This window comes from Clostridium saccharobutylicum DSM 13864, assembly GCF_000473995.1.
Lineage (GTDB): Bacteria > Bacillota > Clostridia > Clostridiales > Clostridiaceae > Clostridium > Clostridium saccharobutylicum.
The window spans coordinates 592,844-650,514 of record NC_022571.1 but is presented as its reverse complement, the minus strand read 5'-3'; the positions used below and the strand labels follow the sequence as shown (position 1 = coordinate 650,514).

The 57,671-nt window shown below is 26.8% G+C and carries 52 protein-coding genes and 2 tRNA genes (2 of these 54 running past the window's edge); 11 read left to right on the top strand and 43 right to left on the bottom strand.

Translation table 11 applies throughout. The features are described 5' to 3' along the window. From CLSA_RS03055 to CLSA_RS02970, 17 genes are all read right to left on the bottom strand, one after another. Window positions 1-1,042 carry the start of a YcdB/YcdC domain-containing protein gene (locus CLSA_RS03055; protein WP_022743923.1) on the bottom strand. The gene continues 1,046 nt to the left of window position 1, outside the view, so only the first 1,042 of its 2,088 coding nucleotides appear in the window; it begins with the start codon at window positions 1,040-1,042; the stop codon falls past the left edge of the window. A gap of 478 nt (window positions 1,043-1,520) precedes the next feature. Further along, the gene (locus CLSA_RS03050; protein WP_022743922.1) at window positions 1,521-2,372 is read right to left on the bottom strand and encodes a site-2 protease family protein; all 852 of its coding nucleotides are present in this window, start codon (window positions 2,370-2,372) and stop codon (window positions 1,521-1,523) included. Between the two features lie 378 nt (window positions 2,373-2,750). Continuing rightward, on the bottom strand, window positions 2,751-3,281 hold the full coding sequence (locus CLSA_RS03045; protein ID WP_064530649.1) for a hypothetical protein: 531 nt from the start codon (window positions 3,279-3,281) through the stop codon (window positions 2,751-2,753). Between the two features lie 301 nt (window positions 3,282-3,582). Next, entirely contained in the window at window positions 3,583-4,713 is a 1,131-nt protein-coding gene (gene rodA / locus CLSA_RS03040; RefSeq protein ID WP_022743920.1) for a rod shape-determining protein RodA, read from the bottom strand. Between the two features lie 474 nt (window positions 4,714-5,187). After that, complete coding sequence (gene minE / locus CLSA_RS03035; protein ID WP_022743919.1) at window positions 5,188-5,457, bottom strand: cell division topological specificity factor MinE; 270 nt, start codon at window positions 5,455-5,457, stop codon at window positions 5,188-5,190. Window positions 5,458-5,474: 17 nt separating this feature from the next. Further along, complete coding sequence (minD, locus tag CLSA_RS03030; RefSeq protein WP_022743918.1) at window positions 5,475-6,272, bottom strand: septum site-determining protein MinD; 798 nt, start codon at window positions 6,270-6,272, stop codon at window positions 5,475-5,477. A gap of 20 nt (window positions 6,273-6,292) precedes the next feature. Beyond that, entirely contained in the window at window positions 6,293-6,952 is a 660-nt protein-coding gene (minC, locus tag CLSA_RS03025; RefSeq protein ID WP_022743917.1) for a septum site-determining protein MinC, read from the bottom strand. Window positions 6,953-7,234: 282 nt separating this feature from the next. Then, a complete protein-coding gene (sfsA, locus tag CLSA_RS03020; RefSeq protein ID WP_022743916.1) occupies window positions 7,235-7,915 on the bottom strand; it encodes a DNA/RNA nuclease SfsA in 681 nt (226 codons plus the stop codon). 499 nt (window positions 7,916-8,414) lie between these two features. After that, a complete protein-coding gene (locus CLSA_RS03010) occupies window positions 8,415-11,429 on the bottom strand; it encodes a penicillin-binding transpeptidase domain-containing protein (RefSeq protein WP_022743915.1) in 3,015 nt (1,004 codons plus the stop codon). Next, window positions 11,426-11,917: a rod shape-determining protein MreD gene (gene mreD, locus CLSA_RS03005; RefSeq protein ID WP_022743914.1), complete on the bottom strand. Its 492-nt coding sequence runs from the start codon at window positions 11,915-11,917 to the stop codon at window positions 11,426-11,428. The genes CLSA_RS03010 and mreD overlap by 4 nt, the downstream gene beginning before the upstream one ends. A gap of 10 nt (window positions 11,918-11,927) precedes the next feature. Further along, window positions 11,928-12,776: a rod shape-determining protein MreC gene (gene mreC / locus CLSA_RS03000; protein WP_022743913.1), complete on the bottom strand. Its 849-nt coding sequence runs from the start codon at window positions 12,774-12,776 to the stop codon at window positions 11,928-11,930. A 2-nt stretch (window positions 12,777-12,778) separates the two neighbouring features. Beyond that, window positions 12,779-13,798: a rod shape-determining protein gene (locus tag CLSA_RS02995; protein ID WP_022743912.1), complete on the bottom strand. Its 1,020-nt coding sequence runs from the start codon at window positions 13,796-13,798 to the stop codon at window positions 12,779-12,781. Between the two features lie 21 nt (window positions 13,799-13,819). After that, window positions 13,820-14,509, bottom strand: a complete 690-nt coding sequence (radC, locus tag CLSA_RS02990; protein WP_022743911.1) for a RadC family protein — start codon at window positions 14,507-14,509, stop codon at window positions 13,820-13,822. Window positions 14,510-14,558: 49 nt separating this feature from the next. Further along, entirely contained in the window at window positions 14,559-15,125 is a 567-nt protein-coding gene (locus CLSA_RS02985) for a Maf-like protein (protein WP_022743910.1), read from the bottom strand. 405 nt (window positions 15,126-15,530) lie between these two features. Next, on the bottom strand, window positions 15,531-16,202 hold the full coding sequence (locus CLSA_RS02980) for an SPOR domain-containing protein (RefSeq protein WP_022743909.1): 672 nt from the start codon (window positions 16,200-16,202) through the stop codon (window positions 15,531-15,533). A 286-nt stretch (window positions 16,203-16,488) separates the two neighbouring features. Further along, window positions 16,489-17,073 (bottom strand): C40 family peptidase, encoded by a 585-nt coding sequence (locus CLSA_RS02975; protein ID WP_022743908.1) that lies wholly within the window; start codon window positions 17,071-17,073, stop codon window positions 16,489-16,491. Window positions 17,074-17,546: 473 nt separating this feature from the next. After that, the gene (locus CLSA_RS02970; RefSeq protein ID WP_022743907.1) at window positions 17,547-19,004 is read right to left on the bottom strand and encodes an aminoacyl-histidine dipeptidase; all 1,458 of its coding nucleotides are present in this window, start codon (window positions 19,002-19,004) and stop codon (window positions 17,547-17,549) included. A gap of 165 nt (window positions 19,005-19,169) precedes the next feature. Here CLSA_RS02970 and pyk point away from each other — a divergent pair, with 165 nt between their 5' ends. Next, entirely contained in the window at window positions 19,170-20,588 is a 1,419-nt protein-coding gene (gene pyk, locus CLSA_RS02965) for a pyruvate kinase (RefSeq protein WP_022743906.1), read from the top strand. A 108-nt stretch (window positions 20,589-20,696) separates the two neighbouring features. On the opposite strand, the gene rpsA is transcribed toward pyk, so the two are convergent. Beyond that, window positions 20,697-21,851 (bottom strand): 30S ribosomal protein S1, encoded by a 1,155-nt coding sequence (gene rpsA, locus CLSA_RS02960; protein ID WP_022743905.1) that lies wholly within the window; start codon window positions 21,849-21,851, stop codon window positions 20,697-20,699. 477 nt (window positions 21,852-22,328) lie between these two features. Between rpsA and CLSA_RS02955 the strand changes: the two genes are divergently transcribed. Genes CLSA_RS02955 through CLSA_RS02945 form a run of 3 tightly spaced genes read left to right on the top strand, consistent with a single transcriptional unit; the run spans window position 22,329 to window position 24,341 of the window. Continuing rightward, window positions 22,329-23,000: a hypothetical protein gene (locus tag CLSA_RS02955; RefSeq protein WP_041716041.1), complete on the top strand. Its 672-nt coding sequence runs from the start codon at window positions 22,329-22,331 to the stop codon at window positions 22,998-23,000. Between the two features lie 25 nt (window positions 23,001-23,025). After that, window positions 23,026-23,679, top strand: a complete 654-nt coding sequence (locus CLSA_RS02950; RefSeq protein WP_022743903.1) for a PspA/IM30 family protein — start codon at window positions 23,026-23,028, stop codon at window positions 23,677-23,679. 8 nt (window positions 23,680-23,687) lie between these two features. Then, a complete protein-coding gene (locus CLSA_RS02945) occupies window positions 23,688-24,341 on the top strand; it encodes a hypothetical protein (protein ID WP_022743902.1) in 654 nt (217 codons plus the stop codon). Window positions 24,342-24,908: 567 nt separating this feature from the next. Here the strand turns inward: CLSA_RS02945 and CLSA_RS23715 are convergent. Further along, on the bottom strand, window positions 24,909-25,553 hold the full coding sequence (locus tag CLSA_RS23715; protein WP_236903291.1) for a MutS family DNA mismatch repair protein: 645 nt from the start codon (window positions 25,551-25,553) through the stop codon (window positions 24,909-24,911). A gap of 3 nt (window positions 25,554-25,556) precedes the next feature. Continuing rightward, window positions 25,557-26,774, bottom strand: a complete 1,218-nt coding sequence (locus CLSA_RS02940) for a hypothetical protein (protein WP_236903288.1) — start codon at window positions 26,772-26,774, stop codon at window positions 25,557-25,559. Window positions 26,775-27,435: 661 nt separating this feature from the next. Here CLSA_RS02940 and CLSA_RS02935 point away from each other — a divergent pair. Next, the gene (locus tag CLSA_RS02935) at window positions 27,436-28,068 is read left to right on the top strand and encodes a hypothetical protein (RefSeq protein ID WP_022743901.1); all 633 of its coding nucleotides are present in this window, start codon (window positions 27,436-27,438) and stop codon (window positions 28,066-28,068) included. A 218-nt stretch (window positions 28,069-28,286) separates the two neighbouring features. On the opposite strand, the gene CLSA_RS02930 is transcribed toward CLSA_RS02935, so the two are convergent. The 9 genes from CLSA_RS02930 to CLSA_RS02890 all read right to left on the bottom strand — a co-directional run bounded on the left by CLSA_RS02930 (window position 28,287) and on the right by CLSA_RS02890 (window position 39,316). Beyond that, window positions 28,287-28,736: a CBS domain-containing protein gene (locus tag CLSA_RS02930; protein WP_022743900.1), complete on the bottom strand. Its 450-nt coding sequence runs from the start codon at window positions 28,734-28,736 to the stop codon at window positions 28,287-28,289. A 128-nt stretch (window positions 28,737-28,864) separates the two neighbouring features. Continuing rightward, a complete protein-coding gene (locus CLSA_RS02925) occupies window positions 28,865-29,779 on the bottom strand; it encodes a 3'-5' exonuclease (RefSeq protein WP_022743899.1) in 915 nt (304 codons plus the stop codon). A 78-nt stretch (window positions 29,780-29,857) separates the two neighbouring features. Further along, window positions 29,858-31,657, bottom strand: a complete 1,800-nt coding sequence (locus CLSA_RS02920) for a MutS-related protein (protein ID WP_022743898.1) — start codon at window positions 31,655-31,657, stop codon at window positions 29,858-29,860. A 214-nt stretch (window positions 31,658-31,871) separates the two neighbouring features. Then, entirely contained in the window at window positions 31,872-32,786 is a 915-nt protein-coding gene (locus CLSA_RS02915) for a metal ABC transporter solute-binding protein, Zn/Mn family (RefSeq protein WP_022743897.1), read from the bottom strand. A 254-nt stretch (window positions 32,787-33,040) separates the two neighbouring features. Further along, window positions 33,041-35,776 carry an AAA family ATPase gene (locus CLSA_RS02910; RefSeq protein ID WP_041716039.1) on the bottom strand — a complete coding sequence of 912 codons (2,736 nt, stop codon included), beginning with the start codon at window positions 35,774-35,776 and terminating at the stop codon, window positions 33,041-33,043. A 129-nt stretch (window positions 35,777-35,905) separates the two neighbouring features. Further along, window positions 35,906-37,039 carry a metallophosphoesterase family protein gene (locus CLSA_RS02905; RefSeq protein WP_022743895.1) on the bottom strand — a complete coding sequence of 378 codons (1,134 nt, stop codon included), beginning with the start codon at window positions 37,037-37,039 and terminating at the stop codon, window positions 35,906-35,908. Window positions 37,040-37,299: 260 nt separating this feature from the next. Continuing rightward, window positions 37,300-37,482 carry an alpha/beta-type small acid-soluble spore protein gene (locus CLSA_RS02900; RefSeq protein WP_022743894.1) on the bottom strand — a complete coding sequence of 61 codons (183 nt, stop codon included), beginning with the start codon at window positions 37,480-37,482 and terminating at the stop codon, window positions 37,300-37,302. 133 nt (window positions 37,483-37,615) lie between these two features. Further along, window positions 37,616-38,617, bottom strand: a complete 1,002-nt coding sequence (locus CLSA_RS02895) for a hypothetical protein (protein WP_022743893.1) — start codon at window positions 38,615-38,617, stop codon at window positions 37,616-37,618. 624 nt (window positions 38,618-39,241) lie between these two features. After that, window positions 39,242-39,316, bottom strand: a tRNA-Trp gene (locus CLSA_RS02890). A 260-nt stretch (window positions 39,317-39,576) separates the two neighbouring features. On the opposite strand from CLSA_RS02890, the gene CLSA_RS02885 reads away from it, so the two are divergent. Beyond that, window positions 39,577-40,644, top strand: a complete 1,068-nt coding sequence (locus CLSA_RS02885) for an NAD(P)H-dependent flavin oxidoreductase (RefSeq protein ID WP_022743892.1) — start codon at window positions 39,577-39,579, stop codon at window positions 40,642-40,644. Between the two features lie 64 nt (window positions 40,645-40,708). Here CLSA_RS02885 and CLSA_RS02880 read toward each other — a convergent pair whose 3' ends face one another. The 3 genes from CLSA_RS02880 to CLSA_RS02870 all read right to left on the bottom strand — a co-directional run bounded on the left by CLSA_RS02880 (window position 40,709) and on the right by CLSA_RS02870 (window position 43,550). Further along, window positions 40,709-41,083 carry a RidA family protein gene (locus CLSA_RS02880; protein ID WP_022743891.1) on the bottom strand — a complete coding sequence of 125 codons (375 nt, stop codon included), beginning with the start codon at window positions 41,081-41,083 and terminating at the stop codon, window positions 40,709-40,711. Between the two features lie 273 nt (window positions 41,084-41,356). After that, window positions 41,357-42,520: an FprA family A-type flavoprotein gene (locus CLSA_RS02875; RefSeq protein WP_022743890.1), complete on the bottom strand. Its 1,164-nt coding sequence runs from the start codon at window positions 42,518-42,520 to the stop codon at window positions 41,357-41,359. Window positions 42,521-43,007: 487 nt separating this feature from the next. Further along, on the bottom strand, window positions 43,008-43,550 hold the full coding sequence (locus CLSA_RS02870) for an NADH peroxidase (RefSeq protein ID WP_022743889.1): 543 nt from the start codon (window positions 43,548-43,550) through the stop codon (window positions 43,008-43,010). Window positions 43,551-43,823: 273 nt separating this feature from the next. Here CLSA_RS02870 and CLSA_RS02865 point away from each other — a divergent pair, with 273 nt between their 5' ends. After that, window positions 43,824-44,282, top strand: coding sequence for a hypothetical protein (locus CLSA_RS02865; RefSeq protein ID WP_022743888.1), 459 nt, complete (start codon window positions 43,824-43,826; stop codon window positions 44,280-44,282). A 63-nt stretch (window positions 44,283-44,345) separates the two neighbouring features. Here the strand turns inward: CLSA_RS02865 and CLSA_RS02860 are convergent, their stop codons facing one another. The 7 genes from CLSA_RS02860 to CLSA_RS02830 all read right to left on the bottom strand — a co-directional run bounded on the left by CLSA_RS02860 (window position 44,346) and on the right by CLSA_RS02830 (window position 51,643). Continuing rightward, window positions 44,346-44,618, bottom strand: a complete 273-nt coding sequence (locus tag CLSA_RS02860; RefSeq protein WP_022743887.1) for a hypothetical protein — start codon at window positions 44,616-44,618, stop codon at window positions 44,346-44,348. After that, complete coding sequence (locus tag CLSA_RS21910; protein ID WP_022743886.1) at window positions 44,611-45,045, bottom strand: nucleotidyltransferase family protein; 435 nt, start codon at window positions 45,043-45,045, stop codon at window positions 44,611-44,613. Before CLSA_RS21910 ends, CLSA_RS02860 begins: the two co-directional genes overlap by 8 nt. Window positions 45,046-45,206: 161 nt before the next feature. Beyond that, window positions 45,207-46,175 carry an NYN domain-containing protein gene (locus CLSA_RS02850; protein ID WP_022743885.1) on the bottom strand — a complete coding sequence of 323 codons (969 nt, stop codon included), beginning with the start codon at window positions 46,173-46,175 and terminating at the stop codon, window positions 45,207-45,209. A 163-nt stretch (window positions 46,176-46,338) separates the two neighbouring features. Then, window positions 46,339-47,664 carry an MATE family efflux transporter gene (locus CLSA_RS02845; protein WP_022743884.1) on the bottom strand — a complete coding sequence of 442 codons (1,326 nt, stop codon included), beginning with the start codon at window positions 47,662-47,664 and terminating at the stop codon, window positions 46,339-46,341. Window positions 47,665-47,790: 126 nt separating this feature from the next. Further along, window positions 47,791-49,659, bottom strand: coding sequence for an FtsX-like permease family protein (locus tag CLSA_RS02840; RefSeq protein ID WP_257788102.1), 1,869 nt, complete (start codon window positions 49,657-49,659; stop codon window positions 47,791-47,793). 16 nt (window positions 49,660-49,675) lie between these two features. After that, window positions 49,676-50,437 carry an ABC transporter ATP-binding protein gene (locus CLSA_RS02835; protein WP_022743882.1) on the bottom strand — a complete coding sequence of 254 codons (762 nt, stop codon included), beginning with the start codon at window positions 50,435-50,437 and terminating at the stop codon, window positions 49,676-49,678. 459 nt (window positions 50,438-50,896) lie between these two features. Further along, window positions 50,897-51,643 carry an alpha/beta fold hydrolase gene (locus tag CLSA_RS02830; RefSeq protein WP_022743881.1) on the bottom strand — a complete coding sequence of 249 codons (747 nt, stop codon included), beginning with the start codon at window positions 51,641-51,643 and terminating at the stop codon, window positions 50,897-50,899. Window positions 51,644-52,046: 403 nt separating this feature from the next. Between CLSA_RS02830 and CLSA_RS02825 the strand changes: the two genes are divergently transcribed. Both CLSA_RS02825 and CLSA_RS22745 read left to right on the top strand, forming a co-directional pair. Beyond that, on the top strand, window positions 52,047-52,664 hold the full coding sequence (locus tag CLSA_RS02825) for an accessory gene regulator B family protein (protein ID WP_335618166.1): 618 nt from the start codon (window positions 52,047-52,049) through the stop codon (window positions 52,662-52,664). Then, window positions 52,624-52,743, top strand: a complete 120-nt coding sequence (locus CLSA_RS22745) for a cyclic lactone autoinducer peptide (RefSeq protein WP_140395302.1) — start codon at window positions 52,624-52,626, stop codon at window positions 52,741-52,743. Before CLSA_RS02825 ends, CLSA_RS22745 begins: the two co-directional genes overlap by 41 nt. On the opposite strand, the gene CLSA_RS02820 is transcribed toward CLSA_RS22745, so the two are convergent. From CLSA_RS02820 to CLSA_RS02805, 4 genes are all read right to left on the bottom strand, one after another. Beyond that, window positions 52,719-53,969, bottom strand: coding sequence for an ATP-binding protein (locus CLSA_RS02820; protein ID WP_022743879.1), 1,251 nt, complete (start codon window positions 53,967-53,969; stop codon window positions 52,719-52,721). The genes CLSA_RS22745 and CLSA_RS02820 overlap by 25 nt on opposite strands. Then, a complete protein-coding gene (locus CLSA_RS02815; protein WP_022743878.1) occupies window positions 53,963-54,709 on the bottom strand; it encodes a LytR/AlgR family response regulator transcription factor in 747 nt (248 codons plus the stop codon). Before CLSA_RS02815 ends, CLSA_RS02820 begins: the two co-directional genes overlap by 7 nt. Window positions 54,710-55,114: 405 nt before the next feature. Next, window positions 55,115-55,189, bottom strand: a tRNA-Trp gene (locus tag CLSA_RS02810). A gap of 144 nt (window positions 55,190-55,333) precedes the next feature. Next, entirely contained in the window at window positions 55,334-56,236 is a 903-nt protein-coding gene (locus tag CLSA_RS02805) for a metal ABC transporter substrate-binding protein (RefSeq protein WP_022743877.1), read from the bottom strand. A 612-nt stretch (window positions 56,237-56,848) separates the two neighbouring features. Here CLSA_RS02805 and tsaE point away from each other — a divergent pair. Both tsaE and tsaB read left to right on the top strand, forming a co-directional pair. Beyond that, complete coding sequence (gene tsaE / locus CLSA_RS02800; RefSeq protein ID WP_022743876.1) at window positions 56,849-57,310, top strand: tRNA (adenosine(37)-N6)-threonylcarbamoyltransferase complex ATPase subunit type 1 TsaE; 462 nt, start codon at window positions 56,849-56,851, stop codon at window positions 57,308-57,310. Then, window positions 57,307-57,671 carry the 5' portion of a tRNA (adenosine(37)-N6)-threonylcarbamoyltransferase complex dimerization subunit type 1 TsaB gene (tsaB, locus tag CLSA_RS02795; RefSeq protein WP_022743875.1) on the top strand. It continues 352 nt past the right edge of the window, so the window shows 365 of its 717 coding nt (coding positions 1-365); the start codon lies at window positions 57,307-57,309; its stop codon lies beyond the right edge, outside the window. Before tsaE ends, tsaB begins: the two co-directional genes overlap by 4 nt.

Sequence of the window (57,671 nt, the reverse complement as noted above, 5' to 3'; positions counted from 1 at the left end):
ATCCAATTTCCCATATATAGTTTTCATTTATTCTATCTTTACTTAAAGATGAATCATTAATTGTCATATCAAAATTCGTTGTATCTATCGATTCCTTAATTATATCGCTTGCTTTTTCTTTTGTAATAAATTTCGATACATTACCAATAGCATCAATTTCTTCCCCAGTTAACTTTTGATTAGAATTTTGCAATCCTGAACTTGCTGCATTTGTCATATCACTTGCTTCATTTTTTTTATACTTGTATACTTTATCTTGATTAAGAAGGGATATAACCTCTCCTGTGTTTCCATCAATTGCATTCAATTTATTATCATCAACTGAATATCCTGGAAAAACATTTAATTTTTTTTCTTTATAGTCATATGAAGAATAATATTTTAAATGAACTCCTAGTTTATCTATATATGATTTTTCTGCAGTATTTAAGTTAATTACACCGCTTGTAGCTGGATAATCACTCATTTTTGCTCCTGGATTTAATCCTGTATACGAAGTTACTTCGCCAGTAGATTTACTAACACTAATTTCTACACGATTAAAATCAACTGGAGTATTATCTACAAATTGTTGATAAGTAAAATTATATTGATCACTTGAAGGATTATTAGAATTTGTATCTATTTTCTTCATTTGATTTGAATAACTTGGAATTACTTTATTCAAAAATTCTTCTGCAGATTTTTGTGCATCTTCTTTTGTAGTCTTAGCTAATCCATTAGAACTTTCACTAGGACTATACTTATTATATGTTAATACATCTCCATTTTCATCAATAGATGCACTAATATAACCATTATTATCATCTGAATTTTCCCATTCTAGATTCCATATTGTAACTTTCTGATCTCCAATGTCATATTGACTTGAAGAATGAGTAAAATCTTTATAGCTATCTGGAATCACTACAACTTGTTTCATAGTTACAACAGCTTGTTCAAGTCCCTTGCTATCAGTTTCTGCTCCAAATGCAGGCATAGATATAATTGAAACTGCTAAACAAACTGTTAAAATTAAACTCAATATCTTTTTTCTTTTCATTACTATCCACCATCCTTATCTATTTTTATAGGAATTATAGGGTTCCGCAATGAGAATAGAGTTTATGTGAATCCAGCCGAAATTAGATACATATTTGTTCCATAGGACTATGAAAATTTCGCTAAAAAATTCTAAATGCTCTGTTGCTCGATTGCTATAATAGCTACTAAATAATATATAAAATATATTATTAATTAGTAAGTTCATATATAATACAATTCAAAACATAAAAATGTTGCATTAACTACATAAAAAACAATGAGCACAATCTACTATGAATATCTTGCATCAAACAAAGAGGAGGATTGGTCTCATAGCTAGCCTATTAGTTCAATGTTTCTATGAAAAATATGCACATTAAAGAAAGTAGCCATGCTACATATAAGAACATTTCTGCCACATAGACTTGTTATTTTTTGATTGTGCCTTAAATATAAAAAATAAAACCTTAGCTGTATTTTAAAGTACAACTAAGGAGTTATTTTTTTCTTATATAAATATATTCTTCTAAAGTTATATTACCATATTCCTTCAAAGCCTTAATAAGCTCATCCTCATGAATTATTCCCATCAATTGCATATCATCATCGAGAACATAGAAACTATTAAATTTATTCTTATCAACTAGAGTCAATACATTAACTAAACCTTTTTTATAATATACAGATATAGATTTATTTTCGATATAATTATACTTTTTTAGTTTTCGTACCTTTCTAATCATATCCCCCATTATAATATACATGGTCTTCTCTTTTTCTAAAAAAGTAGTATATATCATTAAAATGGCTGCTAAGAATAAGCTTATGTTCACCTTATGTAATAAAAACATTATAATAAATATTAAAATTAATACTCCTGCAATGATAAAACTAGCAATCTCAGTAATACTTTTTGATTTTTTATATAAAAATTTTCTTGATAGTAATATTTCACATACTCTAGCTCCATCTAACGGATATGCAGGTAATAAATTAAACACACCTAAATATATATTAATGATTATACTGCTTTCAATAAAGTTCCACTTAAAAAACCGATATAAAAAGCATGCAACTATACTCATAAAAAAATTTGAAAATGGACCTGCTAAATATAAGATTAATTTTTTCTTTTCCGTGAGCTCATCAATATCTATTAATTCTGCTTTAACCCCTGATATACTTATGTTAAAACTGTTAAATCTACATCCAAAGTTATTTGCCACTAATATATGTGCAAATTCATGTAATATTATCCATAGAAAACTAATAAAAATTGAATTATTAAAATCCAATATCCACATTAATATTAGCAATTCTACAATTAATACCTTATACCATTTCTTCATTTTTAACCCCTATAATATTGCTAAGCTTTAAGCACATGAAAGAAAATAACATATCCAAAATGCTATGATTATTTTTCATCAGCCACTGAAGCAGTTTGGTATCATAGCAAGCCTATTATGACAATCTGCTTATGAATAGATAAATGAAAATCCAAATCTATGATTTGATGATAGTCGCTTACTAAGTGAGCGTATGAGACTGGCGCTTCCCCTGATGAAAAATAAGCTTGGCAGATGGACTTGTTAATTTTTAAATGTGCTTCATCCAACCATAGTATCGTGTTAATTTATACCATTTAATACTTTTATCCTCTGTAATAAGACATATGCAAAAAATATTAAGACAATATGCTCATTTATTTGTAATAACATAATTAATTACTTATTTTCTTCATATGCCTGCAACTGAATGATTATTGATAACTCATCTTCAGGTTTTACTTGTGAATTACTTCTATTTTTTAAGTATTCTATAAAATTTGATGTTCTAACTTTTAAATTGTTACTCTTAAAATCCTCTAGTGTAAAATCTCCTATTCTTAGATCTTTCATTTTAAAATTACCTACTTCAACATTATTAAAAGCATCTATTGATTCATCATAGTTAAATTGTTGATTTAAAACTTCTTTACATGTATTATGAACTTGACTCACTTGATTTGCAGGAATGTATTTTAAACCAACAAAAAGTAAGAGTAAAATTGCAGCTCCAATTAACTCCCTCATTATTCTCTTTACGAAAAATTGCTTGAAATTAAATTCACTACTTTTACTAATTCCATATGGAGATTTAATTAAATCATCACGTTTCTTATCTAAAGGAGAATATCTAATACTGTCCTGTTTTCCTTTTGCTCTATTGTTTATGTTTTTATAATAATTTTCATAAGCTGATCTATAATTATTCACTATATCCTCCTTTAAATTCATCTTATTAGATTATATTTAAAAACAATAGGAATTATGAGGATTAAATAAAAAAGAACTAACTTAAGGCACAATAAAAAAAAATAACAAATCCATCTGTCAAGCCTATTTTTCATCATACTGCGTCAGCAAATTGCCCTAATAGCATGCTATTAAACCAATCTGCTTCCTTGCCTGATAAAAAATATTCATGGCATTTTGAACTTGTTATTTTCTTTAATGTGCCTAAATATTATTTAAGTTAGTTCGAAAATAAATGTTTACGCGTTTTTCTTCTATGTCCTTAAAAATGTATCTTTTTTCTTCTCATCCCTACATTTATTGTTATTCCTAATGAAATTACTGTTGTTAATAATGAACTTCCTCCATAGCTTACAAGTGGCAATGCTATACCTGTAATTGGCACCAAGCCTATTGTCATTCCTATATTTTGCAATATTGCAAATAAGAAATATGAAACTATTCCAATACATATAACTGAACCAAATATATCTTTAGATGTTCGCGCTATTGATATAATTTTATATAAAAGTAATCCATAAAGTACAAGCAATAAAATTGCCCCTATAAAACCCCATTGATCTGCTATTGCAGCAAAAATAAAATCCGTATGTATTTCTGGTACGTTTTGTGCTGCATAAGTTGAGCTTCCATTTTCAGTCAATGATGGACTACTTCCTACTATTCCACCAGAACCTATTGCAATTAGAGATTGATTTAAATGATATGTTGACGCATCATTAACTTCTGGATTTAAAAAAGCGGTAAATCTCATTTTTTGATACGGTTCTATCAACCCTGAATTCCATACTATTATTATTGCAAGAACTAAAGAAGCTAATCCTCCAGCAATAATCCTTGTATCAAATCCCATTGTATAAAAAATACCTAAAACAATAAAGAAGCATACCATACTCATCCCCATATCCGGTTGCTTTAAAATAAATATTACTGGCACTATGCAATAAAATGCTAATATAAAAAAGTTTTTCATATCGTTTATCCTGCCGTCCATTTCATCCAACTTTCTAGCTAGCATAAGTATAATTACCAACTTAGCAAACTCCGATGGCTGAAGCTTACATATTCCGAGATTAATCCATCCTCTAGCTCCATTGACTACTATTCCAATACCTGGAATCATTGTTAATATAAGAAGTACTACAGTTCCCCAATACAATATAGGTACATAATTAAATATTATTGTGTAGTCTATTGTAATAAAAAAATATAGCGCTATAAGTGATGCAACAAGCCAAAATATCTGTTGTTTTACAAAAGTCATTCCATATTGTCCTTTGGTGCATAAATATATATTAAATGTGCCATATAATATTAAAAGAATCATAGAAATTAAAAGAGTTTTATCTATTTCTTTTAATAATCTAACATCTAATCTAAATTGCTTAAACAATACTTCACCTCCGATGAAATATATTATTTTTATAAACTTTATTATACATTATTATTACTTCATTCACCATATTAATTCTCATAAGTATAAAAAACATAATAATTTTGTAATAATTTAACGATATATATCCAAATCAAAAATTATATTTATATGGTAACTCACCGAAATCATATATATATTTATTCCACATGACTACGAATTAGACTTATACTATACTTTGAAATATATTCTAAACCAGAAAGAATAGGTTCTCTTTTGTTTAGTATTACATTGAGAAAAGGATTGTAGGATTTCTTCAATAGAAGTTGTTCCATCCTCGCTTGTCCTTAACTTGCTTAAGGAGCATGCTGGAATGGAACAACTTCTGCTGCTAGAAATCCACAATCCTTTTCTCTAGTAACCGGAACAACAGAGCACTCTTTTTTTCGGTTAATTCACCACAAGTCTAATACCCTGTAATTTTGTGATAAAATATTATCTTCCTCTGATATTTTTAATTGGAATATTTGCTATTAATGCTGAAGAATTTTCGCCTTCATCATCATCACTTCTGTTTACAGATATTTCAACATCATCCACTTGTATATCAATATACTTAGATATCACATCTAATATTTCTTCTCTTATCTTTTCTATAATCTGCGGAGCTATTTCTCCTCTATCGTGTATAAGAATTAATTTTAGCCTATCTTTAGCAACCTGCTTAGGAGTTGGTTTGCTATTTAAATTCTTAAAAAAACCCATTTTTTAAAACTCCTCCTTTACTTACGCTTAAATAGTTTCTTTAAAGAGCTAAAGAATCCTTCTTGTTCCGTATGTAAATCCATAAATGGTACTTCTTCTCCCATGATTCTCTTTGCAATATTTTTAAATGCTTGGCCAGAAATTGCACTATCATCTAAAACAATAGGTTCTCCCTTATTAGTTGAGACAGTTATATTTTTATCATCAGGCACAACCCCTAATAACTTTATTGAAAGAGTTTCTATAATATCACTTACGTCGAGCATATCACCATTTTTAGTCATTTCATAATTTAATCTATTAATAACTACTCCATGGTCTTCTAGTCCTTTTGCATCAAGTTTACCAATAACTCTATCTGCATCTCTAACTGATGTAATTTCAGGATTTACAACTACTACTGCTCTATCTGCACCTATAACTGCGTTTTCAAACCCTTGTTCGATTCCTGCAGGTGAATCTATTAATACATAATCAAACTCTTCTTTAAGTTCATTTACTATTTTAAGCATTTCTTGCGGACTTATATCGTCCTTATCCCTTGTTTGTGCTGTAGGTAAAAGGCATAAATTTTGAAATCTCTTATCTTTTATAAGACCTTGCTTTAACCTACATCTTCCTTCTATAACATCAATTATTGTATATACAATTCTATTTTCCAACCCTAATAAAACATCCAAATTTCTAAGTCCTGTATCACCGTCTATAACAACTACTCTTTTTCCTAATGAAGCTAAAGCAGTTCCTATGTTAGCTGTAGTTGTGGTTTTCCCAACACCACCCTTTCCTGAAGTTATTACAATAGATACTCCCATTTAAAAATCCCTCCGACCTTCTAATATATGTATTTGTTTGGTAGATATGGTTCAACTATAATTGTACCATCCTTAATCTTTGCTAGTTCTGGATATCTTGGTTTCTCAATATCATCTGGAGACATGGCTATAATACTTGCAATCTTTAAAATCTCTGGTTGCAACAAAAATGCAGCAATTACTGCTTTTGAATTTCCATTTGTTCCTGCACTTACTTTTCCCCTTATACGGCCTAAAACAATTACATTTCCTGTAGCATAGATTTCCGCTCCACTATTAACATCACCAATAATAACTATATTTCCTTGGTAATTAACGCATTGTCCACCTCTAACTGTTTTTCGTATAAATTTTGTTTTTCCTTCGTATACGCCTGAAAATATTTTATTATCTTTTTCACCCATTTTGTGTGCTTCTTTCTCTAACTCTTCTAAAACAATATCTTTTAATTCTATCTCATTTAATAAAGTCTGCTTCAAATCTTGAACATTCTTTTTATTAATTGATTGTAAATTTATTCTTAAAATTAACGTTGTTCCCTTATAAAAATGTTTTCCTTTTAAGAGTTTCTTAACTAAAGCTGCCAGCATATCTTCAAAGCAAGTAAATTTATTCATATCAATTGTTGTATTTATTCCATCTTTGTTTCCTTTTATTAAAATACCATCGTTATTATACATTGATTACCTCCAACGAACTTTGCAGGTCTTAATTTACTTAATTGTAGTTATATAAAATTAATTATAACCTATTTAAAATTATATCATTATCCAAGATATTTTTGTATATATCTTTCAATAATTTTACTCTAATTTTTATTTAGTTACATTTTTAATTAAAATCTAGTTTTATGCACATGAAAATAAATAACAAATCCAAAGTTGCCATGAATATTTTTCATCAGACAAGGAGGAAAATAGGTTAGCAAATGAACTTATTATTTATTTGATTGTGACTTATATCTATAATTTAACTTCAACATAGTCTTTTATATTAATTGTATCTTGTGTTACATCACAATCAACAGCTAAGATATTTACCCCAGCTTTTTTAGCATCTTTTAACGCATCTCCAAATTCTTTATGTGTTTCTATATTAGGTTTAAAATATAAAACTTCTTTCATTTGTATAACAAAAATTACATAGGCATCATATCCATCTTTTATACATTGACACAGCTCTTTAACATGTTTCAAACCTCTTTCAGTAGGTGCATCTGGAAACATTACTATGCCTTCATTTTCTAGAGTAACTCCTTTTACTTCTATAAAAGCTTTTCTATCTTTTGTTTCAACATAAAAATCAAATCTTGAATTATTATATTTTTGTTCAGGTTTAATCAATACAAGATCTTTAAATAAGTTTCCCTTTAAAATCCATTCTTGAACAACCTTATTAGGAACCTGAGAATCCATATTAATCATTCTATTTCCTTTTATAACTCCTATAAGTGAAAATTTCGTTTTACGCTTAGGATTATTATGTTCTTGCACAAATACAGTTGCATCTGAAGTTAATAATTCTTTACACCTTCCTGTATTTTTAACATGACAAATTTCTACTTTTTCATTAACTTCCACATTAGCAATAAATCTATTTGGTCTGCTTATAAATTTTCCTTTTACAATATTATCGTATTTCATTTATTTCCCTCACTAACCTTAGCTAAGATATAGATATCCAATTTATAAATTACACTTATGTTCTGAGTATATATCCAAAAGTAGAAATAGAGGTCATACATTTGTGTAGTGTTACCTTAAAAATTTTGATAGCTATGCTTCTTAGACTGTACGTTGTTCCACATGTGCTTGTTCACAACATATTTGTGAAGCAAGCATTGTGGGCACAACTTGCAGTCTTAGAAGCATCTATCAAAATTTTCAGCAACCGAAACAAATGTATGACCTCTATTTCGGTTAGTTATTACACAAATCTAAGTCTTGATTTCGATATCTATAGTATATTATTTTTTATTATGCCTTATTTAATAAAAAATATCTCTGTTAAATCTAATATGCAATTGCATATTCATATGACTAACAGAGATATTTTTAATGTTATTTAGGCACAATTAAAAATGTGCCTTATTTAAATTCTTGAGCGATTATTAAAAATTAACTCATACCCATTTATCGATTTTTAATCCATTGGCTTTGTTTTACTATTTTTTTTATTTGCAGTAGTAGTCTTGCTATTTGTATTAGCAGCACTTAAATCAGTGTTCTTACTATTATTAGTAGTAGTGCTAGTGTTAGCATCAGTGCTGGCAGCACTTGATCCATCCTCTTTTTTACGATTTGGATTGTTTAAAACATATTTTTTAAAATATGCTGATGAAGCAACATAACCTGGCTGTTCCTGCTCTAATTTCTTTTCAAAATATGCATCATATACAGCTCTAACTGCTGATGCAACTGAAGCACCATGACCTCCATCAAATACTACTGCAACTACTGCTATTTGTGGATCATCAGCTGGAGCGTAACTTGCATACACTGCATAAGGTTTTCTTCCTTTATCCTCTTGATTAACATCCGCAGTACCTGTTTTACCTGCTGTTTCAATTGGGAAACCCTCAAAAGCAGTTTTTGCAGTACCTTCCGCTTCATTATTAACGGCTTTCATACCTTCTCTGATTACTTTTTGAGTGCTTTGTGACATTTGTACTGTATTTAAAACTTCTGGATTGAATTTTTGTACTACATTACCATCACCATCTGTTATTTCATCTACTAAATGAAGTTTATATCTTGTTCCTCCATTTGCAAGAGTTGAAATATATGATACTAATTGTAATGGCGTAAAGTTATTCATCCCCTGACCTATTGATGCATTAACAATTTCGGCTGGTGTCTTTATTTGTCCTGGTTCATCATTAATAGTAAATTGAGCTATTTCTTCTGCTATAGTATTCACTTGAGCATCTAAATTTACTTTTTTGCCTGAATCTTGCTCATATTTTGCTACATTAGATTTATATTTATCTGAATGATCCATTATGTTTTTAATATCTTTTTTAACATCCTTTGCAAATTGATCATGAGTGATAGCAGAACCATCATCAACACCAACTTTGTTCAATGCATTTTCAACCTTATCTTTTATAGCTTTCTTGGAATTCTTAACTTCATCATTATCATCATCTGAAACGCTAAAATCAAATGGAATAAATGTTACTCCATTATACTCCCCTTTTTCTAATGCATCTACTAAATTATATTTAGACATAGCTATACGTTGTTTTTTCCATGATGTAAAATTATAAGTTTGACCAAAATTTTCTGCTATTTCTATTCCAGTAGATGCTTTAGATTTACTGTTAGGATCATTAGGATCAACTCCTAATCCAAATTGCCATGCATATTTAGCAATAGAATCTAAAGCTCCAATATTACTTCCGTTTTGCTTATACATTAGATATGCAGTTTCATAGAAATAAAAGTTTATTGATTTTTCTAGTGCTGTTTGTAATGTAATTGGCCCTTGTGGTGCATCTAATCCGCTTGGATGAAAGTTCTTACCAAACGTCTCCGGATGTATACTAAAATCACCTGTATCATTTATAACTGTATCCGGCTGTATTGCTCCACTTTCTATCCCTGCAACAGACGTAATTGGTTTAAAAGTAGATCCTGGTGGTATTCTTGACATAGTAGCATAATTATAAGTTGCTTTTGGATATAAGTCATATTTATCTATTCTAGTACCATCTGATGAAAGTGGGAACAAATCATCAACAGTAGTATTCAAACCCATTTTTTGTATAAATTGTTTTCCAAAAGCCTCTAAATCTGGATTAAAAAAGCTTTTGTATTCATCAGATGTTAACTGCCCACTTACTGTAAATAAGTTTGGATTAAAATCCGGATAACTTACTAAGGATAAAACTTTTCCTGTTTTAACATCAACTGCTACTAATGCACCTCTTGTCGCATTTTTAGCCATATCTCCATTAGTTCCATTTCTCATTTTTTCCATAGCATCCTTCAAACCTTGTTCCGCTGCATATTGAACATTACTGTCTAGTGTAAGATGTACATCATTTCCTGGGTAAGATTCAAGTTGGAATAATGTTTCAGTAACTCCACCTTTAGAATTTACCTTAACAGTTTTCCCACCTTTGACTCCTTTTAATTGGTCTTCAAAAGCCGACTCTATACCAGATGTACCTATTAAGTCAGATGAAACATCATAACCTTTAAGCTCATATTTTTCTTTTTGAGTATCATTAATTGAAGATACATATCCTAGTACTGAAGATGCTAAATTATCAAAAGGATAATATCTTATTGGAGTTAACTTAACATCTATACCTGGTAAATCATATTTTTTCTGATAAAGTATAAATGCTGTATCCTTTTTAATGTTTTGTGCAATAGTTACTGATTTATATCCTTTAAAACTTTGCATTTTTATTGCATCTTTTACTAGCATATATTTTCTAATATCTTTTAGAGAATATCCTTGTTGCAGAATCTGATTAGTTAATTCTTCACCTGTCATTTTAGAATACTTAGCTTTATTTTCTTTACTATTATAATTTGGATCAACAAGTCCTATTAAATTATAACTTTTTACTAATTCATAAAATGTTTCTTCTGGTGTTATTTTTAAAAGTTGTGCATCTAATTGTGCACTTTGTGCATCACTTAATTCTTCTACATCTTTAAGTGATTTATCTTGATTTTTTAAGGTGTCATTTAACCCTCTATCTTTTTTTATTCTTAACTCTTCAGCATTTTGAGATTGTTTATCACTACTTGAATATTGAAAATATACTTTATTATTATCATCTATCTTTAGTGGTAATGCATCTTGTATGTTTTCTCCATTTTCATCTAAAATTTTAAAAAGTTCATTAATAGTTGTGTAGAACTGTTCATCTTCATTATCGGGTTTTGTATATGTAATAGCATATGTCTGTTTATTTGTAGCCAATACAGTTCCATTTGTGTCATATATTTTTCCTCTTGGAGCTACTTCTGACAAAAATCTCGTTGATGTTGTATCCGCTTTCTCTTTATAATTATTATAATTAAATACCTGAAGATATAATAATCTTAAAGTAATAGCTGCAAATATAGTTAACATGATAATAGACAAAACAGTATATCTTGAAATCTTTTTTTTCTTTGTTGGCTTACTTACTATCATCTAAACCTCCATCTTTGCTTTGTGTATTCATCATCATAAATATTCATTATATATTTATATATAAAAAACATTATTACTGAATTATATAATCCCATACAAATACTGTTAGTAAAATGTATTTTAATATTATAAATATACAATATTATAAATATCCCAAGATATTTTAACATTGTAATAAAAAACATTGAAATAACAGGAATAAGTCTTTTGTTCCTAACTATTCCTTCTCCTATTAAACTTGCTGAAAAACATAAAATTAGATTTAACAAAGCATTTATTCCAAATCCCTGATAAAAGAATATATCTTGAAGTATTCCAGAAACTACTCCAATAAATACTGCATTTTCTTTTTTATTCACTAGAGAATAAGCTATTACAAATGTAAATAATAAACTCGGATATGCACCTTTTATTGCAAAAAAAGGTACTAAAGAATTATCTAATATAAGTAAAAGTATAGAAATTAAAACAATAATTAATCTTTCCATTTATAAACCTCTATTTGTATTTAACTTCTCTCGTATCTTTAGGAGAGACGATAAATAATTCCTGTAATTTATTAAAATCAACATATGGTTTTACAACCGCACTTTTCATTACTTTTACTTTATCTTCTTCAACAGAAACTACTTCTCCAATTTTTATTTCCTTTGGATAAAGCATTCCTACTCCAGATGTTGTTATTACATCGCCTTCTTTAACTTCTGAATCTATTGGAAGATCATACACCTTTGTCAAATTTTTATTTTGATTATCTTTAAATCCACTTAAATATCCTGTAACATCCTTAGTGCTTTCATCCATAACACCTACTGCTATATTCTCGTTAATTATTGGTAGGATTATGCTCCAGTTATCTCCTGCACTAATTACCTGTCCAACTAAGCCTTGTGCAGATATAACAACCATACCTTTTTGAATACTATCACTTTTTCCTTTATTAACTACATATCCATCTATAAAATTTCCACCACTATATTCTATAATGTCACAAGCTATATAATTATATTGACTTCTTGACTCTTTGAAATCGAATATTTGTCTAAATCTATCATTTTCATCTTTCAAATTGGAGTAAGTAAGTAATTGACTTTTAAGCTCTTCATTCTCTTGAACCAATTGTTTATTTTGTGCTTTTACTTCTGAAAAATTCAAAAAGAAATCTAAAGTTTCTTTAACATGATTAGTTGCTTTATATATAATACCTTGTACTGGATTTAGAGCACTACCGGCACCACTTTCAACAATACTCTTATTTTCACTTTTAACAGTATAAGATATTAATCCTAAAAAGGTAACTGACAGCACTATAATAGTTACTGCCAGTTTATTTTTAATAAGCTTCATTATTAGCCTCTTTGATCTCTACTAATCTTATCAAAATCTTCAAGTGCCTTTCCTGCTCCAAGTACTACACAATCAAGAGGTGCCTCTGCAATATGTACAGGCATATTAGTTTCTTTGTTAATAAGCACGTCTAATCCTCTTAAATAAGCTCCTCCACCAGCAAGCATTATTCCTTTTTCCATGATATCTGCTGCAAGTTCTGGTGGTGTTTTTTCTAGAGTAGTTTTTATTGATTCAATAATTGCATAAACAGGTTCTTTTAATGCTTCTCTTACTTGTGCTTCAGAAATCTCAACAATCTTTGGAAGTCCCGTAATCATATCTCTTCCTTTGATTTCCATGATCATTTCTTCTTCGCCTTCTAGTTTATAAGCTGATCCAATTTCCATTTTAACTTGTTCAGCAGTTCTTTCCCCTACCATTAAGTTAAATTCTTTTTTAATGTAAGATATTATTGATTGATCCAATTCATCTCCAGCAATTCTTAATGATTTGCTAGTTACAATACCACCTAAAGAAATAATAGCAACTTCTGTAGTACCACCACCGATATCTACTATCATACTTCCTGTTGGTTCACTTACTGGAAGTCCTGCTCCAATTGCTGCTGCCATTGGTTCTTCCATTAATATAACATCTCTAGCTCCTGAAAGTTTAGTTGCTTCTTCAATAGCTCTCTTTTCAACTTCAGTAACACCTGATGGATAACAAACTATTATTCTTGGACTTTTAAATGCATTTTTAGTTGATACTTTTTCAATTAAGTTTTTCATCATTGTTTGTGCAGTATCAAAATCTGCTATTACTCCATCTTTTAATGGTCTTATAGCAACTATATTTCCTGGAGTTCTACCTATCATAAGTTTAGCTTCTGATCCAACTGCTAATGTTTTCTTTGTCATGTTGTTCATAGCTACAACAGATGGTTCTCTTAAAACTATTCCTTTCCCCTTAACAAATACTAAAGTATTTGCAGTTCCTAAATCTATCCCCATATCTTTTCCTGATCCAAATAATCCCATGTGTTTTTTCCCCTTCCGATTCTATATTAACCCTCGTTCTTTCAGGCTAACAAATTTATTCTTTCCTATTATAATATGATCTAATAATTGAATTCCTATAATTTTTCCACATTCTTTAATTCTTAATGTAATGTTGATATCTTCTTTGCTTGGTGTTGGATCACCTGATGGATGATTGTGACATATAATTATAGATGCACTATCTTTATTGATTGCTTGCTTAAATATTTCTCTTGGATGAACAATTGAAGTATTTAAACTGCCTTTGAAAATATCTTTCGATCCAATAATAATGTTTTTTGTATTTAATAATACAACTTTTAAAACTTCTTGATTTAAATCATTCATTTCTCCACTAAGAAGATCTGCTAAATCTTTGGGCGAAGTAACTTTAACATCTTTTTTCATAGCTTTCAATGTCTTAAATCTTCTAAAAAGCTCTGATAATGCCAAAATTTGAGAAGCTTTACCATTCTTAATTCCTTTTATAGATATAATATCATTAAAAGTTGCACTTAAAACGCCATCTAAGCCTTCTAACTCTGATAAAAGCCTATTACTAAGTTCCAATACATTTTCTCCTTGCGTTCCAGTTCTTAGTATAATAGCTAATAGTTCAGAATTACTTAAAACGTCAGCTCCATATGTTAATAATTTCTCTTTAGGCCTTTCATTCTTTGGTATATCCTTAATTTTAAGGTTACTATTCATTTACACTTTTACCTCCAAAAGTATAGGATACCCATCCACTCCCTATAAATTATTGTACTTCATCTAACATAGATTTTAATTTGTTTAAAGAAAGTCCGACTACATTATAATAACATCCTCTTATTTCCTTAACAAATACTCCACCTAAACCTTGAATTCCATAAGCTCCAGCCTTATCCAGCGGTTCCCCTGTTTTTATGTATTCTATAATCTCTTTATCGCTAATTTGCGAGAAAGTCACTTCTGTTTTTAGGCTTTCTTGTTTAATTATATTCTTTGCTGTATTAATTACAACAATTCCAGAATAAACAAAATGACTTCTTCCTTGAAGTGATTTAATCATCTTAAAAGCGTCTTCTTCATCCTTTGGTTTTCCGAGCAATTTATCTTCTAATGTAACTATAGTATCAGCTGATATTATTATTGCGTCATCTATTATTTTGTCTTTAATATCAATTGCCTTTCCTAAAGCTACATTTTTAACATATCTATCAATTGACCCTTCAAACTTTACTTTGCTTTCATCAAAGTCACTTACCATTACCTCAAATTTTTTTATCAATCTACCTAAAAGTTCTTGTCTTCTTTCTGAGGCAGAAGCTAATACTACTTTCATATATTCACATCCTAAATAAAGAATCTTAATATATTATTGACAAATAATATATATTATAGACATGTTATTTTTTTAACTAAATAATCCTTTAAACTTCAAAGGGTGTGGAAACAGTCATCGTACTTCTTAACTATTCCACACCTTTATAGTTTATCATTTAAGATGTTCTTAAACAAGTCCGTTATAGTAAGTTATGGTTTTTTTTATACAAATGTAATTTTGTTGTAATAATTACTCTTTTGTTTTTGGCACATAAAAATAAATAACAACTCCCATTTGCCGATGATGAGAGAACCCAAATCTATGATTTGATGTGAATCACTTACTCAGTGAGCGAATTCAAGTCGAGCTTCCTCTGATGAAAAATAGGTCCGCAAATGGAGTTGTTATTTTTTTGAATGTACCTTATGCTTTCATAAGATTATATAATGCCTTTATACTTTCAATACTATTTTTTTTATCAATTTCATCTGGCAAATTATTTATACAGTTACTTAAAGAATCTAATTTTTCTGATTTAGTCGTAACACCTTCATTTATAATATTACCTGCCCATGTTTTATAATCTTGTGTTTTTACACTTTTAACTTCACTATCTTCAAGTTTACTTGTAATTTTTAAAAAACCATCTATAATCTCTACTATTTTTTTATCTTCTATTGTATTTGTTGAAATATTGAGACTAACTTTAGCAACATCAATTCCTTTTGATTTCAACTCATCTATTTTTTTATTTCCGTCATCCTCTTCATATATACCTGCTAAAACTCTAAATTTACCGTTTTCCTCAATTATAAATGGTTGACAATATGATGAAATTGTACTTAACGATGCTTGTGCATTCTCTTCCTTTGAATAATATCCACATTGCAATGCAATAATATTTGTTCCTACTACTGTTGTATTTTGATCATTAGTATACGAAACGCTATTCTTATTATCTGTGATTTGCTTTCCTTTAAAAACAAGATTACTAGCGTACAAACCTCCCCCTATGGAAACTCCTACAATAACTACAATAGTACATATGAATTTCATCTTATTTGATTTTTTATATTCATATCTTGTGTATCTCATGTTATCCCTCCCACATTTCTATATATAATATATTTATTCTTAAGGTTACACATATATGAATTATGTAAGATAGGTTTAAGGTACAATCAAAAAAATAAGCTGCTTCTATATTAGATAACTCTAGAAACAACTTATTCATATATTATAACTATTTTATTTTCAAATTTAATGATATATTTCTATATCCACTACATTATTATTTTCCCTACATATAATGTTTTTTATTCATTATTTGATATGAATAAAAACTTCTTCCACCATACATCTATAATGCATGTTTTTCATATTAATTAAAAATTCTTCTTCCTGCTGCAAATCTACTTGAATAATAATCATCATCTAAAAAACTTATCATAACTGGTTTTCCTGTTCTTGGTGCATGTACAAACTCTCCATTACCAATATAAATACCAACATGACTTGTTGATCCATACGTGTTAAAGAACACTAAATCTCCAGGAATCAAACTACTTCTATCAACTTCAGTTCCTTCTTCTACTTGAGTGTATGTAGTACGCGATAAATTAAATCCACATTCTCCATATACATATTGTGTAAATCCAGAGCAATCAAAAGCATTTGGTCCATTTGCTCCATAAGAATAAGGCTTTCCTAATAACTGAAGTGCATAATTTACTGCTTCTTTTCCCTTATTAGTATCTGTTGATCCGTTGATTGTAGAAATAAATACCGTTTTTGATGATACAGTTGCTAATCCACTTGCAAGCACCTTATCTGAATTGAGTACATTTGCGTTATTAGGTGATAATGTCGTCACAGCTTTAGCGTCTTGAATATTAGCAAAACAAAATCCTGTAAAAACAAAAGTTGCTGCTATGCATCTGCTCAGCATCCTTTTCTTATTCCCCATATTTTTTCTCCTCCATAGCTCTTTTAATTAATTCGAAAACATTTTCATCTATACTATATAATTTTTATTATATAAATAATTGGTATATAGGTCAAATTACAGATATTTGTCAATATTTCTTAATCATAAAATACCTATTATTTACTCAATAATCCTATAAATACTAATCATATACTATAAACATGCACCTATTGATCATTTTTACCACTTTGTCTTCACTCCTCATATATTTAATTTATGTTGAACTATTGGCTTAAAAAAATAAATCTCGATGATATTTTAACCATCAAGATTTATTTTATTCTATAAGGCACATGCAAGAAAATAATAGACCAAAGATGCGATACATATTTGTTGTCAGACAAGGAAGTGAGTTTTGTTAATAGCGAACCTATTAGCAAAACTTACTGACGCAGTATGACGCAAAATATGTAAGCATACTGGTCTATTATTTTTTTGATTGTGCCTAATGTTTAAGCTTTTATTTCTTTAAGAATTTCCAATAAATATTCATAGCATCTTTCTATTGAAGATATACTCATATGTTCATTTGGAGTGTGTATATCAATTATATCTGGACCAAAGCTAATCATATCTAAATCTCCTAATTTCTCTTTGAATAAGCCACATTCTACACCTGCATGAATTGCAACAATCTCTGCTTCTTTTTCAAATAATCTTAAATATACATCCTTACATATTTCTCTGATTTTTGAATCTATTTTATATGGCCATTCTGGATATGCTGAACTTATTTCAAATTCTCCGCCTACCATTTCAGTTAAACACTTGATTCTCTCAACAATTTCCTCTCTTAATGAAAATACAGAGCTTCTTACAAGACTATCATATTCGACATCTTGTTTATTAGTTGTAACCACACCAAGATTAGTTGAACTTTCTGTTAACCCTTCTATTTTAGAGCTTATAGTATTAACTCCATTTTGGTATAGATATAACAGATTAACTACATTTTTTGTTGTATTATCTGAAAATACTTTTTTTATCTTTCCATTATACTCTTTGAGATTTAATTTTAAATTTTGATCCTTTTGACTAAATTCTTTCTTGAAGCAATCATATATTTGTGTATTAATATCCATCAATTTTTCTTGATCACATTCATTTATTGAAATGATTGCTGTACACTCTCTAGGAATTGCATTATTCTTTGATCCACCATTTATTGAAACTAAATTAAACTTAACTTCCTTTGTTATTTCTCGAAGGAATCTTCCAATTAATTTATTAGCATTTCCTCTTCCAAGATGTATTTCAGCTCCAGAGTGCCCCCCTTTTAATCCACTAACCGCAATCTCATATTCTTTTGCATTTTCTTTTTTATCTATCCATTCAATAGCAAGTTTAGATTTTGTTCTAATACCACCAGCACAACTAACTAAAAGCTTACCTTCTTCTTCTGAATCTAAATTTAAAACAATTTTTCCATTAAGATATTTAGGTTCCACAGCCATTGCTCCTGTCATACCTGTTTCTTCATCAGTTGTTAATAGTATTTCAAGTGCAGGATGTTTTAAACTACTATCTTCTAATATAGCCATTGCATAAGCTAATGCAATTCCATCATCACCACCAAGTGTAGTTCTATCAGCATATATATAATCACCTTTTACAACTAAATCTATTGGATCTTTAGTGAAATCATGCCTTTTATCATTATTTTTTTCACATACCATATCCATATGACCTTGTATTATAACTGTAGGTGAATTTTCATATCCTTTTGATGCTGGTTTTTTTATAATTATATTTAAAGCTCCATCTTGTATACATTCTAGTCCTAACTTTTTCCCAAATTCAAGTAAATAATCACTTATTTCCTTTTCATTCCCAGACCCTCTTGGTATTTTGCTTATTTCTTCAAAATGATAAAATACCCTCTCAGCCTTAACACTTTCTATTTTTTTCATATTTACTCTCCCTTTCGCCAAAAATATGATAAAATACCTTTATACATATCTTTTTCTTAGTTTATCATAAAATACTAATATATTATTTATATTATTTTATTATTTTATGATTTATTTCACACACTATTAATTATACTATATAAAATTTTGATATGAGGTGTTTATATGCAAAAAACAAAAATGATTTTTACTATTGGTCCAGCAAGTGACAATGAAGAAACTTTAAAAAAATTCATTGAAATCGGGATGAGTGCAGCAAGATTAAACTTTTCTCATGGTACTCATGAAACACATAGAGAAAAAATTGAATTAATTCAAAAATTAAGCCATGAAATGAATACTGCTACTGCTATAGTTCTAGATATAAAAGGTCCTAAAATCAGAACTCATAACTTTGTAAATGGTGGTGTAACGCTTACTGAAGGTGATGACTTTGCTTTCATTTGTGGTGAAGAAATACTTGGAGATGAAAAGAGATGCTCAATCTCTTATGAAGAACTTTGTAAAGATATTCAAGTTGGCGGAAAAATTCTTGTTGATGATGGACTTTTAAAATTCAAAGTTACTGGTGTTGAAGGTACAGCTATTAATACTAAAGTTATAGTTGGTGGAGAAATAAAGAATCATAAAGGTGTTAATGTTCCTAATGTTGTAATTAAATTACCATCAATAACTTCAAAAGATATCGAAGATATTAAATTTGGATGCGAAATGGGCGTTGATTTTATAGCCGCTTCTTTTATTAGAAAAGCTAGTGATGTTTTAGACGTAAAAAAAGTTTTAAAAGAAAATCATGGAGAACATATAAAAGTAATTGCTAAAATCGAAAATCAAGAAGGTGTAGATAACATAGATTCCATTATCGAAGTAACTGATGGAGTTATGGTTGCAAGAGGAGATATGGGAGTTGAAATTCCAATACAAAAAGTTCCTATAATCCAAAAAATGATAATAAAAAAATGTAATGAAGCTGGTAAAATAGTTATTACAGCTACTCAAATGCTTGACTCTATGATTAGAAATTCAATTCCAACAAGAGCTGAAGCTAGTGATATTTGTAATGCTATTTTTGATGGTACTGATGCAATCATGTTAAGTGGTGAAAGTGCTTCTGGTTTATTCCCAATTGAAGCTGCTAAAACAATGGCTAAAATTGCTCAAGAAGCTGAAGAATATCTTGATTATAATCATTTAACTACAAGACTTAGAGAACCTTCTCTTACTGATTATGCAGCTGCAATAAGTTATTCTGCTTGTAGAACTGCAAATCTACTAAATGCAAAAGCTATTGTTGCAGCAACAAAGAGTGGTGCTACAGCTAGATTACTTTCAAGATATAAATCAAAGGCACCAATAATAGCTATAACTCCTTATGAACAAGTAAGAAGAACTCTAAACTTATGTTTTGGTATTTTCCCAATGCAATGCGATATGTTTAATACAACTGATCAAATATTAAACGAAGCTAAAAATGTAGTATTTAGATTAGGAATTACTCAACCTGGAGACGATATAATTGTCGCTGCTGGAATGCCTACAACACAAACTGGCGGAACTAATATGCTAAAAATAGAAAAACTTTAATTTTTAGTTTCCTATATAAAAATTAAAAATACATGCTTGTTCATACTGAAACAAGCATGTATTTTTTTATAAAATGATTTAATATTTAATTTTTAAATATGTCTAAGTCTATTCAAATTTAAATCCCTTAAGTAAATCGCCTAAAGATGTTCCATCTTCTTCATCATTATCAATATAGTTAAGATATTCTTTACTACTTTCTGTAGCATCTTTAATACTTAAAGCTATCTTTTTATCCTCTTTATTTATACTTAATACCTTTACTTTTACTTTTTGGTTTAGTTCTAATACATCTGAAGATTTTACAATATTATCATCAGTAATTTCTGATAAATGAACTAATCCTTCTATTCCTTCAAATAATTCAACAAATGCTCCAAATGAAGTTAGACGTACAACTTTTCCTTCTACTATATCTCCTTCTTTTAAATCTGAGCTATGTACTGTCCAAGGTTCCTTAGCTACATCCTTTAAAATTAAAGATAATCTTTCCTTGTCCCTATCTACACTTCCTATGAATACTTCAACCATATCTCCTTCTTTTACTACATCTTCTGGTTTATTTACTCTTTCCCATGATAAATCTGAAATGTGAATTAAACCTTCAACTCCGCCAATATCTACAAATGCTCCAAACTTAACTAGCTTTTTTACAACACCTTTTGTTTTTTCTCCTTCTTTTAAGTTAGCCCATATTGCTTTCTTATTTTTGTTATATTCCTCTTCTTCAATTGCTCTTCTAGAACCAACAACTTTATTATTTCTTAAATCTAATTCTGTAATTCTAATCTCTAAATCTTTTCCTAATAAAGTGCTAAGTTCAATTCTTTGTCTACTTGCAAGAGATCCTGGAATAAATACTCTTACATTTCCATAGTAAGCAATTAATCCTCCTTTAATTTCCTCTTTTATTTTAACTATTATATTATTTTGATTATTAAAAGCATCTTTTATATCTTCTTTTTCCTTTATTTCTAAAGCTCTTATTAGTGAAAGTTCAACGTAACCTTCACCATCATTTGGAGATATAACATATACATCGATTTCATCACCAATGCTAACAACATCTCTTGGATCTTTTCCATCAGCAGATAACTCTTCTTTCGATATTAAACCATCAAAAGCATAATTTATATTTACTGAAGCTTCTTTATCACTTACATCTAATACTGTTCCTTTTAGAATTTCACCTCTAGTTAATTTTTTTACATCGTATTCATTTAAAAGTTGACTCATGCTATTTTCTGTTTCTTCATTAAACATCTAAATATCACTCCCTATTTTTTTATTCTAATTACAATATTAAAACACGTAAAAAAAAATAACAAGTGAATTGTAAAATTTAACAAGTGTGAAATTTTATTTTATAACAGGTTTCTATATGCTTTAGTATGAATATACAATTCTATATACTAAATAACAATAAGGCATATTCAAAAAATAGAAATTATATGGTTCCATATTGATATCGAGGTATATAAATTACTCAAATTTCAGAAATATAAATGTTTTTTTAATTTCATAATTTTGAATCTCAATGAATAACCCTATATATAACCTCATACACAAGAAGTATTAAATACTACTTAATAGGTTAACAATTCTTATAAAATAGGAGATATTTGAACCTTTAACGAGGTAGAACCTGTTAGTTATCTTTTTAGCGTCTTTTTTATCATTTTTCCATATTGTGTGTTGTAAGTCTTTTTTATATAATAAATACATAATCTTTTAAGGGGGGTGTGCACTATTCATAAGATTAATAAAAAATATATTTTAACTATGCTTTTAACTGTTATATTTGCTTTGTCAAGTTTACCTTTAGACATATTTTCAGTAACAGGTATAAGTCCAACTAATAGCATATGTGCTTATGCTAAATCATCATCAAGTAGTGGTTCCCACTCTAGTAGTAGTTCAAGCTCAAGCAGTAAATCAAGTAGTGGATTTAAATCTGGTTCTGTTAGTAGTAATTCAAGTGGTAGTGACACTAACTCTAGTAAAAACTCTACAAGTTCCAAAAGTGGTGAAGGCTTTAAATCAGGAAGTTTTTCAAATAGTAACAGCAGTAATTCATCTACGAACTCTCATTCAAGTTCATCATCCTCAAGTGATGGTGCTTCAAAGGGATTTAGTAGCGGTTCCTACTCTAGTACTGATAAAAATAAAACTGCTGATTCAACAAACTCATCAGATACAAATACTAATCAAGATAATAATAGCCATACATATAAAAATAGCTCTGGCGGGAGTCCTTTCTGGGGTTTCTTTGGTGGAGGGGGCAACTCTTTCTACAGACCAAGTTACTTTGGTTCATTCCCAAGTATGTTAATGAAAACAATAGTAATGGCTGGAATATTTATTTTGATAATTATCTTAATAAAAATATACTTAAATAAAAAAAGAAAATAAAAATAATTTTGGAGGTATAAATTATATGGGAATTTTTTCAAGAATGTCAAATATGCTAAAAGCAAAGGTGAATAATACATTAGATGAAATGGAAAATCCAATTGAATTATTAGATCAAAAATTAAGAGATATGGAAGAACAATTTAATAAAGCAAAATTAAACTCAGCTCAAATTTTAGGTAATGTTCATGAAATTGAAAAAAAATTAGATGCTGCAAAAAAAGAACATGATGATTATGAACAAAAAATAACATTGGCTTTAAATAAAGGTAATGAAGACTTAGCTAAAAGAGCACTTGCTAAAAAAGTTGAAATGGATAAAAAAATAGCTTCTTTACAAGCAAGTTATGATAATTCTAAGGTTCAAGCAGATACTATAAAATCAAATCTACGCGCTTTAGAAGAAGAAATAACAAAAACAAGAAATTATAGAGATGAAGCTGCTGCAAGATACTCAAATGCTGAAGCTTCTCAAAAAGTTAATGAAGTACTTGCAAATGTTCAAACAAAAAATAATTCTATTCAAATTGACAGTATAGAAAGAAATATTCAAAAAAAAGAATCTCTTGCTAAAGGCCTTGGTGAATTAAGAGACTTAGATGATTTTGATAGTGAATTCAAAAAATTAGATGAGGTTGATTTAGATCTTGAACTTGAAAAATACAAAAATAAAAATTAGGTGATTATATGAGCAATGATATTGATTTTATAGATGAAGAAAGAAGGTATTGGGGAAAGATTTATACTGATGTAGCTTATGCAATTAGTGAAGTCTCTCCTTTCCTCTCTGAAAAAGATTTAAAAAACAGAAAATATTATATTAAAGCCCCTATTCTTCAGCAATATACTAAATTACTTGATTCAACTGAGACAGATTGCAAAAAAAAATCTATTTTCTCAATGTTTAAATCTAATTCAAGTCTTACATTACTTCAAGACTTTAAAGCTAAAAATATATGTGATTTTAAACAGTTAGAAAAATGCTCTAAGTGTCAATGCTTAAATTGTGCCTTTGAATGTAAATTTAAAGGATGTGCAAGCTGTAGAGAATCATCTTTAATATGTTCTTGTGATAAAGAAAAAACTAATGTAAGAAAATTTGATAACTTTACATTAGACCTTACCAACAATGATACAGGAAGATCCTCAAAATATAAAGCATTAGCAGTTGTTGAAGATTGTAATAAAGATAAATTATATATTCTATTACAAAATCTAAGCAATTCTGATGATAAATTAGTGTTATATTATTATCCTGGCATTAAAGACGATTCTTTTGGTGAAATCACAGATGTGGATGAATTTGATTTCATTGTAGAAACCTATCAAAGTGCAGAATAACTTTATAGACTTAAACTTATGTGGTGACTAACCGAAATCAAATACATTTTTGTTCCACAGGACTATGAAAATTCGTTGGAAGTTTCTAAATGAGATATTGCCCCATTCCTGCATGCTCCTTAAGCAAGTTAAGGACAAGCAAAAATGGAACAATATCTCATTAATAAACTTCACAACTCATTTTCGAATGCCTGTTTCACAAAAATGTATTTAATTTCTAGTATGGATATCACCTTAAGTTTAGTAAACATTCACAATTACTGTTCTATCTCTACTTAGCTTCACGTATTTCCATATAACTTCTTCCATAAAAAAATCTACTTCCAAGACTATATGTTTCTCCTACTTTAAAAAGTTATCTACATATTTGACTTTAGGAACATTTAAAAGAACAAAGTGGCTGCGCCACGCTCTCCCTTAATCACGTTTTTGCACGCTAAATTCCTCTTAGCCATTGATATGACTGGCTTTCAAATTTCAAAAATTTTATACTTTCCTAGACATAAATAAAAAGGCTATATACATAACCCACATTAATTAATGAGGTAGAATAAAATCTAATACATTTTATTCTATATCAATACCTGCTAGTTTCATCAGATATATAGCATTCCTTGTAGTTGAAACACCTTTTTTCAACTTATAATCAAAATTAATTCTATTATCTATATAATATTCAGAAAAATGATAATTTTTAATTTTTGAATTCATCTGTTTCTCCATCTCACTTAACTCTAAATCATGAGTAGATACAAAACCTAAATTTCCATTTCTACATAACTGTCTCATTAAAATTCTAGCCCCAGTTATCCTATCTATTGAATTTGTTCCTTTAAAAATTTCATCTAGTAAAAATAAAATATTTTCACTATTTTTTGATGCTTTAACTATATTTTTAATTCTTAATATTTCAGCATAAAATGAAGATATACTTTCTCCAAGATTATCACTTATTTTCATACAAGTATAAAGTTCCATAATATTGCAACAAAATTGATCTGCGCATACTGGAGCACCTGCATATGCTAACACTATGTTAATTCCGATAGTCCTTAAAAATGTACTTTTCCCAGACATATTAGATCCTGTTATAAGAATAATTTGATAAGGATCTTCTACATTTATGTTATTGCACACACATTTCTGCCCTAAAAGAGGATGCCCAATATTTTTAGCTATAATTTTTGATGATCGTTTTATAATTTTAGGCATAGTTCAAGTAGGATTATCATATTTAATACATGCAATACTACACAAAGCTTCTAATTCACCAATTGCATCAATCCACTTTTTTAAATCACTTCCTGATTTTTCTTTCCATAATTCCAGAGAAATAGTTAAGTGATATTCCATCATAAGTATTGGATTCAAAATTGGATATAAAATATTACGTCTATTAGCTATAAGCTCACAAATTTGAGAAAATGATTCAATTTGCTTTGATGCACATTTCCCATTAATATTATAAAAATTATTATATAAATTTGTGATATACTCTGAGCAGAATTTATGCTTTTCTACATATTTAATCATATTTTTATATGTTGCTATGCTATTCCTATATTTTTCTGCAATAATCAAATCCTTCATTCTTTCTTTCTTTTTTATTCTTAAAATTATGCATTGAATGAAAATTAAAGAAGCAGGAATATATACTGGAATTAAATTGAATATTTTAGGAACAAATACATCTATATCTAAGATAAATGCTAATAAAAAAGCCATAATTCTAATGATTACAATTAAACTAGTTATTGTAGTTACCATAGAAAGAATTCTCAATCCTAAAATCATTTCTTTTTTTATTATATTTTTATTTCTTTTTTTAGCCCATAAAAAAAGTTCAGTTAGATTCTGCTTATTATTTGAAATTATTTTTCCTTCAGCCCCTAACCTTTGTCTAAAATTTAATTTAGGTGCAAGCTCTTCAATTGCAGATTGTCTATCATAGATTATTTGCTCATTTTTAGGTTTTTTAGTTAAAAATTCTTTAAGCTTTTCCCTTCCAACATATGTATGTGATACATTTATCCATTGGAATAAAGAATGTTTTCCAAAAACATCAAGATCATATGAATAATTATGATTTTTATCTATAAACTCTTCTCCATTATCCTCAAAAGTCTTCCAATGCCCATTTAATCGTTTTATAGATTTATCATTTATTTCATATAATGCATCAATATATCTTTTTTTATTTTCAATTTTTCGATACTCAATTTCTAAATAGATGAAAGAAAGAACTGTTATTATACTTAGAAAATAAAATAAGTAATAAGTCCCTTTAATATATGATATTATTAAGATTATAAATTCTAATAGAAAGATTCCCAAACGTGATACACTTATACAAGTCATATATTTTTGTTGTCTTTTAATTAATTGAAAATATCGCATTTTTCTTCTTTCATATTTTTTTGTTATGGTATACATTTTTCCTCCTTATCTGATGAAAAATATGTATGACATATTAGACTAGTTATTTATTTTCATATGCCTTAAATTTTCTAAACAATGATTTACATACTAGTTTGCTTGTCTATGAAAATATTCTAGTACATTTAAACTTTGTAGAAAATTCTTTACCAACAACGCTCCTACCTCTAGATATAACATTGTATTCCAATCTTTATTTCCCCACACTTTAAATAAAATTACATTATTTAGATATATATTAAATTATATCATTTAAATAACTGCAAAATACAAAATAACTTCGTAATATCTCTAAATAAATTGCAAACACAATCACTAAAAATTTGTTTTACAACCTAATGAAATTAATCATTTAATTTCTTGATTGTTCACATTAGTTATGAAAAAAACATTCAGCAAACTGTTTATTTCTGTAATTTATAAAAATTATTCACAGATTTCAATTTACTATATAGACAAACAAACTACGAACTAAATTTAAACTTTGAATATATTATCATAACTAGAAAGTAAGTGGACTCTTTTTCGGAGCATTACATTTAGAATATTCCTATAGCAATCGAGCAAAACACTCCCCTTAATTTCAGCAAATCATATATATTATGGTATAATATATAGTAGGAATTTATATCTAATAAAATGGGGGGAATATGAGAATATGACAATTTTAGATCTGCTAAATAACAAAGGTGGAAGTAACAAACTTCTTAGTAAAGGACTGGATGTTATCAAAGATAATTATACAAATTGGGTAAATGATAATTATGAGTTAACAATTAACGGAAAGAATGAATTAGTTGTTAAAATTCCAAGTCTAGAGAAAAGAAATGAATATGTATATAAAAATATAGGAGAATATGAATATCCCTTAGTAATGTGCATGAGAATTTCAGAAATGAGAAATGATGAAAATTATGAATATGTATTAGCTAAATTTATGGAACTATATAAAGATAAATTAGAACTATTTTTGAAAGACATAACAACAGTTGATAAATTAGTAGACAAGATAAAAAATACTAAAAGCAATATTGATTACATATGCTATGGTTCTATAATTGCATTAATTTTAGGCTCAATATCTTTATGCATATTTACAAACATAGCTCAAACAACAAAGTACATATTAATTGCAGGTATGGTAATATGTTTTTTCCTTGCTATAGTAATGCAATTAACAAAAGAAGATCAAATAAAAAAAGTGGTAAATGGCTACCTTAGTATAATAAAAACAGAATGGTATCAAAAGCAATTAACTAAAGAATATTCATTTATGTGCAGTCTAATTTAATTAAAGCATATTTATATAATTTATAAACAATAAAAAAACTTATACTTTTTATTAAGCATAAGTTTTTTTATTATTTATTAACAAAAATCTTCTTGTTTACTAAACACTAATTACTTAATTTTAATTAAAAAACATAAATTTATTTTTAATCAGATTTATCAAATTATTATATTTACTAAAAACAGCAACCATAAAAGTAATAATTACTAATTTAAACTTTAACCTTCATCATAAAGTATAAATTGTTGTCTTTCGAACTCTTTTCTTTTTTCCATTTCATTATAGCAATAATTTATTATATCACTTCTTTTTATTATACCTATAAAGATTCCATTATCATCCGTTACAGGTACAAAATTTTGACTTATAGCTAACGATATTAAGCTTTCTATATTTGATGTTATTGATACAGATTTATGTGTTACTCTTCTTTGTATATTTTTTATTTTCACAGATTCAGTATTTTTAAAATTTAAATCAGGAGTATTTTTTAGCTTCCATAGCAAATCTCCTTCTGTTAAAGTCCCAACATATTTTCCTTCTTTATCTATAAGTGGTATAGCTGTATATCCATGATGCTCCATCTTTTCCATAACTTGTCTCATTGTTGCATCTTCATTTTCACAAACCACTTCATTTTTCGGAGTAAGAAAAAAGGCTATATTCATAAATAAAATCCTTCCCTTAAATGTATTAATTTTATTTTGTTTACTACATTATTTTATCATATTTTTAATTAAAATACTTTAAAGAAATTATTACTTATTCGTAAACATTTATTAAATTTTTTTAATTTTTAATGTGTTTCATGACTAAGATTATCAAATTTATATATATAATTCAAGTAAGATTCATTCCTTAAAATGCTATTGGATTCATCATATACTACTTCCCCTCCAAGGGTTTTCTTTATCATAATCTCACATAAAACATTGCTCTTGCACTTATGACATTTACCAACTGCTGCAAATCTCCAATTTAGAAGATTTATTGATGTATCTAAAACTACTCTTTTTCCACATTTAGGACATTTTAATTTTAATTTTTCTTCATCAATTACCATACCATGAGCTGCAGATACGTTAATTGCTGGCATATTATATATATCATTAACTATATAATTTTTAATTACTCTGGAATTATATATTCGTCTAAATACTTCAACTGTATATGCTGCATCATTTAATGCATCATGTAATTTATTATTATCCACTTTTATCTTTAACTCATCTAATGCAGGTTTAAGACCCAACGCCTTCTTATGTCCTAATATTTTAGTTGCATATTCCTGAATATCTAAATAGCCAGACAACCAATCTAAGTCCATATATTTATGATGATTAGCATTTATAATTAATTCTGCCACATCATCTTTTGCCCAAGAACAAAGGACATCCCCCTCCTCAAACATATTCTTAAGCTTATTCATAGCCTCTTTAAACGATATGCCTTTTTTCTGTAATATATCCATATTAATCTTAGTAATGTCAGTTACAATTGGATTTATTACAGGAAATATAGAAGGTTTAATATATTCCCTCATTTCATTTACACACTTCATATACTTATCTACTTTTACTGCACCTATTTCTATGATTTCATTCTCTAAATCTATTGAATCAAACATTCCATATTTCTCAAAAAACTTTTCATCATATTTAGTTATATTTTTCAAGTTATTAAACTCTAAATCTATAATTATATACCCCATAATATATTCCTTTCTAATCTAAGGCACATTCAGAAAAATAATCATGACATTTTGGACTGGTTATTTTCTTTCATGTACCTAAATAATTTCTATTCCCGCTAATTTCATTAAATGAATTGCATTTTGAGTTTCGCTCTTCCCTCTTCTCAATATATAATCAAATTTGATTTTATTATCTTCATAAAATTCTCTGAAATTATAATTTATTATATGCTTATTTTCTTGCTCTAAAGAACATAATTCCAAATCATGTGTAGATACAAGCCCAACTCCACCATATTTAATTAATTGCTTAATTAAAACTGTGGCCCCAGTATGTCTATCCTTTGAATTTGTTCCCTTAAATATTTCATCTAAAAGAAAAAATACTCTTTCGCCTTTTTTACATGCTTCTATTAATATTTTTATTCTTAATATTTCAGCATAGAAAGATGAAATGCTTTCTTCTAAATTATCCTTTGTTCTCATACAAGTGTATATATTCATAATTCCACATGAAAACTCTTTTGCGCATACTGGTGCACCAATATAAGCAAAAAACAAGTTCACACCTAGTGTTCTTAAAAAAGTACTCTTTCCAGACATATTTGAACCAGTAATTAACGATACCTTCTGATCTCCTTTTAGTGCAAATGTATTTTTTACAGCTCTTTTCCCTATTAACGGATGGCCAACACTAACTACGCTTAATTCGTTTTCATTTATAATAGTTGGATATATCCACTCTTCATTATCAAAAGAAAGATTAGCAACACTACAAAGTGAATCTATTTCATGCATTACTTCAAGCCATTCTTCCAATCTATCTCCATTTTTATCTCTCCACTTTTCCAACTTCTTAATTAAAAATACATCTGAAAATAAAAATACATTTAGTAATAAGTAATAGGCATTATAAGCACTATTTCCCATCCAATCTAGTATTGCAGATAATCTCTTCATTTCATCTTTACAACTTAAATTATTATCCTTTAATTTAGCTTTTAATTTTGCTAAATAAGAAGATTCAAAATCTTCATCCTCTATTAAAGCTAAAATTTTGCTATATACACTTACATGCCTTTTTATTGTGTCAAATAATTTAAATTCTTCTTTCATTGCCTTAGACAGCATCTTAACTACACAATAATTAACCATAAGATCTAAAAGTAGAACTGATACAGGCATTAATCCCATGCTGCACATATATATAAAGACAGCAGTTACCAACATAAATGTAAATGCTATTGCTATTCTTAACGGACTTGATGATGAATCACTATTTTTCTTGCTCCATTGAATTAGACTTTTTATATCTATGTCATTTGACTTTTCTAAAGTTCCTTCAAGAATTATTTGTTGTCTCCATTTTGCCTTTAATCCAAGCTCTTTTATCGATTTTTGATTATGCATTATTTCATTTTTATCTAATGTTTTTTCTCTTTTTAACAACTTAACTAATGCTTCTCTTCCACCTTTTGTAACTGTACTATTAATATATTGAAAAACAGAATTTTTCCCAAATATATCCAAATCATTTATAAAGGAATGTCCATTATCTAAATATTCCGTTCCATCATCCTCAAATTCTTTAAATTCTCCATTTAATCTTTTAATTCCTTTTTCATTAATCTTAGCTAATATATCAAACCTTTTCTTACGTTCAAATATATTATTGTGATAAATAATCAAAAATAAAAATAACACTACGAATATAGTTGTAGAAATCATGGCAAGAATCAACTTATTTTGTTTATATAAAATATAATCAAATATCAAGCACAACACTACTACAGCTAATCTGCTCCACCCTATTAGATTTACTTTAGTGGATAATAAATTGCTTTGTTCTTTATTATTTTCTATATTTTCTTTATAAAATTTTTCTGCTGAACTCATAATACCTCCTTTTATAAACTATATTTTTTTCAATATTCCTATAATATAACTATACCATAAATAATATGTTTCTTACATATTTAACAAAATAGAGAAATCATCTTAAAATAATACTAAGTTATTTAAGATGACTTCTCTAACTATCATAATATATTTAGGCACATAAAAATAAATAACAGTTCAAAAGTTGCCATGAATATTTTTCTTAACTTACCTAACTATTCTTGTTACTTTCATTTGATAAACATTTATATATTTCATCCAGATTATATTTCATAGCATATATATAATCTTTATTATCCTCATTAGATTCTAATGTCAATATAGGTACAACATTTGCTCCAACCTCTGATGCTAAAGTTTCTGAAACCTTTGGACTTGCTAATGATTCTGAGAAAACAGTTTTTATGTTATTTTCCTTACAAAAACCAACTAATTCTTCTAGCTGTTTTGGTGTTGGTTCTCCCTCAGCAAATAAATTTTCTACTGATTTTTGTGTTAACCCAAAATCCCTGCATAAATATCCAAAAGCAGCATGACCAGTAATAAAATCTTTATTATTTAATTGACTAAATTTAGGTTGATATTCATTATATAAATTTTCTAATTCATCTTTAAATTTATTATAATTTTCTTCGTAATAGTCTCTATTTTTTTCATCACATTGAATAAGAGCATTTTTTATGTTATCAGATTGCTTTTCTGCATCTTTTAAACTTAGCCAGCTATGTGGATCTATTGCATCCCCTTCTTTTCTCTGATCTATTCCATCACTTGAATTTACACTAAGTACATTCTTATCCTTAATAACATCATTAACCTTGTCTACCCAAGTTTCCATTCCTAATCCATTATATACGAAAATCTGGCTATTAGTTAATTTTTCTAAATCTTTAGTTTTAGGTTCATAATCATGTGGCTCCATATTATCTGGAACTAAACAAGTAACTTCTGCTTTATCTCCTGCAATCTTTTCAGTAAATTGCTTTAATGGATATATTGAAACCATAACCTTCAACTTCTTATTATCATTATCCTGTACATTACTTCCAGCATTAGCTTTTCCACATCCAATTAGCATTGAACTAATACATGCAATTAAAAAACCTGCAATAATTTTCTTTTTCATCTTACCCCTCCAACTTGCATATGATTTGCATTTGCACATTTGTTTATAATCTTACCCCTAAAGTTTAAATGTGTCAATCATGGAATAAATCAATTCCAATATTTGATAGCAAAAATGATACTCATAATTTTATGTAGAGAAGAAAGTAAAATAGACTCATATAAAGCCCATTAATTTATTTTACTAACTTAGTATTACATAAAATAGAATAGCATATTGGTCTATTATTTTTTGATTGTGCCTTAGCATATGATTTATAAAAATATTAAGTTATAATTATCACGATTCCTATCAACAATTAGTTTTTCAATTTTTTGACATGTAAAGAAAATTACTTGTTCAAAATTCTCTTCAATTAAAAGCTTTATCGCTTTTTCTCTCCTTTTATCATCATATTGAACAAATGCATCATCTAAAAAAATTGGTACATTTTTATTTTTAAATAACATATCTACAATAGAAAGCCTCAAAGATAAATATAATTGATCTTTTGCTCCATTACTTAATATTTCTCCATCAAATAATTTTGTATCTTCTCTTAATTTTAATGTATAGTCTTCTGAAATTTTAACTTCTTTATACGTTCCATCTGTTAAAAAATTAAATTTATCCACAACTTTATTATTTAATTCTGGTCCTATATTTTGTCTTACTTCATCAAACGCTTCTTGAAGAGTTGAACTTGCTAAATCTAAAGCCTTAAATTCTTTTTCAAGTTTTCCAGACTTTTCCTTATTAATCAACAATTCCTCTTGTATTTCAGAAATTTCCCTTTTTCCTATATATCTTTTTTCTATAAGATGCTCTAAATCTTTTATTTCTTTTTCAACTTTTAATAATTCATTAGATTGCTTTCTTATCTCCGTATCTATTTCCTCTTCTGATTCATAAGAATAATTTATATTACTATTTATTATTTCTTTCATTTCCTCTTTTATCTCATCAATATTTCTATCTTTAAGTAAAACCTTATATGTTTCCTCAACATTTTTTAAAGCACTTTTCACTTCTTTCATTGAATTTATTTTTTCTTTATATTCTTTTATCTTAATATGTAAATCTAATATTTCTGTATTTTCTAATCCAATTACAGTAGTCTTGCTTTTTATTTCTTGCTCTCTATCAATTAATTGTTCATCAATATTTCGCAGTTCTTCTTTAACTCCATTTATCTTATATTCATTCCTAAGAATATCTTCCTTTAATTCTTCATATACATCTATTTTTTCTAGTACTTCATCTAATGATTTACATAACAAAACACTATAAAGAGAAGATATAACCCCTTTATTTTTATTATAGGTTCCCTTCAATTCTGTAATATTATATGACTTTATTTCCTCTTCCTTATCTTTCATAATAACATTCATATTATCACTATAACTTTTATACTTATCATACTTTGTTAACTTATTTATAAATTCTTCATAGCTCTTAGAATTAGTTCTTTTAATGTACAAATTTAATTTTTCTTCACTTTCTAATATTTGAGTGTTTAATTTTTCAACTACCATCTTGTCTTTCTTAGCTAATTCATTATTTTTTGCTTCCAATGAATATGTTACATATAATTTAATTGATAAAAGAAATAAAGGTAATAAAACTATCATAAGCGATATCATTTGATTTACCATACCATAAACAAATCCTAAGCAGCTTATTCCACCCAATGCATATGCAATAAATATATTGTTATTACCATCCTTTGAATCACTTATTAAATATTTGCTACTATCTTGATTTTCTATTTTATACTTTAATTCTTTTAATCCATCCTTATACGAAATAAGCAGTTCTTCTATTTCTTGTCTATGTTTACATATAAATTCTAGACTTTCATTTCCCGACTTCTGTTTAGATATATCAATTTTGATTCTTGATATTGAATTCTTAATGTTAATAATATTATTTAGCTTATCTTCTAAATTCTGTTGATCGAATTTTAAAGTATATATTTTTTCCTTAATATTATTTCCCATAGAAGTGAACACACTATATTTTTTCATTTCATCATTTTTTTCTTTATATTCTTGATCCAATTCATGTAATTTATTCATTTTCTCTTGCTTAACATCTAAAAGACTTAGATATCTTGATGATTTTTCGCTAATCTCATCTAAAAATTCATTGGTTATAAACTCATTTCCTTTTTTAAGTTGTCCACTTATATCTTCCTCTTTCTTTTTAAGTTCTTCACCTTTTATTAAATAATCACATATTTCCTTATAATCCTTTTGAAGTTTTATCTTTTTAATATATTTCTTATATAAATCTAATTTATGAATTTGTTCCTTTATATTAATTTTATCTTGTTTTTTCTTTATTAAAGTTTCTTCATTATGTATGTTTTCTTCCCCTAATTTATAAGCTTCCCATAATTCTTCATTAAGCAAATTTCTTTTTTCCTCTAATAAATCAATCTCTCCACTTTTTCTTACTCCAAATAATTGTTTCTTACGCTTTTCAAGCTTTTCTATAGCTTTTGTTATCGAAATATTTTCATCCCCTGCACTATACATATTAGTTATTTTTTCCATGATCTCTTCTTCTTTATCTTTAGAAACAATAACACCTAACTGACTTATGAATAAAGTTTTAGTAAAAGTAGAGGAATTTATATTAAAAAACATTCGTCCTGGTTCATTTTTATATTCCATTTCTATAGCTTCACCAGTTATCTCATCCAAAACCTCACATGTATCTTCTTTTTTAGTTATACCAAAAGTTCTTTTTATAATATAACCCTTACCATTATATTCAACTGTCAATTCACCAGAAATTTTTTCTCCACTTAAAGGCAAATATCTTTTTCTATCATTAAACTTTCCTCTCGAATTATCCATGCCATACAGCCAAACTTTAATAAAACTTTCTATTGAACTCTTTCCACGCTCATTTTCTCCATAAATTAAATTAAAGCCCTCTGAAAAATCTAAAGTTTTATTCTTAATTCCAGCAAAAAAATCAATAGTAACTCTTTTAATCCGCACAAACCTCACCTCTCTCATTGGTAAAAACTTCACTTAAAATATTTTTGAATATTTTATCAATTACAATATAGATACTCAAGCTATAAATCATACTTATGCAATAGTTAACCGAAATTACATACATAATAATCATCCTTCAGAAATTTTCAATTCTTCTCCTGAAAGACTTTGGATCCCTATTTTTAATGCTAAAATTATTCTTTGTCTTTCATCTTCATCTGCTGCCATTTGAAGCTTTTCATACATCTTTTTAGCAAATATACTTTTTATAGAATATCCCTTCATTAACTCGTTCATATCTAATTTTATTTCAGTTTTATCTATAATCTTTACAAAATAAAATTCACTGCTAAGTAATTGCTGCAAAAATTCTTCATTTAAAGTGAAGTCCTCTGATATTTCACCCGTAAGAATTACTTTATAAAAATTATTTTCTCTATCTTCTTTGGATATTTCATTTATAATTTTATTTTTTACTTCATTATTACCAAAACAGCCATCAATATTTATTTGTTTTTCATAATAATTTCTAATTGATGTTCTGATGAATTCACTCTCTAAAAATTTTTCTTTTAATTCAATAAATAATACTCCCTTATCATCAAGCTCATCAAATCCTCTACCTTGAGGACATCCGCTATAACTGTAATAAGTGTTTTTTATTTTTTTTATACCTGAAAATTTATGTCTGTGGCCAAGTGCTATATAATCCATTTCACTTGTAGCTATGTCTTCTTCTGTTATTGGGTTATAATCATTACTATCCTTGGTTGTCGTTATTTCTCCATGAAGAACCATTACATTATTGTATCCATCAATTCTTTGTATATCTTTTAATAACGAATTATTAATATGTGGCTTATCAAACCCAACTCCCCAAACTACTGTATCTAGTTCTTCCAAAATAATTCGTTCAGGCTTTTCTGTGAAAATATGAGTATTATCTGGCCATTCTATCATGCTATAAAATGATTTATCATTAAATGGGTCATGGTTCCCAGGACTTATAAAAATCTTAACGTGATTTATTTTTTCCAAACAACTCTTAATAAAATAAAGTGTACTTTTATTTACAGATAGATTATCAAACACATCCCCTGCAATTAAAAGAATATCTATTTTTCTTTCATTAGTAATTTGTATTATCTTTTCAAAAACTTCTTTTAACTCCTCTTTACTTTTTAACGCTTCATTAGGTGTCATTCCACTAAAAGGAGTATCGAAATGTATATCTGCCGTATGTAATATCCTAATTTTTTTCATTTAATCACCTTTTTCAATGTACATTCTAAAAAATATCAACAGTAAATTGGACTTGTTATTTATTTCATGTACCTAACGAACTTTTGTTCTAATTTTATCATGAAATACCATAGTAGTCCAAAATAATTATCAATTTTAAACATAATCAAAAAAAGAAAGAGGTACGTTACTCACTGATAACGTACCTCTCTGGTTTGGAATATGATTAAATTATTTATCATAATTTATAGAATTTAACTCGAATAAAGGCGCAGTTCTAATTATATTCTATGCTCATATTCCTCTACCATTCTTTTTACCATTTCCCCGCCTACTGAACCACATTGTCTAGCACTTAAATCTCCATTATAATCACTAAATGGTACTCCTAGTTCTTGAGCTACTTCATTTTTAAACTGTTCTAGACCATGTCTTGCTTCTGGAACTAATGCTTTATTTGACATAAGGATCCCCTCCTCGGTTAATTTGGTATTATCATTTGAAAAACCTTGTTAAGTTCTTCTCCTGACAATAATATTTTAACCAACATACGATTTTATATTCTTGTAAATTTAATGATTATATTCTACATATATCCTATACAACTATATTTTTTAGTTTATCTTCTATATCTTTTTTTATATCTATAAAAATGTTATTTTTTTCTTTAATAAAGTCATTTAACAAATCAATTGCTATTAAATTAAATTCATTAATATCTTTTTCTGTTATTAAAGCAGATTCTTTTAATTTTCTTAAATATACATTCATCTCTCTAAAAAATCTTAAAATTTCATCTTTAACAATATCTTTTCCACATGTATCTTGATTTATATTAGATAATCTTTTCTTAAGATCAAATACTTTCATAGGAAATAATAAATACATGTTATCTTGAAATAAACGTTTAAAATCATACTTCCAGCTTTTAAATATATTGAATTCATAATCTGAATCTTTATCATTGTCTGACTTAAATTTATATACATCAGGAACCTGAATATCTGAGTTAAGCATAATAAGCCATGGCTTATTATAATCTTGCAAACTTTTCTTTTCATCATTTTCAATATTACTTTGATGTTCTCTTCTCTTTTTATTCAAATTAACTATCTTATTACAATTAATAGTTAAATCATTTCTTGCAACTGTAAAAGCTATATTATGAGAATCATTAGTTTGAAATTGTATTTCATATTCAAATTTTCTATAACCATCTTCTGCTAAAATATTAAATTCATAACTGACATCTCTTAAAATTTTAAACTTATAATTTTTATTGGCAGTATCAGAATTTCTAATTATTTTAATTTCAGTGTTTGTACACAAATCATCTTTATATATTGAATTAATAAAATCTATTAATGGGGTTTTATTATCTAATAAAAAAATTTTTTCTATTATTCTGTTAATTTTTTCTTCATACTTTGTATCTATAATTTCTTCATTTAAATTTATTATATCTTCTTCATTTTCAAATTTGCAAAACTTTTCCATGAAAGTTATATATGATTCATTAACATCTTCTTTAATAATATTATTATCATTATTTTTTATCTTTTTATTTCTAATTTCATTTAGCATAACTAATTTGCTCATATTCATTCCACCTCATCATGGATTATTACCATAATATGCTTATCTTATACGAAGATTGAGTAGTTTTTAATCACATGAAAAAAACACTAATCACATTTAAGACAAAAAACTACACATTTACTTATATGTATATCAATTTATCTTCATATTTTATTATATTAACAAATTAATTACTTTTAATAAAGTCATTTTTTACATTTTTCTATTTTATTTACATTTTGCTTATGAATTCAAAGAGTTTTCGACATTAGTTCTATAGTTATAATCGTGACTTACCAAGCTCTTTCTTATGATTTAATTTAATTCAGTAAAATCCGCTTACAAACTCTGTACTTTTGCTTTCTATTAAAGTTATGTATGAATTTGCTATATTATGATTTGCTAAAAATAAAAAAGTGACTTCAGCTTCAATCATTAATTATTCATGATTAATAATTAATGATTGAAGCTGAAGTCACATTTAATTATTTTTGTCTTTTTAAAAGCCCCTGGCTTTTCTTCCTAATCATTTATGCTTCATAATTATAATACTCTTATAAACATTTATATTACTGTATTTTAAAATCAATTTTTTTACTTTTCTAGACACAAAAAAAATTGTAGTACAATAGTACTACAATTTTATGGCAGGGGCACTAGGATTTGAACCCAGAACCAATGGTTTTGGAGACCACTACTCTACCGTTGAGCCATACCCCTAAGACATTTAACAGTATATCATGATGCTATAGTTTATGTCAACAAAAACATTCAATAAAGATATAAAAAATATTTAAGATACATATATAATATCATTAACGTAAAAGAATATTATTTAAGTTAAAAATATCTTGGAAAAACTAAGCAAAAAAAATACTTCTTGTTTAAGGCTTCATATTATTCTATAATATAATAAACTATTTTGATAGTCAAAATAGTTTATTATATTATAGAATTTTCTATGAAAGGATATATGTGAAATGAATTTTAATTCTCTTAAAATTGGAAATTTAATTGCTCCTATTCCTATTATTCAAGGAGGTATGGGAGTTGGTGTTTCATCATCTAACCTAGCTGCTGCTGTTGCAAATGCAGGTGGTATTGGAGTGATTTCTACTGCTCAACTTGGTTATGATGAGGATGATTTCGATAAAAACCCTTTACAAGCAAATTTAAGGGCTTTAAAAAAGCATATTACTTTAGCAAAAGCTAAAGCACCAAATGGCATAATAGGAATTAATGCAATGGTTGCAACTAGCCATTATGAAGAACAAATAAAAACCGCAATAGATGCTGGTGTTGATTTAATAATTTCAGGTGCAGGACTACCAACTATGTTACCTAAAATCGTAAAAGATTTTTCTGTTAAAATTGCACCAATTGTTTCTTCTTTAAAGGCTGCAAAAGTAATTCTAAAGCTTTGGGATAAACATGATAATATAGCTCCAGATCTTGTAGTAATTGAAGGACCAAAGGCTGGTGGACATTTAGGCTATAAATTAGATGAATTACAAAATAATGATGTAGATTTTGATAAAATCGTTGTTGACATAATAAACGAAACTAAGAAATACGCTGAAAAATACAATAAAGAAATTCCTGTAGTAGTTGCTGGTGGAGTATTTGATGGCTATGACATTGCAAAATACTTAAAATTAGGTGCAAGCGGTGTTCAAATGGCAACAAGATTTGTAGTAACTGAGGAATGTGATGCATCACAAGAATTTAAAAATGCATATCTAAACTGTTCAAAAGAAGATATACAAATAGTAAAAAGTCCTGTAGGAATGCCTGGACGTGCTATTAAAAATTCTTTTGTTAAGAAAACTCTTATAGAAAGACAAAAAATAACTCACTGCTACAATTGTTTAACTCCATGTAATCCTGCTACCACTCCATACTGCATAACCGAAGCTTTAATCAATGCCGTGAAAGGTAATGTTGATCAAGGATTAATATTCTGTGGAGAAAATGCAGGCAGACTTACAAAGATGACAACTGTTCCAGAATTAATGAAGGAATTAGTAGAAGAAATAAAAAATGCATAATAAATTCAATGAGGTATTGCTAAACTTTAAAATGTTTTGCAATACCTCATTTGAGTTATATATATTACTTGTAAGCTATAACTTCAACTTCACATAAAACAGCTTTAGGAAGCTCTTTTACAGCCACACATGAACGTGCTGGATTACTTATAAAGTATTTAGCATAAACTTCATTAAATTTTGCAAAATCAGCCATATTAGCAAGAAAACAAGTTGTTTTTATAACATTTTTGAAATCAATATTATTTTCTTCTAGTATTGCTGAAATATTTTTCATAACTTGAGTTGCTTGTTCTTCAATATTGCCTCCAACTATTTCTCCTGACTTTGGATCTAATGGTATTTGTCCTGATGCAAATAATAGATCTCCAAAACTTATTGCTTGAGAATAAGGTCCTATTGCTGATGGAGCCTTATCTGTTTTTGTTACTTTTAACATTTTTAGTCCTCCCCAAAAATAAATTTATTATATTAATTTTACATAATATACTATTTATTATAATATTGTATATTATTTTGTCAAAGTAAATATTAATCATGCAGAAAAAAACACCACCCCAAAAATGTCATCATTATTTTTCATCAGACAATAAATCAGATTTGTCTCATGGCTGACTATTAGTGAAATCTGCTACCATAATTGTATGCGAGTCAAGCTTCCTCTGATAAAAAATAGGCTTGATAGATGGACTCGTTATTTTTTGAATGTGACTTATTCAATATTCCTAACAAGTTCTCTAATTTCATCCAATTGTTGTTTAGAAGGTATATATTGAACTCTAATTTTATCTAAGCAAATATCAAATCCACATTTCTCCAATTCTTCTTCTACTTGAGCTATACTTTGACCACCCCATCCATAAGATCCAAAGGCAAATGCTTTTCTATTCTTTGGTGATAAACCTTTTAAATAAGATAAAAATGCAGCAACTGTTGGCATCATAGTATTATTAAGAGTTGGTGAACCCACTGCAATGTATTTTGAAGTTAAAACTTCTGGAATAATTTCAGATATATGATTTACTTTTAAATCATATAATTTAACTGGAATGCTTTTATCAGCAAATGCTTCAACAATAGTTTTTGCCATTACTTCTGTAGAATGCCACATACTATCAAATACAACAATAGCACCTGTTTGTGGATTATTTTCACTCCATAACTTGTATGCATCAAAAATTGTTTGGATATTTTTTCTCCAAATAACTCCATGGCTTGGAGCAATCATTTCAATATCCAAACTACATATAATCTCACATGCACCTTGTACTTGTTTACCATAAGGCATAATAATATTACCATAGTAATTTTTAGCCTCTTCAAGTATGATTTCTAATTGTTCCTCATCGTCAAATCGTCTACTTGATGCATAATGTTGTCCAAAAGCATCATTAGAGAAAAGAATTTTTTCTTCTGGACAATAAGTTACCATATTATCTGGCCAATGAAGCATTGGAGTTGGAACAAATTTAAGTGTTCTTTTCCCTAAGCTCAAAGTTTCATTTGCTTTTACTGATTTATAGTTATATTGTCCATAATGAGCAGTAAGTCCCTTCAAGCCTGATGGTGAACTGGTAATAATAGCTGCATTTTTGCAAACTTCCATCACTTTTGGAATTGATCCTGAATGATCCATTTCAACATGATTAGAGATTATATAATCAATCTTTTCTGGATCAATAACCTTAGATATCCTTTCTAGAAGCTCACCTGCAAACTGAGCCTTTACTGTATCAATTAACGCTATCTTTTCATCTATAATTAAATAAGCATTATAAGTCACTCCTCTATTTGTTGTATATCCATGAAAATTACGTAAGGACCAATCTATAGCACCAACCCAATAAATACCTTTCTTTACTTCAACTGCATTCATTAAAAATCCTCCTTTAGCTTACAATATATTTTACCTTTCAGTTTTATAAATTATAAAATTTGAATTTAAGCACAATCAAAAAATAAAAAGTTCCATTTGTTATGCCATTTTACATCATCATCCATCAGCAAATTTCTTAATAAACCTGTTATGAAGTCAATTTACATCCTTGCCTGACGAAAAATATTCATATCAACTTTGGACTTGTTATTTATTTTCATGTACCTTAATCTAAAATATCATTTAGAAATATTTTCATATAACATTATGTACAACAATTTATAATAAATATCATCTTAGGCACATAAAAGAAAATAAAAAGTCTAAAATACCCTGATTATTTTTTTGAATGTGCCTTATATATAGATTTTCCTATAATTTCATTTTTATTTATAATTTAATTGCATAAAAAATAGCCAATACTTTATTACTTAAGTACTGGCTATTTTCATATTATAGATAAAATAGTTATCTAATAATCTTTATTCTATGCAAAATATCTATCTAATAATCCCTTGAATGCTTTTCCATGTCTAGCTTCATCTTTGCACATTTCATGTACTGTATCATGAATTGCATCTAAATTTAATTTCTTAGCTAAAGTAGCTAAATCCTTTTTACCTTGGCAAGCACCATGTTCAGCATTTACTCTAGCTTCTAAATTAGCCTTTGTATCTGCAACTACTACTTCACCTAACATTTCAGCAAATTTTGCTGCATGTTCTGCTTCTTCAAACGCTATTCTTTTATAAGCTTCAGCAACTTCAGGATATCCTTCTCTATCTGCTTGTCTTGACATTGCTAAATACATACCAACTTCTGTACATTCTCCAGCAAAATTTGCTTGTAATCCTTCAATTATTTCTTTATCTACACCATTAGCTACTCCAATTACATGTTCATCAGCAAAAGCTAAATCTCCACTTTGTTCTATAAACTTATCTGCTCCAACTCCACACACTGGACATTTTTCTGGAGCTGCTTCTCCTTCATAAATATAACCACACACTGTACAAACGAATTTTTTCATAATATTTTCCTCCTAAAACTTCTAAATTTATTTATTTTTATTTTTATTTATTTATCCATGTTAATTTCTTCCTTAGTACATTTATTATTATATAATAATAATTATCCGTTGTAAATAGTTTTTTAAAATTTCTTAAATAGTTTTTTAAAATTTCTTAAATAGTTTTTCTCAATAGCCTTTTTACTTTTAGTAAAATCAAATATAATATAGAATTGAAGATAAAACACATTTTTGATTGTGCGCAAGTACGTATTAATGTAAGGAGAAAAACAAATGTTAAAAGAAGGTTTAATAATATTACTTTTCCTAACAGTACTAATTGGATTTATATTTTTACTTTATTACATGGGAATTTTAAAACGTAAAGTAGTAGTAACAATCGTCGATGTTTTGCCATTAGGCCTATTTAAAGATACCAGTACAAACTTAGAAGAACAAATATTAGAAGACCATGATCACGAAAATTCTAATAGTGATGAACTTAATCTTATTAAACTCGACAACGAAAATTCAATAAATGAATTACAGGAAAACTCTAATTCAAAATCTTTAGAACTGTTTGAAGAAAATAGTATTCAAGAAATTAAAAATGAAGAAATTGTGTATTGGACTCCTCAAGGGAAACATTATCACAAAACAAAAAATTGTAGAACTTTGCTAAGAAGTAAAGTAGTTAATAGTGGTTCAATAGAGGAAAGTGGAAAATTAACTGGATGCAATCAATGCAATTAGTTAATTAAATTTATAAAGTGATGTTAAGGAATATAAATAACATATAATTTATATTCCTTAGCATCACTTTATATTCTTTTTATATAAGTTTAAATCAAATGCCGCTTTATCAATTGTCATTCCTATTTCATACTGATTATATTCTTTTGAAAGCATTGATATAAAATCCTCATATATTATAAATAGCCTTAAATATTTATATTTAAGGCTATTTGAGAATTCTGATTTCAACTCTGAATTATCACTATATTTTTTAACTAGCTGTAATGATTTATTTAAATCTTTTGTGGTTGTATCTAAATCATATAATAACTTTTTCAAGCGTTCTTTATTCAATTCCAAGTACCTCCTGATCTAATATTCTCCAAAATTCTTCATTATCTTTATATAAATTATCGTAAAAGATTATAGTCTCATCCAAAAGATAGTCTTTTAAAACAACAAACTTACTATTTAATGCACTAATCTTTATAAGATTATTTATATTTTCATCATTTATATCGATTAAATCTATATCTCTATCTAAGAGTTCTTCTAATTTTTGAGTTAGTATTAATTCATCATTAAATGATATAGGGGTTTTTGAAATAATTGCAATGTCCACATCAGATTCTGGTGTAAAATCTCCATTTGCTAAACTACCAAAAATAATAACATTAGTTATGCCTCTATTTATAAATAGGTCTTTAAAACATTGGCTATTAACAATACTTAAGATAAGAGTTTTATCTTTTGAACTATTCATTTTATTTTCATTAAACATAAAATTTCCCCTTTGATGCAATATTAATTATATTATAGCCAAAATCAAATCATTATTCCATGAATGTACTCTTAAAAATAATTTTCCAACTCACTAAATTTCACTTAGGTTAAAACTATACTTCATATTAATTTATCTATCATCTATACTAATATATCAGCTTATTTAATAAGTTCAGCATTGTTATTATCATCACTAATTGTAATAATATCAATTTTTTTATCTAAAAATACAGAAAACTTAGTGACTCCACTTTTTTTAATAACTATATTTAAATTAGGAATAACGCTCGATAATTCTTTTTTTAATTCTCCAATGTTCATCTTTGATACTCGTTTCTTATTAAATATTACAACTATTTTATTTTCAATTTCTTTAATATTTTCCGGCATAATATTTTTCAGAGCAACCCAGTACTTGTTTTCTTTATTACTTAAAGTAAGACTATCAAACTCCTTTAGCAATTCAGATAATTTTGTATAATGATAATTTCTCACATCAAAATCAGGAAACATATTATTTATCCTTTGCCCTATTTCTCCAAGATGCATAGTATCCATAGTACTGTCTAAAATCATATTAATAATAGTCTTTTCTATTATACTTTTTTTCGTAAATGATTTTTCTTCAAAATATTTTTTACTACTTTCATTATTGCCAACCTCTATATCTAATTTCTCATCTTCAAGTTCTATATCTTCATCTATGATATCTAAATAAATAAATTTTTCACAGGAAGCTCTAAATGATTCTGGAGTTTTTTGTTCTCCCATACCAATTACTAAATTTCCAGATTCGCGTAATCTTTTTGCCAGTTTATTAAAATCCGAATCACTTGATACAATGCAAAAACCATTTACCTTCTCTGAATACAATATATCCATTGCATCAATAACAAGACCTATATCTGAAGCATTCTTTCTTGAAGTATCATTGGATTGCATTATAGGAGTAAGTGAAAATTGAGAAGATTTTTCTAACCAAGATTTTAACCTTTCCTGAGTCCAATCACCATACATTCTCCGAATTGTAACCCTTCCATACTTTGTGAGTTCACCTAATATATTCTCAATATGTTTAGCACCAATATTATCTGCATCTATCAACAAAGCAATTGTTAATTCCTCCATAATGTTCCTCCTCTATACTAATAGCGCAATTATTGCATATTTAAATCCTTTACTTTACATTTCAACTCTATTCATCTTTTATTATTTTATCAAATTTTTAATAGTTTCATAATCATTTGTTTAGCATAGTCCCTTCTAATCATTCTTACAACATATATATATTCTATATTTTTACTTCTTTATATTTTCTCTTAACTTTAACACAATATAATAAATAAGCAAAACTTCCTTTTAAAATGCTTGATAACGCAATGCTTATCCAAATGCCATTTACTCCAAATGGTTTTATTAATATTAATGACATTGGAATTCTTAAAGCAGTGAATACCACACTTATAGTAGCAGGTATATTAGGCTTACCTATACCTGTGAATAAACCATTTGAAACCATTTCTAATGTACTAAATACCTGCGAAAAAGCTACCATTTGTAAATATGCTGCTGCAATCATAATTGTGTTTTCTTCTCTAATAAATAGTCTAATTAGCGGTTTATTTAAGAACAAAAATGCTAGTGCAATTATTAATGAATATATTATTCCAATCTTAAGAGCTCCATTATATCCTTCTTTTATTCTATTAAATTTCTTAGCTCCAAAATTTTGCCCAGTAAAACTTGAAACTGCCCCATTTAATCCACCAACAACCATATACATAACCGATTCAATTTCAAGCCCTATTTTTTGACCTGCTATTGCATCTGAGCCAAAAGAAGCTACAATTTTCGCTAGCATAATATTAATTATTGTAAATAAAATTCTTTGAAATACCATAGGCAAACCAAGTCTTATTATTTTTATTATCTTATTTTTATCTATTCCAGCTTGAAAATTAAATTTAAGTATTCCAGAAGACTTTACTAAATATACAATAAACATAATTATATTAGCAATTAACGTCGAAATAGCCGCTCCTAAAACTCCAAATTTAAAAGTGTAAATAAACATTGGATCAAGTATTATATTTAACGCTAAACCCAAAGCATTAATTTTAAGTGCTAATTTATTATTTCCAAAGCTCCCCAATATCCTTGCATAAAGAGTATTAAAAAATGTAAAAAATAAAATTGGACCATTTAAAGCCAAATAATAATAAGCATCTCTTTCAACAACAACATTTTCGATATGTAAAAATCCTATAAGTTCTTTTCCTACAAAAATCAATGCAGACCCCAAAATTAATCCCATCAATAAATTAATAAAAATTCCTGCATTAATATATTCCTTAACTTGATTATTATCCTTTCTTCCAATCCCCTGAGCTACTTTTATGCCAGCACCAATAACGACTAAAGAATTTATTGAGTATCCAAGTCCTATATAAAGACTTGAAGATCCAATACTTGCAACTGCATTGCTGCCTAATCCACCTACCCATAACATATCAACCAAGTTATAAGTGAATTGTAATAATGAACTTCCCATTATAGGCAAAGCTAAAGCTGTTATAACATTTATTACTTTTCCTTCAGTTAAATCTATTTTTTTCATTGTCTTCTCCATTTGCGTATTAGTTTATTAATTATATTTAAAGCTATAATAGTGTAATTTTATACTATTATAGCTTTATCTCATAGACTTTAAAATAAATATTTAGTTTTGAATATAGTTCTTCTGTCATTTTAACAACAAATTTATATAATGCTTTTTATAAAACAAATAAAATATTAATTCTAATACTGTATAAGCAACACCTGTAATCAATGCATATCGTATTTCATGTAAATTGCTAATTCCAATTGAAGCTATCTTTGAGTATATACAATAAGTTCCTAGGTACGTACCTAAAATGCATGGGAGTAAAAAAATTATGCTTAACTCTTTTGAAATATTTGATGAAATTTCTTTTTCTAAAACCCCTATTTTATTAAGTTTTTCGTATTTAATTTTTTCGTTATCAAATTCAGTTAAAAGCTTAAAATGTATTATTAAATTTGAAGAAATAAAAAATAAAATAAATACAAAGCATAATAAAAAGGTTAAAAATTGACTAGATTCTTTTAATAATTTGTAATCAATAATTTTTGAAACTGGCTTAAATTGTCTTCTGTCATCATTGGTACTGCCAAAAAATTGTTTTGTATTTATTTTGTTGTAATTTTCTAATTCATCCGTTAAATTATTCACTACAGTTTCAGTTTTAGTCCAATCATTAAAATTTATGAACTTAACATTTCCTATATATTTTGATTTTACTGAAGATTTTATTTCTTTATAGTCATCCTGATTAAATATTAAATAATGTGAATTATTTAATATTGGAATCTTATTAAATAATATTTTTTCTAATTTTTCTTGTAAAATATATGTTGTATTATTTATGGTATAATTTTCAATTTCTTGTTCATTATGAACATAACCATCATTTCTATTTATTTGAAGTAAACAAATATACTTGCCCCTTTCTACATTAAAATTGCTTCCAAGTAAATTATTTAATGATTTATCTGATATCATTACTGTAGACCCTTGTACAACAATTTCTAAGCTATTTATTGATTCTACCTTTACATCATTACTTTTAAGTGTGTTATTTAATGTATCCTCCGATATTTCATTTTTTCCATATATTTCTGCATAAGCTAAATCATATGGGTTTTGTATTATAATATTGTTGTTAATGGATTCATTAGCTGAATAACTAAAACTTATAAAATAAAGTATCGAAGCAATAAGTGCAGTTATTGAAAAAATAATTTTTTTAGAATTTCCTATTGAATATTTTAAATTATTTATCCAGATTAAATTATCAAAAGAGTTTGATTTAAAGAATTTTTTAATAAACCAATGTAAATTAGAAATTAACAAATATAATCCAATTAAATTTATTAATATAACTGCAAAAAATGAAAATGAAAATCTATTATCAAACACGCGAATATATGGAATTAACATAAAAATCACGCCCAAAACTCCAAAGAAAGGATTTCCAGAAAAATTGTTATCAGCTTTATGTTGAGCCTTTAATAAATTTATAATTTGATAAAGTGGAATAAATATACAACTTTTTAATATCATTATTAAATTTACCAAACTTAAAAATACTATTGTATATAAATAACTCTTTAAATTTATTGAAAAATCTATTTTCAAATTTGCTAATTGAGATACAACAAAATAAAATACCTTTGACAAACATGTTCCTAAAAAAAGTCCAACTAAAACAGATATAATAGCAATTATTATATTTTCTAATAATATAATTTTTCTTATATCATTTTCAGTCATCCCTATTATCATAAAGAGCGCAAAATCCTTTTTTCTAAATTTAATAAAATAATTATGTGCATAAATTATGAAACAAGTGGCAAATATAAATAGAACTAATGTAGGGGCAAAGAGATTTCCTGAAATCGAACTATCTACTTTATAGGGATTGTTAAAATCTTTATTTGTATACAAAGTTAAGTATAAAAAAAGCACCATAGTAATAAATCCACTACATGCAAAATAAAGTGTATACCTTCTTATATTTGATTTAAACATTCTTATTGAAAGTTCCTTAAAGGTCATCTTTTTCATCTCCAATATTATTGAGATTTTCTAATATTTTATCAAAAAATATTTGCTTATCATTATCATTGTTAGTAATCTCTGAATGAATTAATCCATCCTTAATAAAAATTATTCTTTTACAATAGCTCGCAGTAAATGGATCATGCGTTACAACTAATATTGTATTTTTATTTTCTAGATTCAATCTTTCAAAATAATTCATTACAATATTGGAAGACTTCCAATCTAAATTACCAGTTGGCTCATCCGCAAATATAATATCAGGTTTATTAATTATAGCTCTACCAATAGCTGCTCTTTGTTGCTGCCCACCTGAAACCAAATAAGGATATTTATGTTTAACATTAACTATATTAAACATAGTCATAACTTTATTTACTTTTTTATACCTTTCCTCTGATTCATATGATTCCAAGCTTAATGGCAACATAATATTTTCTTCTAGCGTTAAACTATCTAATAAATTAAAATCTTGAAATACAAATCCCAAATGCTTACGTCTAAATAATGTCATTTCATGCTTAGACATATCTTTTACACTTTGTCCTAAAATTTCAATTTCCCCAGCTGTCGGTTTTGATATTCCACTAAGTACATTTAATAAAGTAGTTTTACCACTCCCTGATGGTCCCATTATACCAACAAATTCACCTTGTCCTACTGTAAAATCAATACCATTAAGTGCATTAGTTTTATTTGTATTATTTTTATAAGTTTTTTTTAATTTTTTTACTTTTAAGACTAACATAATTCCTCCCTTTTCTATATATGTTACAATAATAGAATTACATTTAAAAAATTATTAGATATAAAAATTTATATAATAACATCTATCCTTTTTATTAAATTACATTGCTATAACTTTAATAATCAATCGATAATATTGTAATAAACATTTACCCTACCTATAACTTCTTATTATAATTTAGAAAAAGTGTAACTATACTTGTAATTATATAGTTACACTTTTTCTAAATTAAGTAAATACATTTTTCACCATGTATAATTAAGAATAAAAAGTATATTTTATCATTTAATTTAATTATAAATATATCACTAAATATTTATTTCAACGCAATTTTGTACATATAATTTAATTATCTATGATTTTACTAAAGCAATCATAAGCGTTATAGAAGCTAAAACTAGATATGACTTTATCACTAAATCTTCTAGTTTAATAAATGAGTAGTTTTAAATGAATAATTTACATCAAAAAATTCAACACTAAATTTCTAAATTCTTTTTTATTGCTAAACATAGCTGGATGATTTCCATACTTAAAAATAACTAATTTAGAATTTTCTATTTTCGAATTAATGTTTTTTAATATATTTTCAATATTAGGTATTAAATCATCCTTCAAACTTCCTGTAATTAATATATCATTTTTTATATTATTAAGATTACACTCGAAAAAATCACCTTTTTCTCTTGCAAAGTTCATAATTAAATTTGTATTTTGATCAATAACATATTTCCAATCAAAACCATGCATCATAAACCAAAATAACTTTGAGCTTAACTTATTTTTTGCTATTTTTCTATCAACTAAAATTTTTTCAGCAAACTCATAAGGTAAATTTTCTCCCATAAAGCTATCTATAATTATTTTATTGAATAAGTTTGAATTCTCTAATGCTGCATTTAACGCAACAATAGCACCACCGCTTGTACCTAATAAATTAACATTGTTAACACCTATATATTTGCATAACCCAATAACTACCATTGCATTAAAATGCCAATAATTTAAAGGTAATTCATCTACTCTTTTAGATTTTCCCTGTCCTACTAAATCTAGCAAAATCACCTTGAAATTTTTAGAATAGAATTTTAATTCTGGTATAAACATTTTTGAAGAAGCTGTATCCCCATGTATGATAACTAAAGGTTTTCCTTCACCATATACTTTGTAATAAATATCAAAATTTTGATATTTAAAATAAGACATTTCTTACCTCCCAGTAATAATAAACATTATAAATTTTCTGTATAGTCTATACTGGAGATTTAATACTCACTCTTACACATAGACTATTAAAGTCCATTAAAAATTCCCATTACAATACCGCCTCTCTCATAACTTGTGTTTTATATATATTTACATTTCACGTATATTATAGCACGAACTACAAAATTAAATTATTTAGATTATTTTTTGAATGTTCATTTTTATATTATAGACAGCTCTAGTACTTTTCTAAATTAATTTTGATAGTTTATATGGCAAATATAATCTTAATGACTATCTTTATTAACTTATTATTTCTTTTTATTCCTATATTTTTGCGTTTTATGTCATTTCTATTGAATTTTGTTTTAATATATAGTATTTTTATACAATATAAAATATTATGAAAGAGGTTAAAATGATAAAAAGTTTTTCAACTTTAATATGTAAACATTTAAAAAAAAATAATAGTTCTTTAACAAAAACAGATTTACTAAAAATGCAGTATACTTTAGAAGTGATTTTAGGAGATATAAGTAAATTATCACTTATATTCATAATATTTTTGTTTTTTAATGAAATACCACTTTTTTTCTTGATTTTTGTTATTTTAATTTCAACAAGAACATTAGGGGGAGGTATTCATTGTAAAACTTATACTTCATGTTTAATTGTAAGTACAATTTACTTTTTATCAATATTACTATTTAGTAAATCAGCTATACAATTAAATATTAATTTTTATATAGTTTTTTTTATAATATCATTCATTATTACATTAACTTATGCTCCTTGTAAAAATGAAAAAAGACCAATAAAAAATAAAACGACATTAAAGATATTATCTTTAATATCGCTTACATTTTGGTCTATATTATTTTTTAAACTATCAGATTCTAAAATATATAATTGTATATTTTTAAGTATATTAATACAAATCATTCAATTAATTATCGTTAATATAAAAGGAGTTGTTCGAAATGCAAAAATCTATAAATATTTTTTCAGCCATACTACTTAATTTATTTAATCTAGTATCAAAATCAAGTTGTGGTGGTATGTATGGTGAACCAGATTATCCTGAAGAATTATTAAAATAAAAATCAAATTTAATTTTTCCGGATTCTATATTTACCTTTATAAAACCTTTATGTAAATTAATTATTTTTTTTACATTATATAACCCATAACCTCTGGTACCTATATTTTTAGTTGAAAAACCTCTTTCAAACATCTCATTTAAATTAAGATCATTAACATTAGCTATTTGATTTTTAATTATTAAATGAGATTCTTTATTTCTATTAACAATTTCTAATTTAATATTTTTATTAATACATTCTTCTTTTATTACCTCGTCAAAAGCATTATTCAATAAATTATTTAATATATTAGACAATTCCTGATAACTCAATATATCATCCAAAACATTATTTTCTATTTTATATTGCAGATTAACATTATATTTTTTAGCTTTACACATATTTCTATATAATATAGATTTAATAACTGCATTATCAATATATATAAGTTCATTTATCTTATAATCATATTCATCCTCATCTTTCATATAATTATAAATTGCTTCCCTCAGTTCTTTTTCATCTAAAACTTCCATCATACCTTTTATTGTATTTTTATAATTAACGAAATCATGTTGTCTTTGTTTTATTTCTTGAACTATTTCATTTATAGCAACATTATATTCATTAGATATTTTTAACTTTTCTGTTTCTTTTGTTATTTCAATAATATGAAAATATGTTAACGTTTGACAAAATATCAGTATAATCCAAATAACTGCTACAATAAACATGTTATTTAAAATTATATTAGAATCATATTCCCAAATAATTTTAAATAACATAGTATATATAATACAAGTTGAAGCTAAATAAACCAAAATATTATTATTTATTTTTTCAAATGTAATTTTCCTATTTTTATTTAGCTTTAAAAAAATAATGGAAATAACTAATATTATTACTTCTATAACAATTCCTTTAAGTGTATAGTTCGTAATAAATGGTCTAATAATTATTGTAAATGTTAGTTGCAGAGCCATATCTACAAGCATTATAAAAAAATATATTAATACACATTCTATTAAATTTGAGTTATATATAATTTTTAATACTGTAATATACACTATATATATTAATATAAAATTAAGTTTTAATTGTTCAATTGCTGCAACTAAACTAGCAATAATAAGTATAGCTAACAACTGTTTAAATACATTAACTTTACTTTTATTATTTATTGTTTTCCATAAACAAAATACAATTGTTGTATCTAAAGCATCCATAATAAAATTGCCTAGCATAATATCACTTTTCCTTTTTTGAATTCATCTATTACATTATTCTTAAATTTATATCCTAAAAGTGCAGTTTTAGAAGAATTATTAAAATACACCGCACTTAATTTAATATCAATCTTTTCTATTTTAGATATGTAATCCTTATTTACCGCAAAAGATCTATGACTTTGGATAATATCGTCACAATCAATTAATTTCATAATCTTCTTTAGACTCATATTATTAGCAATATACAAACCATTAATAGTATTTACTTCACAATTCTTACCTATAACCTCTATAAAAATAATCTCCCTTATTTTAATTCCTACATATATACCACTTTTCAAAGTTATAACTAATTCTTTCTCTTCTACTTTATCTTTATAACTGCTCTCATTAAGTATAAGCTTATTTAACATAACTTGTACCTCTTTATGATCATATGGTTTTAATATGTAATCATAGCAATGTGTTTTCTTAAATGCTTGTGTAATATATGCCATATGAGTTGTTAGAAAAATGATTTGCCTAAATTCATATTTAGATATACTTCTAATTTTCATCGCAAGATCTAATCCTGAAGATTGTTTTAGGTTAATGTCTATTAAAAACATATTAATGTCATTATTTTGAATTATATTTAAAGCTGTTGCTTCACTATCGGCCTCATATATTTTTATAAATTCAGATATTGAAAGAAGCATTTTTTTTAAAATATTTCTTTCCTCAATATTATCTTCTACTAAAATAACAGAATACAAAAAACATCACTCCCATCTATTTCTATAATACAATATTATTACATATTATACAATTTAATTGAAAAAAAGAGTTATTATTTTTATTACTTTTATTATTTACATACTTATTTCTACGTATTTTTCATTATCTTCACTTTAAAAATTAACTATTAGTTATTTCATATAGCTATATGTTTTTTAATTCAAATATTATTTATCTTCTAAAATTATTTATTTTGCTAAAACACAAAAAAGGCAAACTTTCTCTTTTCTCAAAAAAGTTTGCCCCTTATTGCTGATCACAAAATAGTATTGACTAGTATATGGCTATGATCGATTCTGAAGAATATATGTATAAACCAATTTAATAAATAACTAGTTTTTTTAAATAAAAAAAAGCCGTAACACACTGTGCTACGACAATTATGGCAGGGGCACTAGGATTTGAACCCAGAACCAATGGTTTTGGAGACCACTACTCTACCGTTGAGCCATACCCCTTCACGACATAAACGATTATATAATATAATTTTAAATAAATCAACAAGTTTTTTTATTTTTTTTAAAAAACTTGTTGAATCTTATAACCTATATATTATTATTACATATAATTTAATTTTTAATACATATTATAATTAACAATTATTATGCCACGCTTCCAGTTGAACTCTTATCTGCTGGTTTTGCCCATTTTGCTAATTCATCTATGTTATATAAAATCAAGTCATCAAAAGACCAATCTCCATAATATTTCCATAACTTTATTGTATTATATCCAGACAAATTTATTTTTGGATCTTGTTCTCCATCTACTATAACAATAACTTTTTTAGGATCTAAATTATTGCTTTTTATAAATTCACCCAGTTCATGATTATTAAGTTCTTTAATATTTAAGTTCAAGGATTTAGTCAAATAATCAAAATCATGATTTAATGTTATAAATGTATAGTCACTAAGCGATTTTATCTTATCATCATAAGATTTTAATTTATCATTAAATTCTTTAATTGCAATATTATAATTCTTTTCATAAAAATCTCTATTTTTAGGATCTCTATCTTCAATAGCTGCCTTTACATTGCATAACGCTATTTTATATTCGTCTATACCCTCAAAGTAATAAGGATTTTCCTTAGTTGCACCTTCATCATAATTTAAAAGTCTTACTCCTCTGGATAAATTAATTATTCCTAGATTTCCTTTTGTCAATTCACTAATAAATGAATTAGCCCAAGGTTCAAAAGTAGCTCCAGAATATATAAATAAATCCATATTTGATACGTTTTCCAAAACACTTGCATTATATTTAAATTCACTGATTTCCTTTTCATCAGTAAACATATATTGAACGTTGTGCTTGTCCTTTATAATTTTCTTTACCATATCATATTGCGGCTTATTCACAGTCATTATATTTAAATATTTATCTCTCATTTCAGCATTACTTTTATTCTCAGTATTTGCTAGCAAAGGACTTGAAAATACACTCATTCCTAAAGACAATACTATAGTTATTAATACCATAGCAAATGTAATCTTCTTCAAAATAAGTCACCCCCGAAAAAATCAGATTACTTTTCATAAAAACTTTATTTTCACGTTAATCAATCTTACATTTATTATTTATCTGTCACGTTCATTTATATACTTATTTTAACCTTATACTATTTATTAATTCACTTTATGTGCATCCAAATTTTATCGAAAAAATCAATTTAAGTCAACATTCATGTAAATTAATTATCTATCATTTTAATTCTAATATGCATTTACATCTATTATACCAACTAATTACAAATAAATATATATAAATTTATTACAATTTTATGTAGCTTTAAACTGCAATTGAATATTCTAAAAATCATCATAAATTCTATTTCGTAAAGTTGTTATAGATAAATAAATCCCAATTTTAGATTTATCATACAACTTACTGAAATAAACTTTATTCTTTATTCTTTTTTTGGGTTGTTATACAACTGGACTATAGATTTCTATCTAGCTTTGATAAATAAATCAATAATAACATTTATTAATTTGCTTTTATGAAAATTTGATATAAAATAAAAGAATGAGAAATTTTATATAAGGTACAATCAAAATGTGCCTAAAATTATCTTACATTCATTCTCTTTAAAAGTTTGAAGGAGGTATTCCATGAAATTTGAAATTAATAGTGTAGCTGAAACTACTCAATTAGGAATAAAATTAGGAAAGTTATTAAATGCTGGTGATATAATCTGTTTAACTGGAGATTTAGGCACTGGTAAAACCCACATTACAAAAGGAATAGCAAAAGGCTTAGGTATAGATGAGACTATTACAAGTCCAACTTTTACTATTGTAAATGAATATGATAGTGGACGTTTAAAATTAAATCACTTCGATGTTTATAGAGTAAGTGATCCTGATGAAGTTTATGCTATTGGATTTGATGATTACATATTTTCAGATGCTGTATCTGTTATAGAATGGGCAAATTATATAGAAGAAATTCTACCTAAAGATTTACTTCATATATATATAGAAAAAGATCTTGCTAAAGGTGAAGATTACAGAAAAATAATATTAACTCCTTATGGAGAAAGATATAATTATATAAAGGAGCTGACAATATGATTGTATTAGCTGTAGATTCCTCTTCTAAAGTTGCAACTGTAGCTTTAATGAAAGATGATAAATTACTTGGCGAAATTACTTTGAATGATAAAAAAGAACATTCTGTTATATTAATGACTATAATTGAAGATTTATTAAAATTTAATAATTTAACTATTGATGATATTGATGGCTATGTTGTTTCTAAGGGGCCTGGTTCCTTTACTGGACTTAGAATAGGAATGGCAACAGTAAAAGGACTTAGCTTTGGAAGCGGTAAACCTTATGTTAGCCTATCCAGCTTAGACGCTTTAGCATTTAGCGTTGCTAATTTTGATGGACTTATCTGTCCAATAATGGATGCTCTAAGAAATAGCGTTTA

Bases quoted from the DNA above. Each gene is read 5' to 3' on its own strand.
- CLSA_RS02885 (WP_022743892.1), top strand. From the start codon at position 39,577: ATGAATTTTAATTCTCTTAAAATTGGAAATTTAATTGCTCCTATTCCT.
- CLSA_RS02825 (WP_335618166.1), top strand. From the start codon at position 52,047: ATGAAAGAGGTTAAAATGATAAAAAGTTTTTCAACTTTAATATGTAAA.
- CLSA_RS02845 (WP_022743884.1), bottom strand. From the start codon at position 47,664: ATGAAAAAAATAGATTTAACTGAAGGAAAAGTAATAAATGTTATAACA.
- CLSA_RS22745 (WP_140395302.1), top strand. From the start codon at position 52,624: ATGCAAAAATCTATAAATATTTTTTCAGCCATACTACTTAATTTATTT.
- CLSA_RS02985 (WP_022743910.1), bottom strand. From the start codon at position 15,125: ATGAAAGTAGTATTAGCTTCTGCCTCAGAAAGAAGACAAGAACTTTTA.
- CLSA_RS02975 (WP_022743908.1), bottom strand. From the start codon at position 17,073: ATGGGGAATAAGAAAAGGATGCTGAGCAGATGCATAGCAGCAACTTTT.
- CLSA_RS02980 (WP_022743909.1), bottom strand. From the start codon at position 16,202: ATGAGATACACAAGATATGAATATAAAAAATCAAATAAGATGAAATTC.
- CLSA_RS02900 (WP_022743894.1), bottom strand. From the start codon at position 37,482: ATGTCAAATAAAGCATTAGTTCCAGAAGCAAGACATGGTCTAGAACAG.
- CLSA_RS02895 (WP_022743893.1), bottom strand. From the start codon at position 38,617: ATGAGCAAATTAGTTATGCTAAATGAAATTAGAAATAAAAAGATAAAA.
- CLSA_RS03010 (WP_022743915.1), bottom strand. From the start codon at position 11,429: ATGATAGTAAGTAAGCCAACAAAGAAAAAAAAGATTTCAAGATATACT.
- minE (WP_022743919.1), bottom strand. From the start codon at position 5,457: ATGGGTTTTTTTAAGAATTTAAATAGCAAACCAACTCCTAAGCAGGTT.
- tsaE (WP_022743876.1), top strand. From the start codon at position 56,849: ATGAAATTTGAAATTAATAGTGTAGCTGAAACTACTCAATTAGGAATA.
- CLSA_RS02905 (WP_022743895.1), bottom strand. From the start codon at position 37,039: ATGAAAAAAATTAGGATATTACATACGGCAGATATACATTTCGATACT.
- CLSA_RS02995 (WP_022743912.1), bottom strand. From the start codon at position 13,798: ATGGGATTATTTGGATCAGGAAAAGATATGGGGATAGATTTAGGAACT.
- CLSA_RS02925 (WP_022743899.1), bottom strand. From the start codon at position 29,779: ATGGGGTATATAATTATAGATTTAGAGTTTAATAACTTGAAAAATATA.
- CLSA_RS02920 (WP_022743898.1), bottom strand. From the start codon at position 31,657: ATGAGTTCAGCAGAAAAATTTTATAAAGAAAATATAGAAAATAATAAA.
- mreD (WP_022743914.1), bottom strand. From the start codon at position 11,917: ATGGAAAGATTAATTATTGTTTTAATTTCTATACTTTTACTTATATTA.
- sfsA (WP_022743916.1), bottom strand. From the start codon at position 7,915: ATGAAATACGATAATATTGTAAAAGGAAAATTTATAAGCAGACCAAAT.
- CLSA_RS02870 (WP_022743889.1), bottom strand. From the start codon at position 43,550: ATGAAAAAATTCGTTTGTACAGTGTGTGGTTATATTTATGAAGGAGAA.
- mreC (WP_022743913.1), bottom strand. From the start codon at position 12,776: ATGAAGCTTATTAAAAATAAACTGGCAGTAACTATTATAGTGCTGTCA.
- CLSA_RS02940 (WP_236903288.1), bottom strand. From the start codon at position 26,774: ATGTATACCATAACAAAAAAATATGAAAGAAGAAAAATGCGATATTTT.
- minD (WP_022743918.1), bottom strand. From the start codon at position 6,272: ATGGGAGTATCTATTGTAATAACTTCAGGAAAGGGTGGTGTTGGGAAA.
- CLSA_RS02850 (WP_022743885.1), bottom strand. From the start codon at position 46,175: ATGGAGGAATTAACAATTGCTTTGTTGATAGATGCAGATAATATTGGT.
- CLSA_RS02915 (WP_022743897.1), bottom strand. From the start codon at position 32,786: ATGAAAAAGAAAATTATTGCAGGTTTTTTAATTGCATGTATTAGTTCA.
- CLSA_RS02875 (WP_022743890.1), bottom strand. From the start codon at position 42,520: ATGAATGCAGTTGAAGTAAAGAAAGGTATTTATTGGGTTGGTGCTATA.
- CLSA_RS03050 (WP_022743922.1), bottom strand. From the start codon at position 2,372: ATGAAGAAATGGTATAAGGTATTAATTGTAGAATTGCTAATATTAATG.
- CLSA_RS02840 (WP_257788102.1), bottom strand. From the start codon at position 49,659: ATGTTTAAATCAAATATAAGAAGGTATACACTTTATTTTGCATGTAGT.
- pyk (WP_022743906.1), top strand. From the start codon at position 19,170: ATGCAAAAAACAAAAATGATTTTTACTATTGGTCCAGCAAGTGACAAT.
- CLSA_RS21910 (WP_022743886.1), bottom strand. From the start codon at position 45,045: ATGTTTAATGAAAATAAAATGAATAGTTCAAAAGATAAAACTCTTATC.
- CLSA_RS02820 (WP_022743879.1), bottom strand. From the start codon at position 53,969: ATGCTAGGCAATTTTATTATGGATGCTTTAGATACAACAATTGTATTT.
- CLSA_RS02880 (WP_022743891.1), bottom strand. From the start codon at position 41,083: ATGTTAAAAGTAACAAAAACAGATAAGGCTCCATCAGCAATAGGACCT.
- CLSA_RS02865 (WP_022743888.1), top strand. From the start codon at position 43,824: ATGTTAAAAGAAGGTTTAATAATATTACTTTTCCTAACAGTACTAATT.
- CLSA_RS02970 (WP_022743907.1), bottom strand. From the start codon at position 19,004: ATGAAAAAAATAGAAAGTGTTAAGGCTGAGAGGGTATTTTATCATTTT.
- rpsA (WP_022743905.1), bottom strand. From the start codon at position 21,851: ATGTTTAATGAAGAAACAGAAAATAGCATGAGTCAACTTTTAAATGAA.
- CLSA_RS02935 (WP_022743901.1), top strand. From the start codon at position 27,436: ATGACAATTTTAGATCTGCTAAATAACAAAGGTGGAAGTAACAAACTT.
- CLSA_RS02950 (WP_022743903.1), top strand. From the start codon at position 23,026: ATGGGAATTTTTTCAAGAATGTCAAATATGCTAAAAGCAAAGGTGAAT.
- CLSA_RS02830 (WP_022743881.1), bottom strand. From the start codon at position 51,643: ATGTCTTATTTTAAATATCAAAATTTTGATATTTATTACAAAGTATAT.
- CLSA_RS02835 (WP_022743882.1), bottom strand. From the start codon at position 50,437: ATGTTAGTCTTAAAAGTAAAAAAATTAAAAAAAACTTATAAAAATAAT.
- CLSA_RS02930 (WP_022743900.1), bottom strand. From the start codon at position 28,736: ATGAATATAGCCTTTTTTCTTACTCCGAAAAATGAAGTGGTTTGTGAA.
- CLSA_RS23715 (WP_236903291.1), bottom strand. From the start codon at position 25,553: ATGCCTAAAATTATAAAACGATCATCAAAAATTATAGCTAAAAATATT.
- minC (WP_022743917.1), bottom strand. From the start codon at position 6,952: ATGTATAATAACGATGGTATTTTAATAAAAGGAAACAAAGATGGAATA.
- CLSA_RS02945 (WP_022743902.1), top strand. From the start codon at position 23,688: ATGAGCAATGATATTGATTTTATAGATGAAGAAAGAAGGTATTGGGGA.
- radC (WP_022743911.1), bottom strand. From the start codon at position 14,509: ATGAATAGTAACCTTAAAATTAAGGATATACCAAAGAATGAAAGGCCT.